Below are 43,982 nucleotides of genomic sequence, written 5' to 3'. Positions count from 1 at the left end.
GGCTCCGCCACCCGGACCCCCGAACAACCCGCTGAAACAACCGGGGCTCCGCCCCGGGCCGGGGGCTCCGCCACCCGGACCCCCGAACAACCCGCGGGCGGGACCGAAGACCGGTAGCGTGCGGGCATGACGGGATTGCCCGAGACCATCACCGCCTGCCTGTTCGACCTCGACGGAGTACTGACCGGCACGGCGGTCCTCCACCGCGAGGCCTGGAAGCGGACATTCGACGAATTCCTCCGCGCCCGCGACGGCGCCGGGTTCGCGGAGTTCACCGACCACGACTACGCGGCCTTTGTGGACGGCCGCCCCCGCGCCGACGGCGTCCGGGAGTTCCTGCGGTCACGGGGGATCACGCTGCCCGAGGGCGAACCGGACGACCCGGTGGACGCCCCGACCGTCAACGGCGTGGGCAACCGCAAGAACGAGCTGGTCCTCAAGATCATCGACGAGCGCGGCGTCAACCCGTACCCGGGCTCGGTGCGCTACCTCGAAGCGGCCAAGGCCGCCGGGCTGCGGATCGCCGTCGTGACGTCGTCGGCCAACGGCGCCAAGGTGCTCGACGGCGCTGGCCTGAGCAAGTACGTCGAGGCGCGCATCGACGGCATCGTGATCCGCGAACAGCACCTGAAGGGCAAGCCGGCGCCGGATTCGTTCCTGGCCGGCGCGGCGGCGCTCGGCGTCGAACCCGCGCACGCGGCCGTCTTCGAGGACGCCCAGTCCGGCGTGCAGGCCGGCAAGGCGGGCGGCTTCGGGTACGTCGTGGGCGTGAACCGCGCCGACCAGGCGGACGCGCTGCGGGCCCACGGGGCCGACATCGTCGTCGACGACCTCGCCGACCTGCTGGAGGATTGATGATCGAAGAAGAACCCCGCGGCTACGAATGCTCGCCGTGGGCCCTGCGGTGGCGCGGCATGGACGTCGACGCCCTGCAGCGCACCGAATCGGCGTTCGCGGTGTCCAACGGCCACATCGGCCTGCGCGGCACCCTCGAGGAGGCCGAACCGCGCGGGCTGCCCGGCACGTACCTCAACGGCTTCTACGAGCAGCACGAACTCCCCTACGCCGAGGCCGGCTACGGCTACCCGGAAGAGGGCCAGACCGTCGTCAACGTGACCGACGGCAAGATCATCCGGCTGCTCGTCGAGGACGAGCCGCTCGACATGCGCTACGGCGCGGCCACCGCGCACGACCGGGTGCTCGACTTCCGCAAGGGCACCCTGTGCCGGACCACCGAGTGGTCGTCGCCGACCGGGCGGCGGGTCCGCGTGCGCACCGAACGGCTCGTGTCGTTCACCCAGCGCGCGATCGCCGCGATCCGGTACGAGGTCGAGCCGCTCGACGAGGACCTGCAGCTGGTCGTCCAGTCCGACCTGCTCGCCAACGAGCCGATCGAGTCCGACACCAGCGACCCGCGGGTGGCCGCCGCACTGGAGTCGCCGCTGGTCGGCGAGTTCCACCGCGCGTCGGACTACAACGCCGTGCTGGTGCACCAGACCCGCCGGTCGGGGCTGCGGATGGCCGCGGCGATGGACCACAAGATCGAGGTGGACGACGGGATCCGGGCCCGCATCCACGCCGAGGAGGACCTCGCGCGGCTGACCGTCGCGGTCGACGTGCCGAAGGGCGGGCGGCTGCGGATCACCAAGTTCCTCGCCTACGGCTGGTCCGCACAGCGCTCGGTGCCGGCGCTGCGCTCGCAGGTCGAAGCCGCGCTGGCCGGCGCCCGCCAGACCGGCTGGAAGGGCCTGCTCACCGAGCAGCGCGAATTCCTCGACGACTACTGGCGGACGTCGGACATCGAGATCGAGGGCGACCCCGAGCTGCAGCAAGCCGTCCGGTTCGCCCTCTTCCACATCCTCCAGGCCGGAGCCCGCGGCGAGAGCCGCGCGATCGCCGGCAAGGGGCTGACCGGACCCGGCTACGACGGGCACGCCTTCTGGGACACCGAATCCTTCGTCCTGCCGGTGCTCACCTACACGATCCCGGACGCCGCGCGCGACGCGCTGCGCTGGCGGCACTCCACAATGGACAAAGCGCGGGAACGCGCGCACCAGCTGGGGTTGCGCGGCGCGGCGTTCCCGTGGCGGTCGATCAACGGCGCCGAGTGCTCGGCGTACTGGCCGGCGGGCACGGCGGCGTTCCACGTCAGCGCGGACATCGCCGACGCCGTCCTGCGCTACCTCAACGCGACCGGGGACGAGGAGTTCGAACGCGACTACGGCACCGAGCTGCTGCTGGAAACCGCGCGGCTGTGGGCTTCGCTGGGCCACCACGACCGGCACGGCACGTTCCGCATCGACGGCGTCACCGGGCCGGACGAGTACTCGGCGGTGGCCGACAACAACGTCTACACGAACCTGATGGCGCGGCGGAACCTGCAGGCGGCGGCGGAGTCGTGCGAACGGCACCCGGACGTGGCGGCCCGCTTCGGCGTCGACACCGTCGAGCTGGACTCCTGGCGCGCGGCCGCGGCGGCGATGTTCCTGCCCTACGACGCGGAACTCGGCGTGCACCCGCAGTCGGAGGGGTTCCTCGACCACGACGAATGGGACTACGAGGACACCGACCAGGCGCACTACCCGCTGCTGCTGCACTACCCGTACTTCGACCTCTACCGCAAGCAGGTGGTGAAGCAGGCGGACCTGGTGCTGGCGCTGCACCTGTGCGGCGATTCGTTCAGCCAGGAGGAGAAGGCCCGCAACTTCGCCTACTACGAGGCGCGGACCGTGCGCGATTCTTCGCTGTCGGCGGGGACGCAGGCGGTCATCGCGGCCGAGGTGGGGCACCTGGAGCTGGCCTACGACTACCTCGCCGAAGCCGCGCTGACCGACCTGCACGACGTCCACAACAACGTGCGCAACGGCCTGCACATGGCCTCGCTGGCCGGGGCGTGGCAGGGCGCCGTGGCCGGGTTCGGCGGCCTGCGCGACCACGGCGGGACGCTCGCCTTCGCGCCGCGGCTGCCGCCGCAGCTGGGGCGGATCACCTTCCGCCTGATGTTCCGCGGCACCCGGTTCCAGGTCGAGATCGACCCCGACCAGGCGACGTACCACGTGGTGGCCGGCGAGCCCCTCGAGGTGCTGCACCACGGCGAGCGCATCACCGTCACGGCCGAGCCGCAGCGGTACGCCATCCCGAAGATCGACGCGGGCCCGACCCCGAAGCAGCCCCCGGGCCGCGCACCGATGCGGCGCGACTCGGAAGCGGTGCGTCAGTACGCCGAGCCGAGCAACCCGATCACCGAGGAAGGTCGCTAGCGGCGTCCCGCCCGGGTGGGGCCGGGACCTCCTCGGTCCCGCCCGGGCTCACGTCCGGGTCCGGGGCGGTCGGCACGTCGTGCGTCAGCCCGCTGGGGGTCGGGAGCTTCGGGAGCTCTTCGTCTTCGTCGTCACGGCTGTGGAGGCGCTGCTGCTCGCTCATGCCTTCCGGAATACCCGGTTTTCCCGGGAACGGCCAGCCCGATCAGGCCGCGCGCTTCCCCGCCGCCCGCGCCTTGTCCTGCAGGGTGAGCAGCAGGCCGTCGCGGGTCGACCAGGGGCAGATCGTCACCTTGCCGCCCGCGACCGTCAGCAGCGCTTCCGCGACGATCGCGCCGGCCAGGGCCTGGTGGGCGCGGCTGCGGGAGATGCCGGGCAGCTCGGCCCGCCTCGACGGCGGCAGCGCGGCGAGCCGCGGGATCCACGCACGCAGGTCGTCGAGCCGCAGTTCCTTGCACTTCCCGGGGCGCGCACCGGCCAGCCGCGCGAGCTGCTGCAGCACCTTCGAGCAGCCGACGACCCGCGGATCGTCGACGTCGGCACCGGACAGGGTGGCGCTCACGACGTCGAGCGCGTGCGTTCGCAGCGCCTTGACCTGCTTGTTCGACACGCGCTCTGTCGGCAGCCAGTCCCGTGTCATCGAGCGGGCCCCGAGCGGCAGCGAACGCGCGAAAGTCGCCTTCGCACCGGACCCGGCGGCCAGCTCGACCGTCCCGCCGCCGATGTCGAGCACGAGCATCGGCCCCGGTTCGGCGCCGTACCAGCGGCGCGCGGCCAGGTAGGTCAGCTCGGCTTCGCGGCGACCGGAGAGGAACCGCAGCTCGACCCCGGTCTCGCCGGCCACGTGCCGGACGACGTCCGCCGCGTTGGCCGCGTCCCGGATCGAGGAGGTCGCGAGCGGGTAGACGTTGCTGACGCCGTGGCGGTACGCCGTGGTCATGCCCGCCGCGACGGCGGCGGTGACGGCGTCGATGCCGCGGTCGGAGAGGCGGCCACGGACGTCGAGCTCGCGGTCCAGGCGCAGCCGCGTCTGGTGGTTGACCAGCGGTTCGCGGGGTGAGCCGTCCACCGGCACCACCACGAGCCGGGCGCTGAACGACCCCACGTCCAGCACGCCCACCGCGGGCTTTTCTCTTTTTCGCACAGCTCGGCGCACCTGCCTTCCGCCTGGTGAATATCCCCAGTTCGACGCTTCGAAACCAGCAATGATGTCCGATGTCACGTCGCGCTGCCGGGAATTTCCCCGAATGGGGCCCTCCGGACGTGAGTTCCTGACGCGAAGGTCACAGTGAGATAACCCGATCGAGTGAACCACGGTACCTTCGGACACGATTCGGTAACGCCAGCGCCGGTACGGCGATTAATCGGACATCGGAACCGGCGTGGAGCAGGGGAAAGAGATGCAACGGCCCGAGCGGAGAACCGAGCTCGTGCGGCCGGCCGTCGTCGTGCTCGCGGTCGTGGCCGGCCTCGGCTGCGTCCTGCTCGCCATGACTTCGGTGCTCGCCCCGGCCCCCGCGGCCGCCCCGGCGGCGGACCGGCCGTCCGGCGCCCCACCGGTGGCGTTGCTGATCCCGGCGCTGGACCTGAAGTTCGACCACGTGGTCGCGCTCGGCCACGTCGGCGGCCGCCGCGAACAGCCGGGGACGCCTCTCGGCGTGGGCTGGTTCGCCGACGGTCCGGTGCCGGGAGCCCCCGGGGTGGCGGTGGTGTCCGCGCACGCGGGTTTCGGGTACACGGCGGGGGCGTTCGCCCGGTTGGGCCGCCTCACGCCGGGAGCGACGATCACGGTCCGCGACGCGAGGGGCCAGGAGTCCCGGTTCACGGTCCGGCGGACGGCGGTGTTCGCGGCGGGCGAGCCGGACAGCACCCTGCTGGCACCGGAGGGCGAGGGGCCCCAGCTGCGCTTGATCACGAGCGACGGGATGTACGACGACGCGAGCCTCGGCGGCCCGCGGGTCGCGGTCTACGCGACACCGGCTTAGCGAGCGCGCGGGCGGTCACCGGGCCGGCAGGCTGCGGGTGCCCGCTCCCCCGCGCGGAAGCCACCTCGAGGACGTTCCCCGAGGTGACCCCGCGCAGGCCCTGCTCAGCCGATCAGTTCGCGCAGCTGGGAGACCGCCGCCACGCGCGCCTCGCGGCCGGGCTGCAGCGGGTTGACCACCAGCGTTGTCGCGCCCGCCTCGGCGAAGGCCGCCACGCGCTCCTTCACGTAGCCCGCCGGGCCGACCAGGGAAATCGCCCGCAGCAGCTCCAGCGGGACCGCCGCGGCCGCCTCCTCCTTCTTGCCGTCCAGGTACAGGTCCTGGATCAGCTTCGCCTCGGCCTCGTAGCCGTAGCGGCAGGCCAGGTCGTTGTAGAAGTTCTTGCCCCGCGCGCCCATGCCGCCGATGTACAGGGCCAGCACCGGCCGGACGTGGTCGAGCAAGGGCTCCACGTCGTCGCCGATGGCCAGGGCCACCGTCACGAACGTGTCCAGCTCGCCCAGCGCCGCGTCGCGCTTGGCCTTGCCCTCGGCCAGGGACGCGCCCCAGACGTCGGCGGCCTTCTCCGGGTGGAAGAAGATCGGCTGCCAGCCTTCGGCGATCTCGGCCGTCAGCGCGACGTTCTTCGGGCCGATCGAGGCCAGCAGCACCGGGATCCGCTCCCGCACCGGGTGGTTGATCAGCTTGAGCGGCTTGCCGAGCCCGGTGCCCTGCTCCGGCGGCAGCGGGATCGTGTAGTGCTTGCCCTCGTGCACGACGCGCTCGCGCCGCCACACCTGGCGGCAGACGTCGACGATCTCGCGCGTGCGGCCCAGCGGCGCGTCGTACTTCACGCCGTGGAAGCCCTCGATGACCTGCGGGCCGGACGCCCCGAGCCCGAGGATGAACCGCCCGTCGGAGACGAAGTCGAGGCCGGCCGCGGTCATCGCGGTCAGCGTCGGCGTGCGGGTGTAGATCTGGAAGATGCCGGACGCCAGCTGGACGCGCTCGGTCTTCGCGGCCAGGTAGCCGAGCTGGCTGACCGCGTCGAACGAGTACGCCTCCGGCACGAAGACGACGTCGAGACCGGCTTTTTCCAGTTCGACGACGTCGGCGACGCTTTCGGCGAAGCCTCCGGAGTAGCTGATCCCGGTCCCGATCTTCATGGGCGTCCTTCCGCGGTGAGCGAGCGCTTAGTCGCTGGTCATTATGCGCGCTGCCCGGCCCCGTCCGGTGTGGGTACCGCCACTATCCGCCCGCGACCACCGTCCCCCGCACGTCACCGAAGCCGATGCGCGTGCCGTCCGGGCCGGGTGCGGTCGCGCTGATCACCACCTCGTCGCCGTCTTCGAGGAACGTCCTCGTGACGCCGCCGGGCAGCTCCAGGGGCTCCTGGCCGCCCCATGACAGCTCCAGGAACGAGCCGCGCTGGCCGGGCTCCGGGCCGGTCACCGTGCCCGAGGCGTAGAGGTCGCCGGTGCGCAGGCTCGCGCCGTTGACGGTCATGTGCGCCAGCTGCTGCGGCGCCGTCCAGTACTGCGTCGCGAACGGCGGGCTCGACACCAGGTGGCCGTTGAGGCGGATCTCCATGGCCAGGTCCAGCCCCCACGGCTCGGTGGTCCGGAGGTACTCGAACGGCTCCGGGTCCTGCCGCGGGCCGTCGACGCGCGCGTGCTCCAGCGCCGCCAGCGGGACGATCCACGGCGACACCGACGTCGCGAACGACTTGCCGAGGAACGGGCCCAGCGGCTGGTACTCCCAGGCCTGGATGTCGCGCGCCGACCAGTCGTTGACCAGGCAGACGCCGAACACGTGGTCCGCGAAGTCCGCTGTGGCCACCCGGCTGCCCACAGTGGACGGAGTGCCGACGACGAACCCGACCTCCGCCTCGATGTCCAGCCGCTGCGACGGGCCGAACGACGGGGTGTCGGCGTTGCGCGGCTTGCGCTGCCCGTGCGGCCGGACGATCGGCGTGCCGGACGCGACGACGGTGCCCGCCCGGCCGTGGTAGCCGATCGGCAGGTGCTTCCAGTTGGGCGGGAGCTCGGTCGCGTCCGGGCGGAAGATCTTGCCCGCGTTGAGGGCGTGGTGCTCGCTGGAGTAGAAGTCGACGTAGTCGGCGACCTCGAACGCCAGGTGCGTGGTGACTTCGGCCGGCGGCACCAGGTGTGACCGCAGCTGATCGGCGTAGCGGGGTTCGGTCAGCCATTCCGTGACGCTCTCGCGGACTTCGCGCCAGGTGGCGGGCCCGGCGGCGAGCAGCGGGTTGAGCACCCCGGCGGTGAGCAGCGGCGCGAACGCGGCTGCCGTCTCGGCCGCCGCGACGGTCAGGTCGAGCACCTGATCGCCGACGGGCACCCCGATCCGCCGTTCGGGCGCCCCGCCGACGGAGAACACGCCGTACGGCAGGTTGTCCAGGCCGAACGGCGTGTCGTCGGCGAGCTCGAGCCAGGTCACGGTCACTCCTCGTTCCGGGCGGCCCGCGCCGCCACCCAATCGGCCACCACGTCGGCCAGGACCGGCAGGGGCAGGGTTCCGCTGCCCAGCACCGTGTCGTGGAACCCGCGGATGTCGAACGCCCCGCCCAGCGCCCGCTCGGCTTCGGCGCGCAGCCGCTCGATCTCCAGGCGGCCCACCATGTAGCTGAGCGCCTGCCCCGGGAGACCCGCGTACCGGTCGACCTCCGCCTCGATCTCGATCCGCGCCATCGGCGTGTGCTCGACCATGTAGTCGACGGCCTGCTGCCGGCTCCAGCCCAGCGCGTGCAGGCCCGTGTCGACCACCAGCCGGGCCGCGCGCATCGAATCCTGCGTCAGGAGGCCGAGCCGCGCCGTGCCGTCCGAGTACAGCCCCATCTCGTCCGCGAGGCGCTCGGCGTAGAGGCCCCAGCCCTCGGCGAAGGCGTTGAACATGCCGATCCGGCGCAGCAGCGGCACGTCCGTCAGCTGCTGGGCGAGCGTCAGCTGGAAGTGGTGCCCCGGCACCGCTTCGTGGAAGGCGACGGACTCGCTCAGCGTCCGCTGCCGCTGGTCCGCCTCGCTCGTGTTCGCGTAGTACGTGCCCGGCCGGGCACCGTCGAGGGAGGGCTCGATGTAGTAGGCGATCGAGCCGCCCGCGGCCTCCGCGGCGGGCACCGGCGCGACCTGGCACCGCTGCTCCGGCACGCGCGAGAACCACCGGGGTGCCTCGGCTTCCGCCCGCGCGATCGCCGCGCGGGCCGATTCCAGCAGCTCGTCGCCGTCCCGCCAGCGCAGGGCCGGGTCCGTGCGGATCCGCTCGAAGATCTCCGCGAGCTCGGTCGTGCCGAACAGCTCGGCGCCCAGTTCGCGGTACTCCCCCGCCAGCCGGTCGATGATCGCCAGGCCGGTCTCGTGCAGCTCCTCCGGCGTGCGCTCGGTCGTCGTCTCGGCCCGGATCAGCGCCGCGTAGCGCTCCGGCCCGCCCGGCAGGTCGCCGATCCCCGGCGACGTCTCGGGCCGGGCCACCGGGACGACCTCCTCGGCCAGGAAGTCCCGGTACCGCCGGTAGGCCGGCCGCACCACTTCGGCCAGCAGCCGGTCGCGTTCGGCTTCGAGACCGCGGACCGGCACCTTCAGCGGGTCGTTGTCCGGGTCGGCGAGGTACCGCTCGACGTGTTCGACACCCTTGCGCGCCAGGAACCCCGGCGGCACGAGCCCCTCGGCGAGCGCGGCCCGCTGCCGCTCGATCACCTGGTCCAGGTAGGTGCCGACGGCGGCGAGCCTGCTCAGGTAGCCCCGCGCCTTGCCGTCGTCGTCGAGGATCGTCTGCGGCAGCTCCGTGAGCAGCCGGAGGGCCGGCGCGTCCAGCCCGTCGCTCACCGCGACGTCGGCCCGGCCGGAGTCGAGCAGGTCGATCTGGGTGCGGGCCTGCCAGAGCACGACGTCCCGGGTGACGCGTTCGGCCGGCGTCAGCGCCGCCGCGTCGATCGCCTCGGCGCGCGCGACGACGCCGGCGAGCCCGGCGCGGAACCGGGCGGCGGCTTCGGCGGTCTGGTCGGCGAGCTTGTCGTGCGTGCCCGGCAGGCCGTACACCGACGGGTACAGCGGCTGCGCCTCGAACATCAGCTCCAGGCACTCGTCCGCGAGCTTCCCGGGCGTGTCGCGGCGCTGCGCCACCCACTCGGCGACCACGCCGGACAGCACCGGCAGCGGCAGGGTGCCGCTGCCCAGGACGACGTCGTGGAACTCGCGGATGTCGAACGCCTCGCCCAGCGCCTGCTCGGCTTCGGCGCGCAAGCGCTCGATCTCCAGCCGCCCCACCATGTACCCCAGCGCCTGGGCCGCGTCGGCGGTGTACCGGTCGATCTCCGCCTCGATCTCCAGCCGCGCCATCGGCGTGTTTTCGACCAGGTAGTCGACGGCCTGCTGCCGGCTCCAGCCCAGCGCGTGCAGCCCGGTGTCGACGACCAGCCGGCACGCCCGCATCGAATCCTGGGTCAGCATGCCCAGCCGCGCCACGTCGTCGGAGTACAGCCCCATCTCGTCGGCCAGCCGCTCGGCGTAGAGCCCCCAGCCCTCGCTGTAGGCGTTGACGTGCAGGATCCGGCGCAGCAGCGGCAGCTCGGTGAGGTCCTGGGCCAGGCACAGCTGGAAGTGGTGCCCCGGCACGGCTTCGTGGAACGCGATCGCCTCACTGGCGAACCGCGGCCGCTTCTCGGCTTCGTAGGTGTTCGCGTAGTAGGTCCCCGGGCGCGTGCCGTCGAGCGACGGCCGCAGGTAGTACGCGATCGTGCCGCTCGCCGCGTCGGCTTCCGGCACCGGTGCCACCCGGCACTGCTGCTGCGGCACCCGCGTGAACCACTGCCCGGCCACGGCTTCCGCGCGGGTGATGGCGGCCCGGGCCCCGGCCAGCAGCTCCTCGCCGTCCCGCCAGCGCAGCGCCGGGTCGGTCCGGATCCGGTCGAAGATCTCCCCGAGGTCGGTGGTGCCGAACAGCTTCCCGCCCAGCTCGCGGTACTCACCGGCGAGCTTTTCGATCAGCGCCAGCCCGGTCTCGTGCAGCTCCTGGGCCGTGCGCTCGGTGGTCGTCTCGACGCGGATCAGCGCGGCGTACCGCTCCTGACCACCCGGCAGGGCCCCGATCCCGGGCGACGTCTCGGGCCGGGCCACCGGCGCGAGCTCGTCGGCCAGGAAGGCGCGATAGCGCCCGTACGCGGGCCGGACGACCTCGGCGAGCAAGCGGTCGCGTTCGGCCTCGAACCCCTCGAGCGCGTACGACGGTGTCACCCGCAGCGGGTCGCTCTCGGGCGCGCCGAGGTACCGGTCGACGTACTCGACGCCGACGCGCACCAGGAAGCCCGGCGGCACCCGCCCTTCGGCCGCCGCGGCGCGCTGCCGGTCGATCAGGGCGTCGAGGTAGCCGCCCACGCCCGCGAGCCGGCTCAGGTAGCCACGGACCTTCGGCTCGTCGTCCAGCAGCGTCTGCGGCAGGTAGAGCAGCAGCTTCAGCGCGGGCGCGGCGAGCCCGTCGCTGACCGAGACGTCGTCGCGGCCGGAGTCGATCTCGTCGACGACGGACTTCGCCTGGGAGAGCACGACTTCCCGGGTGACCCGCTCGGCGGCGGGCAGCCCGGTGGTGTCGAGGGCTTCGGCCCGCGCGGCGATCTCGACGTACTTCGCGCGAAGCCGGGCTTCGGCCTCCACACCCGGGTCGGGCAGCCGGGCGTGATCGCCGGGCAGGCCGTACAGCGACGGGTACAGCGGCTGCCGTTCGAAGTCCAGCGCGAGCAGCTCGTCGGCCAGCCGTCCGGGCGTGTCGCGCCGCTCGGCCACCCAGTCCGTGACGACCTTCGCCAGCGCGGACAGCGGCAGCATGCCGTGGCCCAGCACCACTTCGTGGAACCCGCGGATGTCGAACCGCTCGCCCAGCGCCCGCTCGGCCTCGGCGCGCAGCCGCTGGATCTCCAGGCGGCCCACCATGTACCCCAGCGCCTGCGCCGGCCAGCCGATGTACCGGTCGATCTCGGCCTCGATCTCCAGCCGCGCCATCGGCGTGTTTTCGACCAGGTAGTCGACGGCCTGCTGCCGGCTCCAGCCCAGCGCGTGCAGCCCGGTGTCGACGACCAGCCGGCCGGCCCGCATCGAGTCCTGCGTGAGCATGCCGAGCCGCGAGACGTCGTCGGAGTACAGCCCCATCTCGTCCGCGAGCCGCTCGGCGTAGAGGCCCCAGCCCTCGGCGTAGGCGTTGAACATGCCGATCCGCCTCAGCAGCGGCAGGTCGCGCAGTTCCTGGGCCAGGCTGAGCTGGAAGTGGTGCCCCGGCACGGCTTCGTGGAACGCGATGGCCTCGCTGGTGAACCGCGGCCGCTTCTCCGCGTCGTGGGTGTTCGCGTAGTACGTGCCCGGGCGCGTGCCGTCGAGCGACGGCTGGAGGTAGTACGCGATCGTGCCGCTCGCCGCGTCGGCCTCCGGCACCGGCGCGACCTCGCACTTCTCCGCCGGGACGCGCGAGAACCAGCGGGGCGCGACGGCTTCGGCGCGGGCGATGGCGTCCCGGGCACCCGCCAGCAGCTCCTCGCCGTCCCGCCAGCGCAACGCCGGATCGGTGCGCAGGCGCTCGAAGATCTCGGCGAGCTCGGTGGTGCCGAACACCTTCGCGCCCAGCTCGCGGTACTCCGCACCGAGCTTCTCGATCAGCGCCAGCCCGGTCTCGTGCAGCTCCTGCGCCGTGCGCTCGGTGGTCGTCTCCGCGCGGATCAGCGCGGCGTACCGCTCGGCCCCGCCCGGCACGTGGGAGATGCCCGGGGCGGTGTCGGGCCGCCCGGCCGGCTCGACCTCGGTGCGCAGGAAGTCCCGGTACCGCGCGTACGCCGGGCGGACGACCTCGGCGAGCAGCCTGTCCCGCTCGGTTTCGAAGCCCTCGACGACCGCGGTCGTGCCGACCTTCAGCGGATCGGTCTCCGCCGCCGCCAGGTAGCGGTCGATGTAGTCGATGCCGACGCGCGCCAGGTAAGCCGGCGGCACCAGGCCTTCGGCCAGGCTTTCGCGCTGCCGCTCGGTGAGGTCGGCGAGGAACGGCTCGATCGCGGCGAGCCGGGTGAGGTAGCCGCGCGCCTTCCTCTCGTCGTCCAGCTTGTAGTACGGCAGGTACATCAGCAGCCCGAGAGCCGGTGCAGTGAGCCCGTCGCTGACCGCGAGATCGGCGGACCGCGCCGCGAGCCGATCGGCCTCCACCTCGGCGGACGCGATCACGACCTCGCGGGTGACGGCTTCCTCCGGTGTCAGGCCTTCGGTGGCCAGCGCCCGCGCGCGAGCCGCGAGGGCCGTGTACGCCTCGCGATAGCGCTCCTGCCCGGCCCTCGTCTGGTCCGCGAGCCGGTCGTGGTCGCCCGGCAGGCCCAGCACCGACGGGTTCAGCGGCTCCTGCTCGAACGACAGCTCGACGAGCTCGCTCGCCAGGCCGTCGACCGTGTCGCCGTGCCCGGCCACCCAGTCTTCGACGACGGAGGCCAGCACCGAAAGCGGCAGCTGGCCGCCGGCCAGCACGACGTCGTGGAACGCGCGGACGTCGAACCGCGAGCCGAGCCGCTGCTCGGCGCGGGCCCGGGCGCGCTGGATCTCCCGCCGCCCCACCATGTACCCGAGCGCCTGGCCCGGCCAGGCGATGTAGCGGTCGACCTCGGACTCGATCTCCAGGCGGGCCATCGGCGTGTGCTCGGCGAGGTAGTCGACGGCCTGCTGCCGGCTCCAGCCCAGCGCGTGCAGCCCGGTGTCGACGACCAGCCGGCCCGCCCGCACCGAATCGCCGGCCAGCATGCCGAGCCGGGCGATTTCGTCGGAGTAGAGCCCCATTTCGTCGGCCAGGCGCTCGCTGTAGAGCCCCCAGCCTTCGACGTACGCGTTGAACATGCCGATGCGGCGCAGCTGCGGCAGCTCGGCGAGGCCCTGGGCGATGCTGAGCTGGAAGTGGTGCCCCGGCACGGCTTCGTGGAACGCGACCGACTCGGCCATGTGCCGCAGCCGCTCGGTGGCCTCGTGGGTGTTGGCGAAGTAGATGCCCGGCCGGGAGCCGTCGGCGGCCCCGCGCAAGTAGTACGCCGCGGGCGCGCCGGGCGCGACCTCGGCCGGCACGGCCTCGACCGTGCACTGCTGCTCCGGGATCCGGCCGAACCAGTTCGGGGCTTCCGCGGCGGCACGGGCGACGGCCGTGCGGGCGGTCTCCAGCAGCTCGTCCGCACTGCGCCAGCGCAGTGCCGGGTCGGTGCGCAGGCGCTCGAAGATCGCGGCCAGGTCGTCGGTGCCGAACGCCTTCAGCCCCAGCTCGCGGTACTCGGCGGCGAGCGCATCGATGGTGTCGAGGCCGATCCGGTGCAGCTCCTCCGGGGTGAGCTCGGTGGTGGTGTGCATCCGCGCCAGCCGGGCGTAGGTCTCCGCGCCGCCCGGCAGCCACGACACGCCGGGCCGGTCCGCGGGCCGTCCGTGCGGCTTGACCTCGGCGATCAGGAACTCGCGGTACTCGGCGAAGGCGGGGCGGACGACGTCGGCGAGCAGCTCCTCCCGCCGCCGCCCGAACTCCTCGTCCGGCGCCGGCTGGCGGCGCAGCGGGTCGGTGTCCGGTTCGGCGAGGTAGCGGTCGAGGTGCGCGACCGCGGCGTCGACCAGGTGGGCCACCGGGACCAGGCCGTCGGCGATCCCCTGTGCGTGCCGCCGCGCGGCCTGGCGCAGGTACTGCGGGATCGCGGCCAGCCGGCCGAGCTGCGCCTCCGCGGCCTCGCCCGCCGTCACCGTCGTCATCGGCAGGGCCATCAGCAGGCCCGCCGCGGGCCCGATGGACAGGTCGGTGACGGTGAACTCGGCCAGCCGGCTGTCGATCGCGGCGAGGCGGTTCTCGGCCGTGGTGATCAGCACCTCGCGGGTGACCCGGTCCTCGGCGTCCTCGGCCGCCAGCGCGCGGGCCCGCTCGAGGAACGCCACGAGCCGGGCGCGGAAGGCCTGCTCGGCCTCGGCCGACAGGTCCGCGAGGCCGGGCTCCGCCGGGCGGACGCCCAGCAGCGCGGGCGTCAGCGGATCGGCGGCGAACAGCGCTTCGACGAACTCGTCGGCGAGTTCGGTGACCGCGGTCATGGCAGGACCCCCAGCTTCGGCTGATGTGCTTCACGGCCGACCCTAACGGAGATCACCGACAGAAACGCCGGGCCGTTCGCCCGGGGCGGACGGCCTGCGGCGCCGCGGATCGGCCAGGCGGTAGCGTTCCCCGGGTGGCCGTGACCGATCCCGTGGATGCCCGCCTGCTCGCCGCGCTCGCCGACCTCGGCAAGGCGGCGGTGCACGAGCTGGCGGCCAAGGTCGGCATGGATCCCCGCGAGGTCGCCTACCGGCTGGTCGCCCTCTCCGGCAGCGGGCTGCCCCTGCTCGTCGGCGTCGAAAGCGACCCGAACGGCCTGCGCGCGGCCATCGCCGGCGCCCCGCCGTCGTGGGCGAACCGGCCGGCCCAGCCGCCGTTCCCGCCGCCTTCGCAGCCCGTGCCGCAGCAGCCGCCGCAGCCCGGCCCGCCGATGCCCCCGCCGGTCCAGGGCACGCCCTCGGGGCCGTACACCGTCCAGGGTGCCCCGTCCGGGCCCTACACGGTCCAGGGCGCGCCTTCGGGGCCCTACAACGTCCAAGGCACGCCGTCCGGGCCGCACAACGTCCAGGGCACGCCGTCCGGGCGCTACCCGGGCCCGCCGCCCCGGCCGCCGCAGCCGCCGCGGCCGTTCACCCCGCCGCCGGTGCCGCTCGACCCGGCCGTGAGCACGTGGGGCGTGCCGCAGACGGCGTCGTGGGCCCGCGGCGACGAACCCGCGCGCCCGAGCGGGCCCGCCGCGGGCAAGCGGGGCAGGCTCGGCGAGGTCATGGAGACCCAGGGCCTGGAGGGCGAGCAGCTGTCGGTGCAGCTCCTGGAGGTCCAGGACCCGGCCGACTACCTGTTCAGCGCGGCCGGCTACCGCCTGGAGGACGGCGAACGCGCGGTGGTGGTGCACACCGAGATCACCAACCGCGGGGCGATCCCGTTCGCCTCGCTGCCGGACAACTACCTCGAGCTGCTCGCCGCCGACGGCCAGGCGATCGGCAAGGCCCCGGTGTCGCTGACCTCCCGGCCGCCGCACAAGATCGGCGTCAAACCGGGCGAAACGCTGGGCGGCCACACGGTGTACGTGCTGCCGGAGGCCACCCGCGTGGTCTCGGTCCGCTGGAGCCCGCGGCCGGAGCCGGACGAGCGCACGCTGACCTGGTCGATCGAGGACTGAGGCTGGTTCCGGTCAGCCCGCCGCGGCCCACGCGGAAGCCGGCGGCCGCTCGAGAGGTCCTGCGGCGGGCGACGGCAGAACAAGCCTCACTGGTAGCTTTCCTCGCGCAGGATCTCGAGGGCCTTCGCGAGGTCGTCCGGGTACTCCGACTCGAACTCCACCCAGCGGCCGTCCGCGGGGTGGGCGAACGCCAGCGTCTTCGCGTGCAGCCACTGCCGGCTCAGGCCGAGGTGGCGGGCCAGCACCGGGTCGGCGCCGTAGGTCAGGTCGCCGACGCAGGGGTGCCGCAGCGCCGAGAAGTGGACGCGGATCTGGTGCGTGCGCCCGGTTTCCAGCTTGATGTGCGCCAGCGACGCCGCCCGGAACGCCTCGACGACTTCGTAGTGCGTCACGCTCGGGCGCCCGCCCTGGACCACCGCGAACTTGTAGTCGTGACGCGGGTGGCGGTCGATGGGGGCGTCGATCGTGCCGCGCATCGGGTCCGGGTGGCCCTGGACGATCGCGTGGTAGCCCTTGTCGACCGTGCGCTCCTTGAAGGCGCGCTTGAGCACGGTGTACGCGTGCTCGCTCTTGGCCACCACCATCACGCCGGTGGTGCCCGCGTCGAGCCGGTGGACCACGCCCTGGCGCTCGGCCGCACCCGAGGTGGCGATCCGCAGGCCGGCCGCGGCGAGGCCGCCGACGACGGTCGGGCCGGTCCAGCCCGGGCTCGGGTGCACCGCGACGCCGACCGGCTTCGAGATCACCACGATGTCGTCGTCGTCGTGCAGGATCTGCATGCCTTCGACCGGCTGCGCGACGACCTCGACCGGGTTCGACGGCTCCGGCAGGGTGATCTCCAGCAGGCCGCCGCCGGAGAGGCGGTCGGACTTGCCCGCGGGACGGCCGTCGAGCAGCACGTCCCCGGACTCGGCGAGCTCGGCGACGACCGTGCGGGACAGCCCGAGCAGCTTGGCGAGGCCGGCGTCGACCCGCATCCCGTCGAGCCCGTCGGGCACCGGGAGCATCCGCGAACTCACGCCTGCTCCTCCTGTGCCTGCTCCTGGGCTGCCTGCTCCTGAGCTGCCTGCTCCTGGGCCTTTTCGAGCTTCTTGTCCTTGGTCGACGTGCCGTCGTAGTCCTTGCCCAGCAGCGACAGCAGCACGATCAGGGCGCCGCCGACGCAGATCGCGGAGTCGGCGATGTTGAAGATCGCGAAGCCCTTGCCGTTCGGGGCGAACGCCGAGATGAAGTCGACGACGTGGCCCTGCAGCCCGCCGGGCGCGCGGAAGATGCGGTCGGTGAGGTTGCCGGTGGCGCCGGCCAGCACCAGGCCGAGGCCGATCGCCCAGCCGATCGAGCGCAGCCGCCGCGACAGCCAGATGATGGCGATGACCACGGCGAGCGCGACGAGGGCGAGCACCCACGTCATGCCGGTGGCCATCGAGAAGGCGGCACCGGGGTTGCGGATCACCTGCAGGTAGATCAGCCCGCCGAGGACCTTGACCGGCTCCTTGCCCTCCAGGTTGGCGACGACCAGGTTCTTCGTCACCAGGTCGATCGCCCAGAACACGACGGCGACCGCGAAGACCCAGCCGACCCGCCGCTTCGGCAGCAGCGGCTTCGCCGGGACCTCCGGGTTCTCGGGCGCGTCCGCGGCCGGTTCGGGCCCCGCGTCGGCGGGCACGGCGGTTTCGGGTTCGGAGTGGCTGGGCTCGGTGCTCACCGGTCCATTGTCCACGGCGCTGGTCAGCCGGTGGCGGGCCCGTCCGGCCGCGGCCGCAGGAGCACGGCGAAGGCGGCCGCGAAGAGCACGCCCGCGGCGGCGAGCGCGCCGGGGACCGGGGGCAGGAACACGGTCGCGACCAGCGTGAACACCCCGGCGACGGCCGCCAGGAACCAGCTGCGCTCGTAGCCGGCCAGCAGCAGGAGGCCGAGTGTCGCCAGCAGCACGCCGCGCAGGTCGCCGCCGAGCCGGAGCTGGAGGAAGCCGACCAGGTCGAGCAGCGGCACGGCGGCCAACGCGCCCAGCGTGGCGAGGAGAAACCGGCCGGGCCGCGCCGGCCGCAGCTGCCGCCAGTACCAGGCGGCCACGGCGAGCACCACGCAGGCGAGGCCGGCGAGCCAGCCGAGCCTCGCCGACGGCACCGCATCGAACGAGACCGCGGTCGCGTACGCCGTGCCGCCGACCTCGCCGGTGCCGAGGCCGTGCAGGCCCTGCGTCAGCTGGTAGCCCTGGGGTTCGCGGGCCGGGACCAGCTCGACGGCCACCAGCACGAGCAGCGCGAACCCCAGCGCGGCCAACGGGAACCAGGCCCTTCGCGGACTCCCCATCGGGTCAGGGGGTCCGGGGGTGCGACCGCAGCACCGCGGTGAAGGCGGCGGCGAGCAGGATCATCGCCGAGACCAGCATGCCGGCCATGTCCGCCGAGAGCACCACCGCGACCAGGGCGAAGGCGACCGTGGTGAGCAGGACGAACCGGCTGCGCTCGTACGCGGCGAGCACGAGCAGGCCCAGCGTGGCCAGCAGCGGGCCGCGCAGGTTGTCGTCGATCCGGAACTGCCACGACCCGACCAGGTCGAGCAGCGGACGGCGAGCAGCGCGCCGGCCGTGCCGAGGACGAACCACCCCAGCCGGCCGGGCCGCCGGGCGAGCGCGTACCAGACCGCCGTGCCGAGGACCACGACACCGAGTGCGACCAGCCAGGCGGGCCCCACCGGCAGCCCCCGCCCGAGCTCGAAGAACTCGTCCAGTGGCCGGAACTCGGCCTGGCTGTACCAGGTCGCACCGGCCGGGACCACGGGCCGGAGCAGCAGGTTCGCGGATTGGTCTTCGGCCCCGCTGCGGCGCGCCAGCAGGTGCGCCACGGCCAGGCCGATCTCGGCGAACCCCAGCAGTGCCAGCGGAAACCAGAAACGCGGCCCTCTCCCCATCGGTCCAGGCTAGCGCTCAGCAGAACGGCGGCAGCTCCCGCGGGTCGCCGACCGGCGCCCAGCGGCCGTCCACCTTCGCGTACTCCCAGCGTGCGCCGCGGGCGACGATCTGCCGCAGCGCCAGGAGCACGCGGTCGACGTGTTCCTCGGTGCTGCCGAGGCCGAGGCTGACGCGGACCGCCTGCTGCCCCTCGCCGCCCGTGACGCCGATCAGCCGCCGGGCCGCGATGTGGGCGCAGAAGGCGCCGTCGCGGACGCCGATGCCGTACTCGGCGGACAGCACCGCGGCCAGCCAGCCGGGGTCGAAGCCGTCGACGACGAAGCTGACCGTGCCGACCCGGTCGACCGGCGCGTCGAACAGCCGCAGCTCGGCGCAGCCCGGGATGCTCTCGAGGCCCTTGCGCAGCCGGGCGAGCAGCGCCTGCTCGTGCGCCACGACGGCGTCCCAGCTCGCGCTCAGGGTTTCGCACGCGACGCCGAGCGCGTACACGCCGACCGTGTTGGGCGAACCGGCTTCGTGGCGCTCCGGCCCGGTGTTCCAGACGACGGCGTCTTCGGTGACGAGCTTGGTCGCGCCGCCGCCGGCCAGGTATGGGCGGGCCGCGCGCAGCCAGTCGGCGCGGCCGATCAGCGCGCCCGCGCCGAAGGGGGCGTAGAGCTTGTGGCCGGAGAGGGCGACGTAGTCGACGTCCAGTTCCTTGATCGAGATCCGCCGGTGCGGGGCCAGCTGGGCGGCGTCGAGGGCGACGCGGGCACCGTGTTTCCGCGCCACCGCGGCGATTTCGGCGACCGGCAGCAGCTCACCGGTCACATTGGACGCCCCGGTGACGACGACCAGCCGCGGTCCCTGCGGGGCGCCGGCGAGCGCTTCGTCCACAGCGGACACCGCGGCGAGGCGGGTGCGCGGGGTCGGCAGCCGCCGGACGTTCGGGCCTTGCCACGGCAGGAGCGCGGCGTGGTGCTCGGTGTCGAACACGATCACCGTGGTGTGCCGCGGCAGGCTGCGGGCGAGCAGGTTGAAGGAGTCGGTGGTGTTGCGGGTGAAGACGACGGTGTCGGTCCGCCGCGCGTCGACGAAGCGGCGCAGGACGTCGCGGGTGCGTTCGTAGAGCTTGGTGGAGACCTGCGAGGCGAAGCCGGCGCCGCGGTGGACGCTGGCGTACCAGGGCAGGAACTCGTCGACCTTCGCGCGGACGGCGTCGAGGCAGGGGGCGCTCGCGGCGTGGTCGAGGTTGGCGTAGCCGATGTCCCCGCCGGTCACCAGCGGAACCCGCAGCGACGCCCCCGCGACGGTGGGAACGGCCCGGGTTGCTTCGAGCTGGGTGCGGTCGATGGCGAGAGTCATCGGGGTGCCTCCTCGGCGATCCGGGGGACCCCGGCGAGGGGCCCGCGCTTGCCCGTCGCACGGCGCGACCGGCCCGGTCTTCACCCGGGGCACCCCACCGCGGTAGGAGGGTTGCCGGCCAGCAAGCCGGGGCTTCGCGCTGGCACTCATGACCTGGGTCAGAAGGTAACCGAGAACGCGGCCGGCAGCCAACCCTCGCCTCACATTCTGAGACGGCGCTCACGTCAGCGGCCGGACTCGCCCTTCCAGCGAGCCAGGCGCCCGGCCCGGTCGACGGCGCGCAACCGGCGTTCGACGGCGTCGCGGACGGCGCTCGTCGTGACGACCAGCAGCTGGTCGTTCTCCTGCAGCCGGCTGGTCTTCTGCGGCGTGAAGCCGGCGCCCGCGCGGACCACCAGGCTGATCGTCGCCCCGACGGGCAGCCGCAGCTCGGACAGGTACACGCCGTGCAGCTTCGACCCCGGCTGGATCCGGACCTGCAGCAGTTCGGCACCCAGCTCGTCCAGCGGCGCGGAGTCGACCTCGATTTCGTGCGCCTCGGACTTCTTGGCCAGCCCGAGCCGGTGCGCGAGCGGGCCGAGGGTCGCCCCCTGCACCAGCGTCAGCACGATGACCAGCACGAACACCGCGTCGACCAGCCGCTGGGCGCCCGGCAGGCCCTGGGACAGCGGGATCATGGCGAGCACGATCGGCACGGCCCCGCGCAGCCCGGCCCAGGAGAGGAACGCCTGCTCCCGCCACGGCAGCCGGAACGGCAGCATCGCCAGCAGCACCGAGAGCGGCCGCGCCAGCAGCAGCACGACCGCGCCGGCGACCAGGCCCGGCACGATCGCGTCCAGCAGCCGGCCCGGCGAGGCGAACAGCCCGAGCAGCACGAACAGGCCGATCTGCGCCAGCCAGCCCAGGCCCTCGGCGAAGGACAGCGTGTCCGACCGGTGCGGCAGCCGTGAATTGCCGAGCACCAGCGCGGCGACGTAGGTGGCCAGCAGCCCGGACGCGTGCAGCAGCTGCCCGGACGAGTACGCCACGACGCACGCCGCGACCGTGGCCACCGGGTAGAGGCCGGTCGCCGGCAGCGCGGCCCGCCGCAGCGCGAGCCCGCCGAGCCAGCCGAAGGCGAGCCCGATGGCCAGGCCCGCCGTCAGCTCGTAGACCACCAGCAGCGGCAGCGTCCAGTCCACAGTGGTGCCTTCGGCGAGCACCACGACGGCGATGTAGGCGGGCGCGTCGTTGATGCCCGACTCGAGTTCGAGCGCCCCGGTGAGCCGGTGACCGATCCCGGCCGTGCGCAGCACCGAAAACACCGCGGCCGCGTCGGTCGAGGCGAGCACCGCGCCCCACAGCAGCGCCAGTCGCCAGTCGAGGCCGAGCAGCCAGTGCAGGGCCGCGCCGGTGGCCGCGACGCTCACCACCACGGACACTGTGGACAGTGCGATTCCGCGGCCCAGCGCCGGTTTGACCGCCGACCACCGGGTGGTCAGCCCGCCTTCGGCGAGGATCATGACGAGCGCGGCGAGGCCGAGCGACTGGGTGAGTTCGGGGCTGTCGAACCGGATGCCGAAACCGGCTTCGCCCAGCAGCACGCCGATCCCCAGGTACAGCAGCAGCGAGGGCAGGCCGAGCCGGATCGACACGCGCACGGCCAGCACGGAGGCGAGGAGCACGACGCCGCCGACGCCGAGCAGCACGGGAAGCCGGTCCATACCGCCTCCTCCCGAGTGCCGTGGGCCCTCAGAATAGTGAGGCGTGCGGGTTAACTCGTTCGTGTACCGCTGCCCGGCGTCGGTCACGCGGTGTGTTAAGGCGCCCGGACACCACCGAGCGCGTCGAGATCGACACCGAGGGCAGCGAACGGCGCCCCCGCCGCCGGCAGCACCTTGACCGCCCGGTGGCCGTCCCTGGCCACCCAGCCGGCCTCGACCGCCCGGTCGAGCAGCGCCGCGGGCAGGGCACCGGCGAGGTGGTCGCGGCGCTCCGTCCAATCCAGACAGTCACGCAGCAGCGGCCGCCGCCCGGGGGCGACCGGCACGCCGAGGTCCGCCAGCACGGCCCGCCCGTGCGGGGTCAGCGCCAGCCCGTCGGCGGTGTCGACCAGGCCGGCGCCGAGCATGCCTTCACGCAGGGCGACGCCGAGCTCGCCGGCGAGGTGGTCGTAGCAGGTCCGGGCGAACCCGAGCCGTCGCGCTCTCAGCGACGCCCTGAGGCCGGCCACCGGTTGGTGTCCGGCAGCTTTCCGGGGGCTCCGGGTGGCGGAGCCCCCGGCCCGGGGCGAAGCCCCGGAGGTCACTGCGTGCTGGGCGAGGTGTTCGATCAGCTCGGCCACGCGCGGGTCGGCGATCCGGACGTAGCTGGCCCGCCCCTGCTTGACGCGGGCGACGAAGCCGGCCCCGGCCAGCCGGCTGACGTGCTCGCTGGCCGTCGAGAGCGCGATCCCGGCCGCTTTCGCGAGCTCGCCGACGGTCCAGGCCCGCCCGTCCAGCAGCACGAGGCACATGGTGGCCCGGCTCGGGTCGGCCAGCACCGCGGCCACCTCGGCCAGCGCGATCGTCTCCATGCCCCCACGCTACGACCAGCACCCTTCGGCGACGCCCGAACCATCGCCTCCACCGGACGACACGCGCACCTGGACGGACGACACGCGTACCCAGCCGGACGACACGCCGGCCGGCCCTCCGGGTCCGTGGGTCAGAGGGCCTTGAGGAACTTGGCGGCCAGCTGGACGGCCGGGCCCGAGTCGTTCGAGTTCTCCAGGACCACCGCGAAGGCCACGTTCTCGCGGTAGCCGACGAACCAGCCGGTGGCCTGCTTGCCGTCGCCGAACTGGGCCGTGCCGGTCTTGCCGAAGACGTTGCCCGCCGACGCCGCCGCGCGGCCGGTGCCGCTCTGGACCACCGCGCGCATCAGCTTCCGCACCTCGCCGAGCACCGATGCCGGCGGCGGCGAGTAGCCCTTGACCACCGTGGTCTCCAGGTCGTGCCACAGCCGGGGCGTGATGGCCTTGCCGGAGGCGACCGTGGCCGCCATCAGCGTGCCGCCGAGCGCGCTGGCCTGGATGCGGCCCTGGCCGAACCCGTCCTCGACCTGCTCGTCCTTGCTCGCCGCGGGTTCGACCTTCCCCAGTTCGGTCTTGATGCCGGGGATCTCGTAGTCGGCGTTGAGACCCAGCTCGTCGGCCGCCTTCTTGAGCCCGTCCGCGGGCAGGTCCAGCGCGAGCTTGCCGAACGTCGTGTTGCAGGAGCGCGCGAACGCCGTCTGCAGGTTCGTCGCGCCCAGCTCGAAGCCCTCGTTCTTGACCGTCCGCGTGCCGATCGTCGCCACGCCGGGGCAGTCGACCGGCGACGTCGCGTTCAGGCCGCTCTGCTGGACCGCCGCCACCGACGTCGCGATCTTGAACGACGAACCCGGCTCGAACAGGCCGTTGAGCGCCTTCGGCGCGTTCCCGGCCGCACCGTTCTGCGCGACGGCGAGGATGTCGCCCGAGCCCGTGTCGAGGGCGACGAGCATCGCCGATCCCTGGTAGCCGTCCACCGCGGCCTGGGCGGCGTTCTGCGCGGCCAGGCTCAGGCTCGCCACGAGCGGCTTCGCCCCTTCGGCCGACGCCTGCCCGAAGAGCGTCTCGAGACTCTTGCCGCCGGTGTCGACGCGTTCGACGGCGAAGCCGCTGCCGGCCGCGGCGGTGACCTGCCCGGTGAGCGCCGAACGCAGCAGCGGGGCCGGGTTGCCGTCGACCGGCCGCACCCCGCCCGGTCCACTGATGAGCAGGGGCTTGCCGTCGCGGTCGGCGACCGCGGTGGTGTCCTGCACGGCGGTGCTGATCACCAGCCGCTGGCCCGCCTCCAGCTTCGGGTGCAGCAGCGACGGCGCCCAGTGGACCTGCCACTTCCCCCCGCTCTGCGCGAGCTCGAAGGGCACGTCGTAGGTCCACGTCTTGCCGGGTTTCAGCACCCACGAGACGGTGAACGTCCCGCCCGTCTGCTTCGCGCCGGCCGGGGTCGGCTGCAGGACGGTCAGCTTGGCGGTGACCGACGACGGCGTCAGCGCGTTCCGCGTGGCCCGCAACGCCACCGCGGCGGCGGCGTTGTCGTCGGTCAGCCGGGCCGCCGCGTCCGGGTTGTTCTCGGAAAAGTCCTGCAGGTACTCGGTGATCGCCGACTGCGGGTCGAGCGCGCCCGGGCTTTCCACGGTGGTCGCGCCGGTGGCGGCTTCCGGTGTCGATCCCCCGCTGTTCAGCAGGAAGAACGCGGCCGCCACGACCACGACGACCAGCAGCGCCCCACCGATCAGGATGCCGCGTCTCTTGCCAGGGCTCATTCCGGTTCCCCTCCCCCAAGGAGCCACCCGAAGGTGGCCGGTCGAGTCTGCACCCTACCGGCCACCCCCGGCAATCAGGCCTTCGCCACCGCCACGGTGACCTTCGTGCCGTCGCCGACCGTGCCGGCGAAGCCGTCGCCGGCCGGGCCGTAGGTCACCGATGTCGCCAGGGTCTCCGAGGCCAGGAACTCCTCGTGCGCCCGGGCCGCTTCCACCACGTCGGCGGGCGCGTCGACGGTCAGCGCGATCCGGTCGGCGACGTCGAGACCGGCGTCCCGGCGGGCCTGCTGCACGACCCGGACCAGGTCGCGGACCAGGCCTTCGGCCGCCAGTTCCGGCGTGACCTCGGTGTCGATCAGGACCAGCCCGGAGCCGCCGGGCAGCTCCGCCGCCGCGCCGCCGCCCTTGGCGACCAGCCGGCGTTCGAACTCGCCCTCCTGCAGGGCGATCCCGGCCGCGACCACCGCGCCGCCCTGGAACGACCAGTCGCCCGCCTTGACGGCCTTGATCACCGTCTGGACGTCCTTGCCCAGGCGCGGGCCGGCGGCGCGGGCGTTCACCGCGACCTCGAACCCGCCGTGCGCGGCGACGTCGGTGGTCAGCTCGACCGCCTTGACGTTCACCTCGTCGCGGAGGATGTCGGCGAAGGCGCCCATCGCCTCCGCGTCCGAAGCCGCCACGACCAGCGACGACAGCGGCAGCCGCACGCGCAGCTTGTTGGCCTTCCGCAGCGAGAGCGCCGACGACGCCACCTGCCGCACCCGGTCCATCGCGTGGACGAGCGCGGCGTCCGCGGGCAGGTCGTTGGCGTTCGGCCAGTCGCTCAGGTGCACCGAACGGCCGCCGGTGAGCCCGCGCCAGACGACCTCGGTGGTCAGCGGCAGCAGCGGCGCCGCGACCCGCGACGTCACCTCCAGCACGGTGTGCAGCGTGTCGATCGCGTCCTTGTCGCCCGCCCAGAAGCGGTCACGCGAGCGCCGCACGTACCAGTTCGTCAGGACCTCGAGGAAGTCCCGGACGGTCTGGCACGCGCCCGCGACGTCGTAGTGGTCCATCGCGTACTCGACGTCGGTGACCAGCTCGTGCGTCTTCGCCAGGACGTACCGGTCGAGCACGTTCGGCGAGTCCGTGCGCCACCGGCCTTCCACGCCTTCGGCGTTCGCGTACAGCGCGAGGAAGTAGTACGAGTTCCACAGCGGCAGCACGGCCTGGCGGACGGCGTCGCGGATGCCCTTGTCGGTGACGACGAGGTTGCCGCCGCGCAGGATCGGGCTCGCCATCAGGTACCAGCGCATGGCGTCGGAGCCGTCGCGCTCGAAGACCTCGTTGACGTCCGGGTAGTTGCGCAGCGACTTGGACATCTTCGCGCCGTCGGAGCCCAGCACGATGCCGTGCGAGACGCAGGTGCGGAACGCCGGCCGGTCGAACAGCGCCGTGGCCAGCACGTGCAGCAGGTAGAACCAGCCGCGGGTCTGCCCGATGTACTCGACGATGAAGTCGCTCGGGTAGTGGTGCTCGAACCACTCGGCGTTCTCGAACGGGTAGTGCACCTGGGCGTACGGCATCGAACCCGAGTCGAACCAGACGTCGAGGACGTCCGGGACGCGGCGCATGGTCGACTCACCCGTAGGGTCGTCCGGGTTCGGCCGGGTCAGCTCGTCGATGTAGGGCCGGTGCAGGTTGTCCAGCCGCACGCCGAAGTCCGCCTCGAGCTCGTCGAGCGAGCCGTAGACGTCCGTGCGCGGGTACTCGGGGTTGTCGGACTGCCACACCGGGATCGGCGTGCCGAAGTACCGGTTGCGGGAGATCGACCAGTCGATGGCGTTCTCCAGCCACTTCCCGAACTGGCCGTCCTTGACGTTCTCCGGGTACCAGGTGATCTGCTGGTTCAGCTCGACCATCCGGTCCTTGAACTGCGTCACCGCGACGAACCACGACGAAACCGCGCGGTAGATCAGCGGGTTCCGGCAGCGCCAGCAGTGCGGGTAGCTGTGGTCGTAGGTCTCGTGCCGCAGCAGCACGGCACCCTGCTGCGCCGCCGATCCCGTGCCGTTCTTGAGGTCCCGCACGATGTTCGGGTTGGCGTCGAAGACCTGCTGGCCCTCGTAGTCCGGCACGGTCGCGTCGAACTTGCCGTGCGCGTCCACCGGCGTCACCGGCGGGATGCCGGCGGCGTCGGTGACGAGCTTGTCGTCGGCACCGTAAGCGGGGGCGATGTGGACGATCCCGGTGCCGTCGTCGGTGGTGACGTAGTCGGCGGCCAGCACCTGGTGGGCGTTCTCGGTGCCGGTGAAGTACGGGAACGGTGGGGCGTAACGGGTTCCGAGCAGCTGCGTGCCGGTGTAGTGCGCGACGACCGTCGGCTCTTCGCCGAGTTCACGCGCGTACGCGGCCACCCGCGCTTCGGCGAGCAGGAACCGCTTGCCGTCGTGCTCCACGACGACGTACTGCACGTCCGGGTGCACGGCCGTGGCGAGGTTGGACGGCAGCGTCCACGGCGTCGTGGTCCAGATCAGCAGGTAGGTGCCGTCGAGCTCGTTGTCGTTGCCCTCCAACCGGAACCCGACCGTGACGGCGGGGTCCTGGCGGTTGCGGTAGACGTCGGAGTCCATGCCCAGCTCGTGGTTGGACAGCGGCGTCGCGTCCCGCCAGCAGTACGGCAGGACGCGGTAGCCCTCGTACACGAGTCCCTTGTCCCACAGGCGTTTGAACGCCCACAGCACCGACTCCATGTAGGTGACGTCGAGGGTCTTGTAGTCGTTGTCGAAGTCGACCCAGCGCGCCTGGCGGGTGACGTACTCGCGCCACTCGTCGGTGTAGCGGAGGACGGACTCCTGCGAAGCCGCGTTGAACTTCGCGATGCCCATCTCTTCGATCTCGGACGTCTCGGTGATGCCGAGCTGGCGCATGGCCTCGAGCTCGGCGGGCAGGCCGTGGGTGTCCCAGCCGAAGCGGCGCTCGACCTTGCGGCCCTTCATGGTCTGGTACCGCGGCACCAGGTCCTTGACGTACCCGGTGAGCAGGTGGCCGTAGTGCGGGAGGCCGTTGGCGAAGGGCGGGCCGTCGTAGAAGACGTACTCGTTTTCGCCCTTTTCGCCCGCCGGACGCGCGTCGATCGTCGCCTGGAAGGTCCGGTCGCTCTCCCAGTAGGCGAGGACCTGCTTCTCCAGGTCGGGGAACGACGGCTGCGACGGGACTCCTGCGCCTTCGCCGAGCTGGGCCTGGGGGTACATCCGGGTGCTCCTCGGTTCGTCTCTCTCGTACGGACGACCGGCTCCCGGTCACCCACACGGGGACGAAACACTGCAGCGTTCCGCGGTACCACCCCGCTTGCCCGGCAACTGCTCCCGGGCCGCTCATTCGACGGCTGTCACGGGCCGCACCCGTCCGGTTCTACTGAGAGCGGTGACGCTCGGTTCTTCCGGAGGCTCCCCGGTGATGGCCGGATCGATGCCTGTTGCCTACCAGGTTAACCGGCCCGCGCAACCGGGTTGTCACGAGGGGCACCTACGGTCACGCCGATCGCGACCAGCCACAACGCCGCCGCGACGACGCCGACCGCGGGCAGCCCCGCACCCGACACCGCGCCGAGCACCGCCACCCCGAGCGCGCCGCCGGCTTGGCGGGCTGCGTTGTTGATGCCGCCCGCGACGCCCGCGCGCTCGGCCAGGATGCCGCCGACCGCGGCCGTCACCACCGCGGTGGTCAGCAGGCCCATGCCGATGCCGAGCCCGAGCAACATCGGCAGGAGGGCCGGATAGCCGCTGTTTTCGTTCAGCAGCACCAGGTTCAGCATGCCGAGCGCGCCGAGGGCGAGCCCGGCCACCATCAGGGGCCGCGGCCCGAACCGGGCGACCAGCCGGCCCGCGACCGGGGCCAGCACCGAGAGCGGGCCGAACAGCGGCAGCAGCTCGAGCCCGGCTTCGAGCGGTCCCGCGTGCCGGACGCCCTGCAGGTACCGGGTCAGGACGAGGATCGTCCCGATGCCCACGAAGTTCATCGCCGCCGAGACGAAGGTGGCGGGCAGGGTCCGCCGGGCGAGGTCGAGCGGGAGCATCGGCTGCGGCGAGCGGCGTTCGACCACGAGGAACGCGGCCAGCGCGACGACGGCGGCCACCGCGGCCGGAGCGCTCCCGGCGATGACCGCGTACACGCCGGCGCCGAGAGCGGGCGCGGCGGTGGCGACACCGGCGACGTCGATCCGCCGTCCGGGCACGCGCTCGCCGCTCGGCACGAGCCGCCGGGTCGCGAAAACGGCCAGGAACACGACGGGAACGTTCAGCCAGAACACCGGCCGCCAGCCCGCCGCCGACACGACCGCGCCGCCGAGCACCGGCCCCGCCGCCAGCGCCAGCGCGGAGACCCCGGCCCAGACACCGAGGGCCCGCGCCCGCTCGGCGTGTCCCGGATGGGCGTTCGTGATCACGGCGAGGGTGCCGGGCAGCAGCAACGCCGCGCCCAGGCCCTGGCCGGCGCGGGCGGCGACGAGCAGGGGCGCGGTGGTGGCGAGCCCGCACGCGGCCGACGCCGTGCCGAAGAGCGCGAAGCCAGCGAGGAGGACCCGGCGGTGGCCGAAGAGGTCGCCGAGGGCGCCGCCGGTGAGCAGGAACGCGGCCAGCGGGATGGCGTAGCCGTCCACCACCCACTGCTGCGCCGCGAGGCCGGCGTGCAGGTCGGTGCCGATGGTGGGCAGGGCGACGTTGACGACCGTGACGTCCAGCTGGACCAGGAACATCCCAGCGCACATGGTGAGCAGGAGCATGTCCTCCAGTGGACCGCGCGGACACTTCCGGTTGGCTGGAAGTGTCGCCGGGGCACTCTGGAGGGGTGGAAGGTGACGCCGACATCGCCCGCACGGCCGCGCTGTTCGCGGACCCGGCGCGGGTCCGCGTGCTGCTCGCGCTCGCCGACGGCCGCGCGCTGGCGGCGTCGGTGCTGGCCGCCGAAGCGCGGTTGTCGGCGCCGGGCGTCAGCGCGCACCTGGCGAAGCTGCGTTCCGCGGGGCTGGTCGTCGCGGAGAAGTCGGGGCGGCACCGGTTCTACCGGCTGGCCGGCCCGGACACCGCGGAGCTGCTGGAGACGCTGCGCACGGCGCGAACGTGCTACGACCACCTGGCCGGACGGCTCGGCGTGGCGGTGACGTCGGCGTTGCTGGCGCGCGGCGCGCTGGCCGGTCCCGGCGACACGCGGCGGCGGCCGGGCGACCGGATTTCGGCTCCCCTGCGCGAACACCCGTACACGCTGGGCCCGGCGGCCGCTTCGGTGTTCGGCTCACTGGGCGTGGATCTGGATCCGGTGGCGGCCGGACGGCGGCCGCTGCTGAAGTTCTGCCTGGACTGGAGCGAGCAGCGCCACCACCTGGCGGGCGCGCTGGGCGCGGCCCTGGCGACCCGCTTCCTCGACGCGGGCTGGGTCCGGCGCCGGACCCGGGCCCACCGCGCCCTCCGCCTCACCCCGGAAGGCACCCAAGCCCTGAACACCCACCTCGGCCTCGCCGCCTGACGCCGTGTCGTCCTTTCAATCACGCGTGTCGTCCCTCCAGACACGCGTGTCGTCCCTTCCGGACGGGCATCACGTGTGATCAGGGAGGCATCACGCGTGATTGGAGGGGCATCATGCGTGATTGGAGGGGCGACACGGTCAGCGGTGGGTGGCGACCAGGGTGGCGTTGGGGCGGCAGCGGTCGCAGGGGGTGAAGCCGAGCTGGCGGGCCTCGCCCACGCCGATCGGGATCGTGTCGCGGGGGCCGAGCCAGGGGCAGGTGCGGAGGTGGTAGCGGGGGTGCTCGTCGACCACCACGACCTCGTCCTCGAGGTCGGCCAGGAGGGCGGCGTCCTCCTCCGGGGTTTCTTCCACGCCCGGCTCGGAATCGCCGGTCGTTTCGGTCTCGGCTGAAGCGTCCGCCGGCTCGGGCTCGGGTGTGTCGGCCGGGTCACCCAGGTCGCCGGCGGCCGGGATCAGGGTGGTCTGTTCCTCTTCGGCCGGCTCGAGCGGCTCGGCGGCCTCCGGCGAAGCCGACGACTCGGGAACGGCCGGCGCGGCGGGCGCCGGCGGTGCGGCGGCACGGCGACGGCGGCGCAGCCAGTCGGCGACCAGGATCAGCCCGGCCAGCACGGACAGGCCGATGGAAACCCACGCCCACAGCGAAGAGGCCGTGATCAGCGCGGTGACGAGCAACCCCAGAGCCGCCAGTACCAGGACCAGCACGATGTAAAGCACGCTGAATTACAACACGAACGACCCGGGAGCGGACCACGACCCGCCCACGGGTGGTACCGGATCGACTCCGAACCGTGGTCCACCCCGGAAGCGGGGTGGACCACACGGTCGGAGAACCTCAGCCGGCTTCGGCCCGCGGGCCGAAGGAGTAGCCCTGGCCGCCGCTCGACGAACCGGACGACTGCCCGGAGTTCGACGACGCCGACGCGGGGGCCGCGGATCCGCGGTCGTCGAGTTCGCGCAGCTGGGACTCGAGGAACCCGCGCAGCCGCGTGCGGTACTCCCGCTCGATCGTGCGCAGTTCTTCGATCTTCTTGCCCAGCCCGCTCTTCTCGGAGTTCAGGCTGTTCATCGTCTCGGTGTACTTCCGCTGCGACTCGCGCTCCAGCGTGGTCGCCTTGTCACGCGCCTGACGCTCGAGCGTCTCGGCGCGGGTCCGCGCGTCGTTCAGCATCGTGTCGACGCGGGTGCGGGCCTCGTTGACCATCGAGTCGGACTTCGCCCGGGCGTCCGAAAGCAGCTGCTCGGACTTGGTGCGGGCCTCGGCCAGCATCCCGTCGGACTCGGTCTTCGCCTCGGCGGTGAGCCGGTCGGCCATTTCCTGGGCCAGGCCCAGAACCTTGGCGGCCTGCACGTTCGGCTCGGTGCTGTCGCCGACCATCGAGTGCGCCTGGGTCTGCTCCATGGCGGACTGCGGCGGCGGCACCGGCGCCAAGCGCCGCGACGGCTCTTCGCGCATCGGGGGCGCGCCGACGTTCGCCTTGGCGTTCTCCAGCTCGCTACGAGTCGACTCGAGCTCGGCGTCGAGCTGTTCCATCTGCTGGCGCAGCTCGTTGTTGTCCTCGATCAACCGGGCCAGCTCGGTCTCCACCAGGTCGAGGAACGCGTCCACCTCGTCCTCGTTGTAGCCCCTCTTGCCGATGGGCGGCTTGCTGAACGCGACGTTATGCACGTCAGCGGGGGTCAACGACATCAGATCACCTCACGCACTCCATGGCCTGCAGGGTCCACCCAAGTCTCCCCGATCAACTTGGAGTCGCCAGTTGCATCGCGAAGAACACAACCAACAGCAGCACCATAATCGACAAGTCCAGTCCGACGCCGCCGATCCGGACCATCGGAATGATCCTTCTGAACAACCGGACCGGCGGGTCCGTCACTGTGTAGATGGTCTCGAGCGTGACCGCAACCCCTCCGGCCGGATGCCACTCACGCGCGAAGGTCCGGACGAGTTCGACCACGATCCGCGCCGTCAGCAGCAGCCAGAAGGCGAACAGCACGTACCAGACGACCAGCCACACAGCTTCCACATGCCTACTCTAACCGGGCGTCCTCTCCGAAGACGCTGTTGAGGGGGCCGACCCCGGATCGGGTCGGCAAAGTCACGTCTGCTTGCGCTCAGCGGTCCGGGCGACTTCAGCCCCGCAAAAACAATCCGCCCTCGGCAATCCGCCGGCGGTCTTCCGCCGTGACGTCCACATCGGGCGGTGAGAGAAGGAACACCTTGTTGGTGACCTTGTCCATCGACCCTCTGAGCGCGAACGCCAGCCCGGCGGCGAAGTCGACGAGCCGCTTGGCGTCCGCGTTCTCCATCTCGGTGAGGTTCATGATCACCGGGATGCCTTCGCGGTAGTGCTCCCCGATCGCCCGCGCCTCCGCGTAACTGGTCGGGTGCAGCGTGGTGATGCGGCTCAGCGGGTCGCGCACCGGCTGGCGCACGACCGGCTCGACGACCGGGCGCAGGCGGGCCACCGGCTCCGGCTGCCGGTCGACGGCCAGTGCCCCGTGAACGGCGGGCTCGGAACCGACCACGGAGCGTGACCGGCTGCGGCTGACGGGCTCGTCGTAGGTGTCTTCGACCTCGCGGTACCGTGAACGCGAAGACCGCGGAGCCGGCTCCTCGTAGGAGTCGTAGTCGTCGTCGTAACCGCGCCGGTAGTCGTCCCCGTCTTCGTAGCCGTCGTCGTCTGCGGGCACCATCCCGAAGTAGGCCTTCAGCTTCTGCAGCGCGCTCATGCCTCTCCCTAGCCCTAGCCGCTCCCGCACTGACTTTCGATCTCCACGCCGTCAGTGCCCCGCACGGGCGGACACGAAACGTGACGACCGCGCGAGCTCCCTACGGCGAGGCTAAACCGCGTCCACCGAGCAACGCGGTTCCGACACGCACACAGGTCGAGCCGTGCGTGATCGCCTGTTCGAGATCATGGCTCATCCCGGCCGACACGTCTGCGGCATTCGGGTGATCTTTGCGCAAGCCCTCCCCCGCGCGAGCGAGCCGCTCGAAGGCGGCCGCCGGGTCCACCCCCAGCGGCGCGACGGCCATCAGGCCGCGAAGCCGCAGCTCTTCCGTCCGCGCGATCCGGTCGGCCAGCTCGTTCAGCTCGCCGAGCGGGCAGCCGCCGCGCTCGGGATCGTCGTCGAGGCTGGCCTGGATCAGCACGTCGAGGGGTTCGTCACGTATCTGGGCGGTTTGAACCGCACGCACCGCCTTCGCGAGGGCGTCGGCGAGCCGCGCGGAGTCGACGGACTGCACCTCGTCGGCCCACCCGACCACGGACTTCGCCTTGTTCCGCTGCAGCCGGCCGACCATGTGCCACCGCAGACCCGGGACTTCGGCGGCCTTCGGCGCGGCCTCCTGGTCGCGGTTCTCGCCGACGTCGGTGACGCCGAGCTCGGCCAGCAGGGCGACGTCGGACGCCGGGAAGGTCTTCGTGATCGCGATCAGCTTGACCTCGTCCCGGGCCCGCCCGGCGGCCCGGCAGGCGGCGGCGATCCGCTCCTCGACCTCGCGCAGGTTCTCGGCCAGTTCGGCCTTCCGCGAGGTCATGCCTCGATCCAGGTGATCCCCGCGATCCGCCCGGTGGTCCCGTCGCGGCGGTAGCTGAACAGCGTCTTGTCCTCGTTCGTGCACCGCGGGTCGACGCCGATCTTGCCGACGCCCAGGTCGGCGAGCTGCCGCCAGAGCCCGGCGCGCAGGTCGAGCCCGGGCGTCCCCTTGCGGGTCTTGCAGGCGCTGCCGGGGACGTGTTTCTCGACGTCGGCGGCCATTTCCGCGGGGACCTCGTAGCAGTCGCCGCAGATGGCCGGGCCGAGCAGGGCCTCGATCCGGTGCGGCTCGGCGCCCGCTTCCCGCATGGCCTTGACCGCCGCCGGGACGACGCCGACGCGGGTGCCCACCCGGCCGGCGTGCACGGCCGAGACCACCCCGGCCTCGGCGTCGGCCAGCAGGATCGGGACGCAGTCGGCGACCAGCACCACGAGCGCGACGCCGGGTGTCGCCGTCACCAGCGCATCGGTCGCTTCGGCCGCGGCGGTTTCCGAGCCGTCGACGATCGTCGCCGTGCGGCCGTGGACCTGTTCCATCCAGGCGAGCTTGTCCTCGGCCAGGCCCAGCTCGGACGCGAGCCGCTTGCGGTTGGCGTAGACGTTGCCCTCGTCGTCGCCGACGTGGTCACCCAGGTTGAAGCTGTCGTAGGGCGGTCGTGACGCGCCGCCCGCCCTGGTCGTGACCACTCGCCGAACCCGCACGAATCCTCCTGAACGTGAATGAAGGCCACCACCCACGACTCTAGTTCGCGGGTGGTGGCCTTCGGGGCTGGTGGCTAGCGCCGCATGAACGGCGGGACGTCGACCTCGTCGTCCGACGGGTCGTCGTGCACCGGCATCGCGCGGCCGGGCAGGCTGCCCTGGGTCGCGTTGGAGCCGAGCGGCGAGTAGCCGCGCGAACCGCCGCCGGGCTGCGGGAGCCCACCGGACGGCTGGCCGCCGGTGGCCGAGGGCATCGGCGAGTGCGACCGCGGCGGCGCCACCGGGTAGCCGGAGCTGCCCGCGGACGGCACCGGGGTGGCGCCCGACGGCGGCGTCGGCGGGTTCGCGACCTGGCCGGCCGCGGCCGAAGCCGTGGTGGCCGAGCCGCGCGAGCCGGAGCCGAACGTCGACGGGTCCAGCTTCTTGTGCGTCGGCGCGCCGGCGTCGAACCCGGCGGCGATCACCGTGACGCGGACCTCGTCGCCGAGGGAGTCGTCGATGATCGTGCCGAAGATGATGTTGGCGTCCGGGTGCGCGGACTCCTGGACCAGCGACGCAGCCTCGTTGATCTCGAACAGGCCCAGGTCGGAGCCACCCGCGATGGACAGCAGCGCGCCGTGGGCACCGTCCATCGAAGCCTCCAGCAGCGGCGAGTTGATCGCCTTCTCCGCAGCCTGGATGGCCCGGCCCTCGCCACGCGCCGAGCCGATGCCCATCAGTGCGGAGCCCGCGCCGGACATGACGCTCTTGACGTCGGCGAAGTCGAGGTTGATCAGGCCCGGGGTGGTGATCAGGTCGGTGATGCCCTGCACACCCGAGAGCAGCACCTCGTCCGCCGAGCGGAACGCGTCCATCAGCGAGACGCCGATGTCGCCGAGCTGCAGCAGCCGGTCGTTCGGGATCACGATGAGCGTGTCGCACTCGTTGCGCAGCGCCTGGATGCCCTCTTCGGCCTGCTTGCCGCGGCGCTTGCCCTCGAAGGTGAACGGCCGGGTCACCACGCCGATGGTCAGCGCGCCCAGCTTGCGGGCGATCTGCGCCACGACCGGCGCGCCGCCGGTGCCGGTGCCGCCGCCCTCGCCCGCGGTCACGAACACCATGTCGGCGCCCTTGATGACCTCTTCGATCTCTTCGCGGTGGTCTTCGGCGGCCTTCTGGCCGACCTCGGGGGCGGCGCCCGCGCCGAGGCCGCGGGTCAGCTCGCGGCCGATGTCCAGCTTGACGTCGGCGTCGGACATGAGCAGTGCCTGTGCGTCGGTGTTCACCGCGATGAACTCGACACCCTTGAGGCCGACCTCGATCATGCGGTTCACGGCGTTCACGCCGCCACCGCCGATGCCGACCACCTTGATCACCGCAAGGTAGTTGTGCGGGGGCGTCATCGAAGTCCGCCTTCCTGATCGTTGTGCCCGTACAGCCCGCCGGCCGAAGATCCAACCCTCGACCTCAACCCCAGATCGAGAGTTATGTCAACCGCCGACGTTAGGCAGGACGGTAGGCACCAGGCAGGCTCTAATCCAGTAGGCACGCCGTGTGTCGCAAAGGTGTTTTGCCACAACACGTTCGAGCGCGCAAGAGCGACGGGCCGCGAGCACCGCCGTCGGCCGATCTGGTATGGCCGCCCGGTCAGGCCGGGGCGGACATGCTCATCAGGACTTCCGAGGGCGCTCCGGTGGCCGAACCACCGGGTGGTTCGACGCTGACCGCGACCTTGTCGGCCCGTCCGACGCCGTCGGCGACGACCAGGCCGCCCTGGTCCGCCGCCGCGATCACGCCGGCCGAGCGCGGCGCGCCGCTGCCGGTGATCAGCCAGGCTTCGTAGACCTTCCCGCCCGGTTGCGACGGCAGGCCCGCGTCCATCACCATCACCCGGTTCAGCGACCGCGACAGGACGACCGTGACGCCGCCGCCGATCGGCGCCTCGCCGTGCGCGGTCTTGGCGTCCGGGGCCGCGAGCAGCGCCGCGACCGGCGCGAACTGCTGTTTCGCCTGGTCGAGGCGGCTTTGGGCGGTCTGCAGCTCCTGCTGCTGGGTCAGCGCGATCCCGCCGAAGACCCCGCCCGCGGCGAGCCCGACGACGGCCGCGGCGGCCGACACGACGACCGCCCAGCGCGGGGCGCGCGCCGAGCGGCGGTGCTTCTCGGGCGCGCCGGGCCGGGTGCGCGGCGGCAGCTGGCGGGTGGCGTGCATGGCGGTCATGACGCGGTCCTTGAAGTACGGCGGCGGCTCCTCGGCCATCGCCGCGCCCAGCCGGGCCGCCGTCGCGCGCAGCTCGGCGACCTCCTGCGTGCACGAGTCGCACTGCTCGAGGTGCCGGGCGAACTCCGCGCGCTCGACGTCGTTGACGGCGTCGAGGGCGAAGGCGCCGGCCAGGGTGTGCATTTCCGGCGTGCTCAAGCGGTCACCCCCAGGCAGTCCCGCAGGCGGATCAGCCCGTCCCGCAGCCGCGTCTTGATGGTTCCTTGCGGCGTCGACAGCACTTCGGCCACCTCGCGATACGTATAGCCCTGGTAGTAGGCGAGCAGCACGGACTCGCGCTGCAGGTCGGTCAGGAAGGACAGGCACCGGCGCACCTGCGAGCGTTCGAGCCGCGCGGTGACGGACTCGGCGACCTCGTCGAACGGGCGGCCGCGGGCGGCCTCGAAGGTCGCCTTCTGCTCGCGTTCGGTGCTGGCGCGGGCCGAGCGGACGCGGTCGACGGCTCGGCGGTGCGCCAGCGTCATCGCCCAGTTCAGCGCCGAGCCCTTGTCGGGGGCGTACCGGGTCGCGGTGCGCCACAGCTCGACGAGGACCTCCTGCGCGACCTCTTCGGACTGGGCCGCGTCGCGCACGATCCGCCGGACCAGGCCGTAGATCGGCCCGGCGAACTGGTCGTAGAGCAGCTCGAAGGCCCGCTCGTCGCCCTTGGCGACGCGGACCATGAGCTCCTCCGGGGAGGGCACTGCCGAGCCGGCGGGGACCTCCGTGGGCACCGGCGCCATGTGGCGCGGGCGGGCCGGCTCATCCATGCAGCTGTCCTCCGGCTGTCTGCGGGGTGCGCGGCACGACCGCGGCCTTCCGCAGCCACAGGGCGACGCCGTGGCGGCGGATCAGCGCGGACACCCGCTGCGGGAGCAGCGGCCGGGCCAGCACGAGCCGGGCCAGCCACCGCGGGTTCACCGGGCGGCGAACTCCCCGCAGCGTAGCGATCAGCGGCGTGGCGTTCCCGCGCCGGAGCGCCACGGTGAGGTCGAGCAGCGCCTCCGGGCGGGGCAGGCGCATCCGGTACTCGCCGTCCATCTCCTGGAACGGCGAGACGTAGAACTCCTTCGCCGCGCGGGCGAGCCCGGCCTCGTCGGGGCGCAGCAGGTAGGCGTGGCGGCCGCCGTAGGTGTTGTGCACCTCGGCGACCACGCACGCCAGCCGGCCGTCCGGCTCGTGGCACCAGTAGACGCTGATCGGGTTGAACACGTACCCGAGCACGCGGGCGGCGGCCAGCATCACGACCCGGCCGCCACGCAGGTCGACGCCGCGTTCGGCGAGCCACGCGTCCAGTTTTTCCCGGATGCCGCGGGGATCGCTCGCCACGAAGTGGTCCCGGCGGTCGAACCGGGCGAACGGCCGCAGCCACCACGGCAGCCGCGGGAGGTCGTCGAGGTCGACGCGCCACAGGTAGACGCGGTGGGCGAACGCGTGCGGCGGGTCGATCCGCCGCACGTGCGCGACCGTGGCGTCGTAGAGCGCGTTCGTCACCACCGCACCCCCAGGCTTTCCGCGGCCCGGGCGCCCGAGGCACAGCCGTCCTCGTGGAAGCCCCAGCCGTGGTAGGCACCGGCGAAGGCGAGCACGCCGTCGTTGAGCTCGGGCAGCCGTCGTTGCGCGGCCACGGAATCCGGCGTGTAGACCGGGTGCTCGTACCGCATCCGCGCGACGACGTGCTCGTGGGCCGGGCCGTCGCCGGGGTTGAGCGTGACGACGTAGCCGGTCGGCTCGTCGAGCCGCATCAGGCGGTTCATGTCGTAGCTGACCTGGACCGCGCCGGTGGGCGCGCCGCAGACGGGGGCGCGGTAGTTCCACCCGGCGCGGGCGTCGGCCAGCGAGGGCAGCACGCTCGTGTCGGTGTGCAGCCAGGCCTCGTTCTCGGAGTAGCGGAACGCGCCGAGCACCGCGCGCTCGGCGTCGGTCGGGTTGGCCAGCAGGGCCAGCGCCTGGTCGGCGTGCGTGGCGACGACGACCTTGTCGACCCGGTGCGGCGTGTCGGCGTCGTCGCGGATCTCGACGCCGTCGGCCGTCCGCAGCACCGAGCGCACGGGTGTCGACAGGTGCACGGCGGTCAGCTGCTTGGCCGCGAGCTCGACGTACTCGCGCGAGCCGCCCACGACCGTCCGCCAGGACGGCGAGTTCTTCACCGTGAGCATGCCGTGGTTGCGGAGGAACTCGAACAGGTAGCGCGCCGGGTACCGCAGCGTGTCGGCGCGGTCGGCCGACCACACGGTGGACACCAGCGGCAGCATGAAGTGGTCGACGAAGTAGCGGGTGTAGCCGCCGATGGCGAGGAACGCGCCGAGCGTGACGTCACCGGCGTCCTGGGCGGCCAGCAGCCGCCTCGCGTGCCGGTGGAACCGCTTCACCTCGGCGAGCATCCGCAGGTAGCGGCCGCGGACGGCGTTGCCGCGCTGGGCGAACAGCCCGGACAGGCCCTTGGCGCCGGCGTACTGCAGGCCGCAGCCGTCGCAGCGGATGCTCATCGACATCTCGGTGTCGCGGGTGGGCACCCCCAGCTCGCCGAAGAGCTTCAGCAGGGTCGGGTAGGTGCGCTCGTTGTGGACGATGAAGCCGGAGTCCACGCCGACGGTGCCGCCGTGGGTGCTCGGCACGTCGTGCGTGTGCGCGTGCCCACCCAGGCGGTCGTCGGCCTCGAACAGCAGAACTTCGTACTTGCGTTGCAGCAGGTATGCCGCGGTCAGGCCGGCCACCCCGCTGCCGATGACGCCGATGCGTTCTCCCGTGATCTCCACACCGGTCCTTCGGGACCGCGGCCCGGCCGGATTGCCGGGCAGGCCGACCAATCCGCCCGGGTGGGCAGAGCGAATCCCGGCTATGCCGCACACCACCGCGCACCACCTCGCCTCGTTCGCCGCGAAACTCCTCGGCGGGCCCCTGCCCGTGGGCCTGCGGACCTGGGACGGCACCCGCGCCGGCCCGGAGGACGCGCCCACCGTCGTGCTCCGCAACCGCCGGGCCCTGCGCCGCCTGCTGTACGCGCCCGGCGAGCTGGGGCTCGCCCGCGCCTACGTCACCGGCGACCTCGACGTCGAAGGAGACCTGGCGGACGGCTTCCGCCGGATCTGGGCCCTCACCCGCACGGGGGAGCTCAACCGGGCCAAGCTGGGGCCGCGCGAGTGGGCCGAAGCCCTCCGGCTGGCTGCCCGGCTCGGCGTCGCCGGGCTGCCGCCGAAGCCGCCCGCCGAGGAGGCCCGGCTGTCCGGGAAGCTGCACAGCCTGCTGCGCGACCGCTCCGCCATCGCCCACCACTACGACCTGAGCAACGCCTTCTACCAGCTGCTGATGGACGAGTCGATGGCGTACTCGTGCGCGTACTTCACCTCCGAGACCCAAAGCCTCGAGCAGGCGCAGCACGACAAGCTGGAGCTGATCTGCCGCAAGCTGGGGCTGCGGCCGGGCATGCGGCTGCTGGACGTCGGCTGCGGCTGGGGCTCGCTGGTCGTCCACGCGGCCAAGCACCACGGCGTCGAGGCCGTCGGCATCACGCTCTCGGCCGAGCAGCTGCAGCACATCCGCGGCCGGCTCGCCCAGCACGACCTCGAAGACCGCGTCGAGGTGCGCCGCCAGGACTACCGGGAGCTGCCGGACGGGCCGTTCGACGCGGTCGCGTCGATCGAGATGGGCGAGCACGTCGGCGAGGTCAACTACCCCGCGTACGCGGCGACGCTGCACCGCATGGTGAAGCCGGGCGGGCGGGTGCTGCTGCAGCAGATGTCCCGCGGGAACGTCGCGCCCGGCGGCGGCGCGTTCATCGAGCGGTACATCGCGCCCGACATGACCATGCGGCCGGTCGGCCGGACCATCGACCACCTGGAGACCGCGGGCCTGGAGGTCCGGGACGTCCACGCGCTGCGCGAGCACTACGTCTGGACGGTCCGGGCCTGGGCCGCCACCCTGGAGGAGAACTGGGCCGACGTCGTCGCGCTCATCGGGGAGACGGGTGCGCGGGTCTGGCGGCTGTACCTGGTGGGCGGGGCGCTGGCGTTCGAGGAGAACCGGATGGGTGTGGACCAGATCCTGGCCGTGCGGCCCGGCGAGCACGGCGCCAGCGGCATGCCGGCGACGCGGGAGTGGTGACGATGCCGCAGCTGCTCGTCACGGCCGCCGTCACGCTCGTGGCGGTGGTCGTGACCTTCGGGATCGCGCGGGCGCGCAAGCGCTACGACACGATCGACACGTTCTGGGGGCTCGGCTTCGCGATCGTCGCCGTCGCCGCCTTCCCGTTCGGCGACGGGCCGCTGTCCCTGCGGCTGGTGGTGGTCCTGCTGACCGTGGTCTGGGGCGTGCGGCTTTCGGTGCACCTGCACCTGCGCAACCACAAGCTGCCGGAGGACCCGCGGTACGCGCGGATGGGTCACGGGCCGCTGAAGATGTTCGTGCGCGTGTACCTGTTCCAGGCCGTGGTGCTGTACTTCGTCTCGCTGCCGGTGCAGTTCGCCGTGGACGGCACCGGGATCGGCGTGCTCGGCTGGCTCGGGATCGCGGTGTGGCTGGTCGGGTTCGCGTTCGAGACGATCGGCGACGACCAGCTGCGCCGGTTCAAGGCCGATCCCGCCAACCGCGGCCGCGTGCTGGACACGGGGCTGTGGCGCTACACGCGGCACCCGAACTACTTCGGCGACGCGTGCGTGTGGTGGGGCCTCTACCTGCTGGCCTGTTCGACGTGGCCGGGCGCGGCGACCGTCCTCTCCCCCGTGGCGATGACCTTCACCCTCGCCCGCGGGACGGGGAAACCGTTGCTGGAGAAGGGAATGGCCCGCACCCGGCCGGCGTACGCGCACTACGTCGAGCGGACCAGCGGCTTCTTCCCGCTGCCGCCGAAGAAGGTCACTCCCCGGTGAGGCCGTCGGTCAGTTCGCGCAGCAGATCGAGGTGGCCGGCGTGCCGCGCGGTCTCCTCGATCATGTGCGCGACGACCCAGCGGACGTTGAAGGTCTCGTCCTTGTGCGTCACCTCGTCGTCGAGGCCGTGTGCCGCCACGATCTCGCGGCTGCGGGCGCACTGCTTCTCGTAGTCGGCGAGCAGGGTTTCCGGCGAGGTGCCGGGCGGGACCCGGAACTCCGCGTCCGGGTCCTGCTCGAGCTTTTCCGCCCAGGTGTCCTCTTCGCCGTCGACGACCACGCCGAACCAGAACCACTCGTTGAGCGTGAGGTGCGCGACGAGCCTGGCGACGGTCATCAGCTCGCTCGGTAGGTGCGCCTGCCGGGCCTGGGCTTCGGTGAGCCCGCCGGCCTTCCACGCGACGGTGGCACGGTGGTAGTCGAGCAGGCCGGTCAGGATCTCGCGCTCGCCGCCGGTGAGCGGGACGTCCGGGCGCGGGGGTCGTTCGGTCATGTTCGCGACTCTGCCAGAGGGGTCCGACAGTTCCGAATACCTTGCGCACGATGTAATCGTGTACTAGGTTTTCGGATGTGCCCGATGAGTTCCTCCTTGACGAGCAAGCCTGCTTCGCGCTGTACGCGGCCTCGCGAGCCGTGACGGACGCGTATCGGCCCCTGCTCGCCGAACTGGACCTCACCTACCCCCAGTACCTGGTGCTGCTGGTGCTGTGGGAGGCCGACGCCCGGCCGGTCAAGGAGATCGGCGAGGCGCTGCACCTGGACTACGGCACGCTTTCCCCGCTGCTCAAGCGGCTCGAGGCCAACGGGCTGGTGACGCGGACCCGGCTGCCCGCGGACGAACGCACGGTGGTGGTCGGCCTGACCGAACGGGGGTGGGCGGTGCGCACGCGCGCCGCCGGTGTTCCCTCGGCGATCGGCTGCGCACTCGGCCTCGGCGACCGGGAGCGGCGGGAACTGATAGCGACCCTGAGGCGGCTGACGGCGTCGGCCGCCGCCTACACACCTGGAGGCTCTGATGCCCAGCCGTGACGCGACCACCCACTGGGTCGGCGGACTGAACAACGGGAAGGGCGAGGTCACCCTGGACTCGTCCAACGCCGGCACGTTCAGCGTGTCGTTCCCGACCCGCGCGGGCAACCCGGACGGCCAGACGAGCCCCGAGGAGCTCATCGCGGCGGCGCACTCGTCCTGCCTGGCGATGAACCTCTCGGGCGTGCTGGAGTCCCACCAGCTCACCGCGGACTCGATCGACGTGAGCGCGGAGGTGACCCTCGGCCCGGCCAAGGGCGGCGGCTTCGAGATCAGCGGCATCGCGATCACCCTGCGCGCCTCGATCCCGGGCGTGACGGCCGAGCAGTTCGCGGAGTACGCGGAGACCGCGGAGAAGACCTGCCCGGTGTCGAAGGCCCTCGCGGGCACCACGATCACCATGGACGCGGCACTGTCCTGAGCCCCCGCGGACGGCCCCTCGCGGACACCGGCGAGGGGCCGTCCGCTCAGCCGAACGCGGCCAGCGCCACCGGCTCCCACTTGCGCCAGCCGTCCAGCCGGGCCCGGTACTCGGCTTCGACCGCCGCGAACGACTTGCCGAAGAACATCCGGGCCGGCGGGTCGTCGGTGTCCGCCAGCTCCAGCATCGGTTCCCGGGTCGCCCGGGGGTCGCCGAGGTCCCACTCGATCCGCGTCGCCTCGCGCACCGCGGCGTAGTCCGGGTGCGGCTCGCTCTGCCGGACGCTGCCGCCGCCGAAGTCCGTCCGGTACGGGCCGGGCTCCAGGCAGATCACGTCGATCCCGAACCCGGCGACCTCCTGCCGCAGGGACTCCGAAAGCCCTTCCACGGCCCACTTCGACGCGTGGTAGGCGCCGATGCCCGGGAACGCGCGGATGCCGCCCTCGCTGGTGACCTGGATGATCCGCCCCCGCCCCTGCCGCCGCATGATCGGCAGGGCCGCCTGGGTCAGCCACAGCGCGCCGAAGAAGTTCGTCTCGAGTTCCGCGCGGACCTCCGCCTCGGTCAGTTCCTCGACCATCCCGAAGTGCCCGTAACCGGCGTTGTTGACCAGCACGTCCAGTGTTCCGAACTCTGCCACCGCCCGCCGGACCGCCTCGACGGCGGCGCCGCGGTCGGTGACGTCCAGCCGCAGCGGCAGCACGGCGTCGCCGTAGGTGTCGACGAGCGGCTGCAGGGTTCCGACGTCCCGCGCGGTGGCGGCGACCCGGTCGCCGCGGGCGAGCGCCGCTTCGGTCCACTCGCGGCCGAAGCCCTTGGAAGTCCCGGTGATGAACCAGCTCTTCGTCATGACCTGTCCCTTCGCGCCGGATTTTTGCATCTCAAGCTAATAGTAGCATGGAGTGCATTAATGCATCGAATGCTACGGTGGCGTCATGACCGACGGACGCCGTGAGCGCAAGAAGGCCCAGACCCGCGCCCGCATCCAGGACGCGGCCCTGGACCTGTTCGCGAGCCAGGGCTACCGCGAAACGACGATCGCGCAGATCGCCGCGCGCGCCGACGTCGCCACCCGCACGGTCACGCTGCACTTCCCGGCCAAGGACGACCTGCTGTTCGCCGACGACCCGTTCACGCCGGAGTCCTTGGCGGCGCGACTGCGCGACCGGCAGGCGAGCACCCTCGACGCGGTCCGCGACTGGATGCACGCGACCATGCGCGAGCTCGACGAACGCGACCGGGAGTCCGGGGTGGATCCCGCGCACCTCTGGCAGCGCCGCGCCCTGCGCGCCGACCTCCTGATGGCCGACGACGACCTCCGCGGCCGCGCCCGGGCCGGCTACCGCGACCTCGAGGTCCTCGTCGCCGCGGCCGTCGGCGACGACCTCGGCCTGCCTGCGGACGCCCTGCTCCCCCGGCTCACGGCCGTCACCGTGGTCGCCGGCCTGCGGGAGATCTACGTGACCCGCGAGGGCCGGACGAGGACGGCGGCGAGCGAGCTGGCCGGACTGGTCGACGAAGTGCTCGCGTTCGCCCAGGCCGGGCTCCACGCCGCGCCGGCGTGAGGCCCGGCCGGCCGGTGCCGGGTCTCGACGACTACCAGAAGCTCGGTTACGTGCCGGGCGCCGGCGCGGACACCC

The 43,982-nt window shown here is 72.6% G+C and carries 38 protein-coding genes and 1 riboswitch; of the genes, 10 read left to right on the top strand and 28 right to left on the bottom strand.

Translation table 11 applies throughout. From position 1 onward, the window contains the following. Positions 1–126: 126 nt before the first annotated feature. On the top strand, positions 127–855 hold the full coding sequence (locus tag ACWEGE_RS44780) for an HAD family hydrolase (RefSeq protein WP_449666607.1): 729 nt from the start codon (positions 127–129) through the stop codon (positions 853–855). After that, positions 855–3,260: a glycoside hydrolase family 65 protein gene (locus ACWEGE_RS44775; protein ID WP_449666606.1), complete on the top strand. Its 2,406-nt coding sequence runs from the start codon at positions 855–857 to the stop codon at positions 3,258–3,260. Before ACWEGE_RS44780 ends, ACWEGE_RS44775 begins: the two co-directional genes overlap by 1 nt. On the opposite strand, the gene ACWEGE_RS44770 is transcribed toward ACWEGE_RS44775, so the two are convergent. Both ACWEGE_RS44770 and ACWEGE_RS44765 read right to left on the bottom strand, forming a co-directional pair. Then, positions 3,241–3,423, bottom strand: a complete 183-nt coding sequence (locus tag ACWEGE_RS44770; protein ID WP_449666605.1) for a hypothetical protein — start codon at positions 3,421–3,423, stop codon at positions 3,241–3,243. The genes ACWEGE_RS44775 and ACWEGE_RS44770 overlap by 20 nt on opposite strands. A 42-nt stretch (positions 3,424–3,465) precedes the next feature. Further along, on the bottom strand, positions 3,466–4,404 hold the full coding sequence (locus ACWEGE_RS44765; RefSeq protein ID WP_449666604.1) for a Ppx/GppA phosphatase family protein: 939 nt from the start codon (positions 4,402–4,404) through the stop codon (positions 3,466–3,468). A gap of 256 nt (positions 4,405–4,660) precedes the next feature. Here ACWEGE_RS44765 and ACWEGE_RS44760 point away from each other — a divergent pair, with 256 nt between their 5' ends. After that, positions 4,661–5,245: a class F sortase gene (locus ACWEGE_RS44760; RefSeq protein ID WP_449666603.1), complete on the top strand. Its 585-nt coding sequence runs from the start codon at positions 4,661–4,663 to the stop codon at positions 5,243–5,245. A 104-nt stretch (positions 5,246–5,349) separates the two neighbouring features. Here ACWEGE_RS44760 and ACWEGE_RS44755 read toward each other — a convergent pair whose 3' ends face one another. From ACWEGE_RS44755 to ACWEGE_RS44745, 3 genes are all read right to left on the bottom strand, one after another. Then, a complete protein-coding gene (locus ACWEGE_RS44755) occupies positions 5,350–6,390 on the bottom strand; it encodes an LLM class F420-dependent oxidoreductase (RefSeq protein WP_449666602.1) in 1,041 nt (346 codons plus the stop codon). A gap of 82 nt (positions 6,391–6,472) precedes the next feature. Then, positions 6,473–7,687: a fumarylacetoacetase gene (fahA, locus tag ACWEGE_RS44750; protein ID WP_449666601.1), complete on the bottom strand. Its 1,215-nt coding sequence runs from the start codon at positions 7,685–7,687 to the stop codon at positions 6,473–6,475. After that, a complete protein-coding gene (locus ACWEGE_RS44745; protein WP_449666600.1) occupies positions 7,684–14,307 on the bottom strand; it encodes a DUF885 domain-containing protein in 6,624 nt (2,207 codons plus the stop codon). Before ACWEGE_RS44745 ends, fahA begins: the two co-directional genes overlap by 4 nt. Positions 14,308–14,441: 134 nt before the next feature. Here ACWEGE_RS44745 and ACWEGE_RS44740 point away from each other — a divergent pair, with 134 nt between their 5' ends. Beyond that, positions 14,442–15,470, top strand: coding sequence for an AsnC family protein (locus ACWEGE_RS44740; RefSeq protein ID WP_449666599.1), 1,029 nt, complete (start codon positions 14,442–14,444; stop codon positions 15,468–15,470). A gap of 86 nt (positions 15,471–15,556) precedes the next feature. Here ACWEGE_RS44740 and ACWEGE_RS44735 read toward each other — a convergent pair whose 3' ends face one another. The 10 genes from ACWEGE_RS44735 to ACWEGE_RS44690 form a co-directional block, all read right to left on the bottom strand. Continuing rightward, positions 15,557–16,489 (bottom strand): RluA family pseudouridine synthase, encoded by a 933-nt coding sequence (locus tag ACWEGE_RS44735; RefSeq protein WP_449666598.1) that lies wholly within the window; start codon positions 16,487–16,489, stop codon positions 15,557–15,559. Next, positions 16,486–17,175: a signal peptidase II gene (gene lspA, locus ACWEGE_RS44730; RefSeq protein ID WP_449666597.1), complete on the bottom strand. Its 690-nt coding sequence runs from the start codon at positions 17,173–17,175 to the stop codon at positions 16,486–16,488. Before lspA ends, ACWEGE_RS44735 begins: the two co-directional genes overlap by 4 nt. Positions 17,176–17,198: 23 nt before the next feature. After that, positions 17,199–17,783 carry a hypothetical protein gene (locus ACWEGE_RS44725; protein ID WP_449666596.1) on the bottom strand — a complete coding sequence of 195 codons (585 nt, stop codon included), beginning with the start codon at positions 17,781–17,783 and terminating at the stop codon, positions 17,199–17,201. A 4-nt stretch (positions 17,784–17,787) separates the two neighbouring features. Continuing rightward, entirely contained in the window at positions 17,788–18,078 is a 291-nt protein-coding gene (locus ACWEGE_RS44720) for a hypothetical protein (protein ID WP_449666595.1), read from the bottom strand. A gap of 321 nt (positions 18,079–18,399) precedes the next feature. Further along, complete coding sequence (locus ACWEGE_RS44715; protein WP_449666594.1) at positions 18,400–19,728, bottom strand: aminotransferase class V-fold PLP-dependent enzyme; 1,329 nt, start codon at positions 19,726–19,728, stop codon at positions 18,400–18,402. Positions 19,729–19,767: 39 nt separating this feature from the next. Next, positions 19,768–19,882: riboswitch (SAM riboswitch) on the bottom strand. 70 nt (positions 19,883–19,952) lie between these two features. Beyond that, a complete protein-coding gene (locus tag ACWEGE_RS44710) occupies positions 19,953–21,431 on the bottom strand; it encodes a potassium/proton antiporter (RefSeq protein ID WP_449666593.1) in 1,479 nt (492 codons plus the stop codon). 95 nt (positions 21,432–21,526) lie between these two features. Then, a complete protein-coding gene (locus tag ACWEGE_RS44705; protein ID WP_449666592.1) occupies positions 21,527–22,282 on the bottom strand; it encodes an ArsR/SmtB family transcription factor in 756 nt (251 codons plus the stop codon). A 131-nt stretch (positions 22,283–22,413) separates the two neighbouring features. After that, entirely contained in the window at positions 22,414–24,039 is a 1,626-nt protein-coding gene (locus ACWEGE_RS44700; protein WP_449666591.1) for a penicillin-binding transpeptidase domain-containing protein, read from the bottom strand. A gap of 74 nt (positions 24,040–24,113) precedes the next feature. Then, a complete protein-coding gene (gene ileS, locus ACWEGE_RS44695; RefSeq protein WP_449666590.1) occupies positions 24,114–27,272 on the bottom strand; it encodes an isoleucine--tRNA ligase in 3,159 nt (1,052 codons plus the stop codon). A 236-nt stretch (positions 27,273–27,508) separates the two neighbouring features. Continuing rightward, the gene (locus tag ACWEGE_RS44690) at positions 27,509–28,801 is read right to left on the bottom strand and encodes an MFS transporter (RefSeq protein WP_449666589.1); all 1,293 of its coding nucleotides are present in this window, start codon (positions 28,799–28,801) and stop codon (positions 27,509–27,511) included. A gap of 65 nt (positions 28,802–28,866) precedes the next feature. Between ACWEGE_RS44690 and ACWEGE_RS44685 the strand changes: the two genes are divergently transcribed. After that, positions 28,867–29,541 carry an ArsR/SmtB family transcription factor gene (locus tag ACWEGE_RS44685; protein ID WP_449666588.1) on the top strand — a complete coding sequence of 225 codons (675 nt, stop codon included), beginning with the start codon at positions 28,867–28,869 and terminating at the stop codon, positions 29,539–29,541. Positions 29,542–29,679: 138 nt separating this feature from the next. On the opposite strand, the gene ACWEGE_RS44680 is transcribed toward ACWEGE_RS44685, so the two are convergent. From ACWEGE_RS44680 to ACWEGE_RS44630, 11 genes are all read right to left on the bottom strand, one after another. Beyond that, positions 29,680–30,258 (bottom strand): hypothetical protein, encoded by a 579-nt coding sequence (locus tag ACWEGE_RS44680; RefSeq protein ID WP_449666587.1) that lies wholly within the window; start codon positions 30,256–30,258, stop codon positions 29,680–29,682. Positions 30,259–30,376: 118 nt separating this feature from the next. Next, on the bottom strand, positions 30,377–31,231 hold the full coding sequence (wag31, locus tag ACWEGE_RS44675; RefSeq protein ID WP_091308822.1) for a DivIVA-like cell division protein Wag31: 855 nt from the start codon (positions 31,229–31,231) through the stop codon (positions 30,377–30,379). A 52-nt stretch (positions 31,232–31,283) separates the two neighbouring features. Next, positions 31,284–31,559: a YggT family protein gene (locus ACWEGE_RS44670; protein WP_013224824.1), complete on the bottom strand. Its 276-nt coding sequence runs from the start codon at positions 31,557–31,559 to the stop codon at positions 31,284–31,286. Positions 31,560–31,674: 115 nt separating this feature from the next. After that, positions 31,675–32,274 (bottom strand): cell division protein SepF, encoded by a 600-nt coding sequence (locus ACWEGE_RS44665; protein WP_449666586.1) that lies wholly within the window; start codon positions 32,272–32,274, stop codon positions 31,675–31,677. A gap of 100 nt (positions 32,275–32,374) precedes the next feature. Next, positions 32,375–33,085 carry a YggS family pyridoxal phosphate-dependent enzyme gene (locus ACWEGE_RS44660; RefSeq protein WP_449666585.1) on the bottom strand — a complete coding sequence of 237 codons (711 nt, stop codon included), beginning with the start codon at positions 33,083–33,085 and terminating at the stop codon, positions 32,375–32,377. Then, complete coding sequence (gene pgeF / locus ACWEGE_RS44655) at positions 33,082–33,786, bottom strand: peptidoglycan editing factor PgeF (protein ID WP_449666584.1); 705 nt, start codon at positions 33,784–33,786, stop codon at positions 33,082–33,084. Before pgeF ends, ACWEGE_RS44660 begins: the two co-directional genes overlap by 4 nt. A 74-nt stretch (positions 33,787–33,860) precedes the next feature. Then, entirely contained in the window at positions 33,861–35,168 is a 1,308-nt protein-coding gene (gene ftsZ, locus ACWEGE_RS44650) for a cell division protein FtsZ (protein WP_449666583.1), read from the bottom strand. Between the two features lie 244 nt (positions 35,169–35,412). Beyond that, positions 35,413–36,183 (bottom strand): anti-sigma factor, encoded by a 771-nt coding sequence (locus ACWEGE_RS44645; protein ID WP_449666582.1) that lies wholly within the window; start codon positions 36,181–36,183, stop codon positions 35,413–35,415. Continuing rightward, the gene (gene sigK, locus ACWEGE_RS44640; protein WP_449666581.1) at positions 36,180–36,794 is read right to left on the bottom strand and encodes an ECF RNA polymerase sigma factor SigK; all 615 of its coding nucleotides are present in this window, start codon (positions 36,792–36,794) and stop codon (positions 36,180–36,182) included. Before sigK ends, ACWEGE_RS44645 begins: the two co-directional genes overlap by 4 nt. Then, the gene (locus ACWEGE_RS44635) at positions 36,787–37,521 is read right to left on the bottom strand and encodes a DUF1365 domain-containing protein (protein ID WP_449666580.1); all 735 of its coding nucleotides are present in this window, start codon (positions 37,519–37,521) and stop codon (positions 36,787–36,789) included. Before ACWEGE_RS44635 ends, sigK begins: the two co-directional genes overlap by 8 nt. After that, complete coding sequence (locus ACWEGE_RS44630; RefSeq protein WP_449666579.1) at positions 37,515–38,783, bottom strand: NAD(P)/FAD-dependent oxidoreductase; 1,269 nt, start codon at positions 38,781–38,783, stop codon at positions 37,515–37,517. The genes ACWEGE_RS44635 and ACWEGE_RS44630 overlap by 7 nt, the downstream gene beginning before the upstream one ends. A gap of 82 nt (positions 38,784–38,865) precedes the next feature. On the opposite strand from ACWEGE_RS44630, the gene ACWEGE_RS44625 reads away from it, so the two are divergent. Next, entirely contained in the window at positions 38,866–40,128 is a 1,263-nt protein-coding gene (locus ACWEGE_RS44625; protein ID WP_449666578.1) for a class I SAM-dependent methyltransferase, read from the top strand. Positions 40,129–40,130: 2 nt separating this feature from the next. Further along, positions 40,131–40,892 (top strand): DUF1295 domain-containing protein, encoded by a 762-nt coding sequence (locus ACWEGE_RS44620; protein WP_449666577.1) that lies wholly within the window; start codon positions 40,131–40,133, stop codon positions 40,890–40,892. On the opposite strand, the gene ACWEGE_RS44615 is transcribed toward ACWEGE_RS44620, so the two are convergent. Then, positions 40,879–41,385: a DinB family protein gene (locus ACWEGE_RS44615; RefSeq protein ID WP_449666576.1), complete on the bottom strand. Its 507-nt coding sequence runs from the start codon at positions 41,383–41,385 to the stop codon at positions 40,879–40,881. The genes ACWEGE_RS44620 and ACWEGE_RS44615 overlap by 14 nt on opposite strands. 77 nt (positions 41,386–41,462) lie before the next feature. Between ACWEGE_RS44615 and ACWEGE_RS44610 the strand changes: the two genes are divergently transcribed. Then, on the top strand, positions 41,463–41,921 hold the full coding sequence (locus tag ACWEGE_RS44610) for a MarR family winged helix-turn-helix transcriptional regulator (protein ID WP_449666575.1): 459 nt from the start codon (positions 41,463–41,465) through the stop codon (positions 41,919–41,921). Continuing rightward, the gene (locus ACWEGE_RS44605) at positions 41,908–42,342 is read left to right on the top strand and encodes an OsmC family peroxiredoxin (RefSeq protein ID WP_449666574.1); all 435 of its coding nucleotides are present in this window, start codon (positions 41,908–41,910) and stop codon (positions 42,340–42,342) included. The genes ACWEGE_RS44610 and ACWEGE_RS44605 overlap by 14 nt, the downstream gene beginning before the upstream one ends. 46 nt (positions 42,343–42,388) lie before the next feature. On the opposite strand, the gene ACWEGE_RS44600 is transcribed toward ACWEGE_RS44605, so the two are convergent. Continuing rightward, positions 42,389–43,192, bottom strand: a complete 804-nt coding sequence (locus tag ACWEGE_RS44600; RefSeq protein WP_449666573.1) for an SDR family NAD(P)-dependent oxidoreductase — start codon at positions 43,190–43,192, stop codon at positions 42,389–42,391. Between the two features lie 85 nt (positions 43,193–43,277). Between ACWEGE_RS44600 and ACWEGE_RS44595 the strand changes: the two genes are divergently transcribed. Continuing rightward, entirely contained in the window at positions 43,278–43,907 is a 630-nt protein-coding gene (locus ACWEGE_RS44595; RefSeq protein ID WP_449666572.1) for a TetR/AcrR family transcriptional regulator, read from the top strand. The last annotated feature ends 75 nt before the right edge of the window (positions 43,908–43,982 follow it).

The organism is Amycolatopsis sp. NPDC004747 (assembly GCF_053601335.1).
The sequence above is the reverse complement of the archived record's forward strand: the minus strand, read 5'-3'. Positions and strand labels throughout refer to the sequence as shown.

What these genes read in the sequence shown, in the direction of transcription:
- ACWEGE_RS44780 (WP_449666607.1), top strand. Translation starts at nt 127, where the DNA reads ATGACGGGATTGCCCGAGACCATCACCGCCTGCCTGTTCGACCTCGAC.
- ACWEGE_RS44775 (WP_449666606.1), top strand. Translation starts at nt 855, where the DNA reads ATGATCGAAGAAGAACCCCGCGGCTACGAATGCTCGCCGTGGGCCCTG.
- ACWEGE_RS44770 (WP_449666605.1), bottom strand. Translation starts at nt 3,423, where the DNA reads ATGAGCGAGCAGCAGCGCCTCCACAGCCGTGACGACGAAGACGAAGAG.
- ACWEGE_RS44760 (WP_449666603.1), top strand. Translation starts at nt 4,661, where the DNA reads ATGCAACGGCCCGAGCGGAGAACCGAGCTCGTGCGGCCGGCCGTCGTC.
- ACWEGE_RS44755 (WP_449666602.1), bottom strand. Translation starts at nt 6,390, where the DNA reads ATGAAGATCGGGACCGGGATCAGCTACTCCGGAGGCTTCGCCGAAAGC.
- ACWEGE_RS44745 (WP_449666600.1), bottom strand. Translation starts at nt 14,307, where the DNA reads ATGACCGCGGTCACCGAACTCGCCGACGAGTTCGTCGAAGCGCTGTTC.
- ACWEGE_RS44725 (WP_449666596.1), bottom strand. Translation starts at nt 17,783, where the DNA reads ATGGGGAGTCCGCGAAGGGCCTGGTTCCCGTTGGCCGCGCTGGGGTTC.
- ACWEGE_RS44715 (WP_449666594.1), bottom strand. Translation starts at nt 19,728, where the DNA reads ATGACTCTCGCCATCGACCGCACCCAGCTCGAAGCAACCCGGGCCGTT.
- ACWEGE_RS44710 (WP_449666593.1), bottom strand. Translation starts at nt 21,431, where the DNA reads ATGGACCGGCTTCCCGTGCTGCTCGGCGTCGGCGGCGTCGTGCTCCTC.
- ACWEGE_RS44705 (WP_449666592.1), bottom strand. Translation starts at nt 22,282, where the DNA reads ATGGAGACGATCGCGCTGGCCGAGGTGGCCGCGGTGCTGGCCGACCCG.
- ACWEGE_RS44700 (WP_449666591.1), bottom strand. Translation starts at nt 24,039, where the DNA reads ATGAGCCCTGGCAAGAGACGCGGCATCCTGATCGGTGGGGCGCTGCTG.
- ileS (WP_449666590.1), bottom strand. Translation starts at nt 27,272, where the DNA reads ATGTACCCCCAGGCCCAGCTCGGCGAAGGCGCAGGAGTCCCGTCGCAG.
- ACWEGE_RS44690 (WP_449666589.1), bottom strand. Translation starts at nt 28,801, where the DNA reads ATGCTCCTGCTCACCATGTGCGCTGGGATGTTCCTGGTCCAGCTGGAC.
- wag31 (WP_091308822.1), bottom strand. Translation starts at nt 31,231, where the DNA reads ATGTCGTTGACCCCCGCTGACGTGCATAACGTCGCGTTCAGCAAGCCG.
- ACWEGE_RS44665 (WP_449666586.1), bottom strand. Translation starts at nt 32,274, where the DNA reads ATGAGCGCGCTGCAGAAGCTGAAGGCCTACTTCGGGATGGTGCCCGCA.
- ACWEGE_RS44660 (WP_449666585.1), bottom strand. Translation starts at nt 33,085, where the DNA reads ATGACCTCGCGGAAGGCCGAACTGGCCGAGAACCTGCGCGAGGTCGAG.
- ftsZ (WP_449666583.1), bottom strand. Translation starts at nt 35,168, where the DNA reads ATGACGCCCCCGCACAACTACCTTGCGGTGATCAAGGTGGTCGGCATC.
- sigK (WP_449666581.1), bottom strand. Translation starts at nt 36,794, where the DNA reads ATGGATGAGCCGGCCCGCCCGCGCCACATGGCGCCGGTGCCCACGGAG.
- ACWEGE_RS44625 (WP_449666578.1), top strand. Translation starts at nt 38,866, where the DNA reads ATGCCGCACACCACCGCGCACCACCTCGCCTCGTTCGCCGCGAAACTC.
- ACWEGE_RS44620 (WP_449666577.1), top strand. Translation starts at nt 40,131, where the DNA reads ATGCCGCAGCTGCTCGTCACGGCCGCCGTCACGCTCGTGGCGGTGGTC.
- ACWEGE_RS44615 (WP_449666576.1), bottom strand. Translation starts at nt 41,385, where the DNA reads ATGACCGAACGACCCCCGCGCCCGGACGTCCCGCTCACCGGCGGCGAG.
- ACWEGE_RS44605 (WP_449666574.1), top strand. Translation starts at nt 41,908, where the DNA reads ATGCCCAGCCGTGACGCGACCACCCACTGGGTCGGCGGACTGAACAAC.
- ACWEGE_RS44600 (WP_449666573.1), bottom strand. Translation starts at nt 43,192, where the DNA reads ATGACGAAGAGCTGGTTCATCACCGGGACTTCCAAGGGCTTCGGCCGC.
- ACWEGE_RS44595 (WP_449666572.1), top strand. Translation starts at nt 43,278, where the DNA reads ATGACCGACGGACGCCGTGAGCGCAAGAAGGCCCAGACCCGCGCCCGC.